49 protein-coding genes (2 of these 49 only partly in view) are annotated in these 56,837 nt (G+C 65.1%); 30 read left to right on the forward strand and 19 right to left on the reverse strand.

Annotated features, from left to right (window positions below):
* The 3 genes in view from proB to IE158_RS01195 are tightly spaced (at most 47 nt apart) and all read left to right on the forward strand, a layout consistent with a single transcriptional unit that may run on beyond the window.
* On the forward strand, positions 1-676 hold the 3' portion of the coding sequence (gene proB / locus IE158_RS01185; RefSeq protein ID WP_189641845.1) for a glutamate 5-kinase. The gene continues 434 nt to the left of window position 1, outside the view; the window shows 676 of its 1,110 coding nt (coding positions 435-1,110); the start codon falls outside the window, past its left edge; the stop codon is at positions 674-676.
* 47 nt (positions 677-723) lie between these two features.
* Positions 724-2,007 carry a glutamate-5-semialdehyde dehydrogenase gene (locus tag IE158_RS01190; RefSeq protein ID WP_229838817.1) on the forward strand — a complete coding sequence of 428 codons (1,284 nt, stop codon included), beginning with the start codon at positions 724-726 and terminating at the stop codon, positions 2,005-2,007.
* 39 nt (positions 2,008-2,046) lie between these two features.
* Positions 2,047-2,652, forward strand: coding sequence for a pyridoxamine 5'-phosphate oxidase family protein (locus IE158_RS01195; RefSeq protein ID WP_189641846.1), 606 nt, complete (start codon positions 2,047-2,049; stop codon positions 2,650-2,652).
* A gap of 4 nt (positions 2,653-2,656) precedes the next feature.
* Here the strand turns inward: IE158_RS01195 and IE158_RS01200 are convergent, their stop codons facing one another.
* A complete protein-coding gene (locus IE158_RS01200) occupies positions 2,657-3,739 on the reverse strand; it encodes a GGDEF domain-containing protein (protein WP_189641847.1) in 1,083 nt (360 codons plus the stop codon).
* Positions 3,740-4,002: 263 nt separating this feature from the next.
* Here IE158_RS01200 and IE158_RS01205 point away from each other — a divergent pair, with 263 nt between their 5' ends.
* Complete coding sequence (locus tag IE158_RS01205; protein ID WP_189641848.1) at positions 4,003-5,967, forward strand: bifunctional metallophosphatase/5'-nucleotidase; 1,965 nt, start codon at positions 4,003-4,005, stop codon at positions 5,965-5,967.
* A gap of 119 nt (positions 5,968-6,086) precedes the next feature.
* On the opposite strand, the gene IE158_RS01210 is transcribed toward IE158_RS01205, so the two are convergent.
* Complete coding sequence (locus tag IE158_RS01210) at positions 6,087-6,713, reverse strand: TetR/AcrR family transcriptional regulator (protein WP_189641849.1); 627 nt, start codon at positions 6,711-6,713, stop codon at positions 6,087-6,089.
* A 232-nt stretch (positions 6,714-6,945) separates the two neighbouring features.
* On the opposite strand from IE158_RS01210, the gene IE158_RS01215 reads away from it, so the two are divergent.
* Entirely contained in the window at positions 6,946-10,407 is a 3,462-nt protein-coding gene (locus tag IE158_RS01215; RefSeq protein ID WP_189641850.1) for a YhgE/Pip family protein, read from the forward strand.
* Here the strand turns inward: IE158_RS01215 and IE158_RS01220 are convergent.
* Entirely contained in the window at positions 10,352-11,326 is a 975-nt protein-coding gene (locus IE158_RS01220; RefSeq protein WP_189641851.1) for a serine hydrolase domain-containing protein, read from the reverse strand. The two genes, IE158_RS01215 and IE158_RS01220, sit on opposite strands and share 56 nt — an antisense overlap.
* 84 nt (positions 11,327-11,410) lie before the next feature.
* Between IE158_RS01220 and IE158_RS01225 the strand changes: the two genes are divergently transcribed.
* Positions 11,411-12,187, forward strand: a complete 777-nt coding sequence (locus IE158_RS01225; RefSeq protein ID WP_189641852.1) for a DUF554 domain-containing protein — start codon at positions 11,411-11,413, stop codon at positions 12,185-12,187.
* A gap of 61 nt (positions 12,188-12,248) precedes the next feature.
* Here IE158_RS01225 and IE158_RS01230 read toward each other — a convergent pair whose 3' ends face one another.
* The gene (locus IE158_RS01230; RefSeq protein ID WP_229838818.1) at positions 12,249-13,502 is read right to left on the reverse strand and encodes an SGNH/GDSL hydrolase family protein; all 1,254 of its coding nucleotides are present in this window, start codon (positions 13,500-13,502) and stop codon (positions 12,249-12,251) included.
* Between the two features lie 232 nt (positions 13,503-13,734).
* Between IE158_RS01230 and IE158_RS01235 the strand changes: the two genes are divergently transcribed.
* Positions 13,735-15,126 (forward strand): hypothetical protein, encoded by a 1,392-nt coding sequence (locus IE158_RS01235; RefSeq protein ID WP_189641853.1) that lies wholly within the window; start codon positions 13,735-13,737, stop codon positions 15,124-15,126.
* Between the two features lie 365 nt (positions 15,127-15,491).
* Here IE158_RS01235 and IE158_RS01240 read toward each other — a convergent pair whose 3' ends face one another.
* Positions 15,492-16,307 (reverse strand): hypothetical protein, encoded by an 816-nt coding sequence (locus IE158_RS01240; protein WP_189641854.1) that lies wholly within the window; start codon positions 16,305-16,307, stop codon positions 15,492-15,494.
* 194 nt (positions 16,308-16,501) lie between these two features.
* Here IE158_RS01240 and IE158_RS01245 point away from each other — a divergent pair, with 194 nt between their 5' ends.
* Positions 16,502-17,542 carry an alpha/beta hydrolase family protein gene (locus IE158_RS01245; RefSeq protein ID WP_189641855.1) on the forward strand — a complete coding sequence of 347 codons (1,041 nt, stop codon included), beginning with the start codon at positions 16,502-16,504 and terminating at the stop codon, positions 17,540-17,542.
* A 194-nt stretch (positions 17,543-17,736) separates the two neighbouring features.
* Positions 17,737-19,197: an arginine-ornithine antiporter gene (gene arcD / locus IE158_RS01250; protein ID WP_189641856.1), complete on the forward strand. Its 1,461-nt coding sequence runs from the start codon at positions 17,737-17,739 to the stop codon at positions 19,195-19,197.
* A gap of 104 nt (positions 19,198-19,301) precedes the next feature.
* Here the strand turns inward: arcD and IE158_RS01255 are convergent, their stop codons facing one another.
* Positions 19,302-20,234, reverse strand: a complete 933-nt coding sequence (locus IE158_RS01255) for a DMT family transporter (RefSeq protein ID WP_189641857.1) — start codon at positions 20,232-20,234, stop codon at positions 19,302-19,304.
* A 98-nt stretch (positions 20,235-20,332) separates the two neighbouring features.
* Here IE158_RS01255 and IE158_RS01260 point away from each other — a divergent pair, with 98 nt between their 5' ends.
* Positions 20,333-21,115, forward strand: a complete 783-nt coding sequence (locus tag IE158_RS01260; protein ID WP_229838819.1) for an AraC family transcriptional regulator — start codon at positions 20,333-20,335, stop codon at positions 21,113-21,115.
* 233 nt (positions 21,116-21,348) lie between these two features.
* Here the strand turns inward: IE158_RS01260 and IE158_RS01265 are convergent, their stop codons facing one another.
* Positions 21,349-22,353, reverse strand: a complete 1,005-nt coding sequence (locus IE158_RS01265; RefSeq protein WP_189641859.1) for a tyrosine-type recombinase/integrase — start codon at positions 22,351-22,353, stop codon at positions 21,349-21,351.
* 297 nt (positions 22,354-22,650) lie between these two features.
* Here IE158_RS01265 and nrdI point away from each other — a divergent pair, with 297 nt between their 5' ends.
* The 8 genes from nrdI to IE158_RS01305 all read left to right on the forward strand — a co-directional run bounded on the left by nrdI (position 22,651) and on the right by IE158_RS01305 (position 31,009).
* The gene (gene nrdI, locus IE158_RS01270) at positions 22,651-23,028 is read left to right on the forward strand and encodes a class Ib ribonucleoside-diphosphate reductase assembly flavoprotein NrdI (RefSeq protein WP_189641860.1); all 378 of its coding nucleotides are present in this window, start codon (positions 22,651-22,653) and stop codon (positions 23,026-23,028) included.
* A 76-nt stretch (positions 23,029-23,104) separates the two neighbouring features.
* The gene (gene nrdE / locus IE158_RS01275) at positions 23,105-25,192 is read left to right on the forward strand and encodes a class 1b ribonucleoside-diphosphate reductase subunit alpha (RefSeq protein ID WP_189641861.1); all 2,088 of its coding nucleotides are present in this window, start codon (positions 23,105-23,107) and stop codon (positions 25,190-25,192) included.
* 121 nt (positions 25,193-25,313) lie between these two features.
* A complete protein-coding gene (gene nrdF, locus IE158_RS01280; protein WP_189641862.1) occupies positions 25,314-26,360 on the forward strand; it encodes a class 1b ribonucleoside-diphosphate reductase subunit beta in 1,047 nt (348 codons plus the stop codon).
* Complete coding sequence (locus IE158_RS01285) at positions 26,353-26,640, forward strand: thioredoxin domain-containing protein (protein WP_189641863.1); 288 nt, start codon at positions 26,353-26,355, stop codon at positions 26,638-26,640. The genes nrdF and IE158_RS01285 overlap by 8 nt, the downstream gene beginning before the upstream one ends.
* Before the next feature lie 168 nt (positions 26,641-26,808).
* Positions 26,809-27,753, forward strand: coding sequence for a DUF808 domain-containing protein (locus tag IE158_RS01290; protein WP_189641864.1), 945 nt, complete (start codon positions 26,809-26,811; stop codon positions 27,751-27,753).
* 57 nt (positions 27,754-27,810) lie between these two features.
* Entirely contained in the window at positions 27,811-28,878 is a 1,068-nt protein-coding gene (locus IE158_RS01295) for an oxidoreductase (protein ID WP_189641865.1), read from the forward strand.
* A 17-nt stretch (positions 28,879-28,895) separates the two neighbouring features.
* The gene (locus IE158_RS01300) at positions 28,896-29,756 is read left to right on the forward strand and encodes a hypothetical protein (RefSeq protein WP_189641866.1); all 861 of its coding nucleotides are present in this window, start codon (positions 28,896-28,898) and stop codon (positions 29,754-29,756) included.
* On the forward strand, positions 29,753-31,009 hold the full coding sequence (locus IE158_RS01305; RefSeq protein WP_189641867.1) for a S41 family peptidase: 1,257 nt from the start codon (positions 29,753-29,755) through the stop codon (positions 31,007-31,009). The genes IE158_RS01300 and IE158_RS01305 overlap by 4 nt, the downstream gene beginning before the upstream one ends.
* A gap of 96 nt (positions 31,010-31,105) precedes the next feature.
* On the opposite strand, the gene IE158_RS01310 is transcribed toward IE158_RS01305, so the two are convergent.
* Entirely contained in the window at positions 31,106-31,609 is a 504-nt protein-coding gene (locus IE158_RS01310; RefSeq protein WP_189641868.1) for a ferritin-like domain-containing protein, read from the reverse strand.
* Positions 31,610-31,836: 227 nt separating this feature from the next.
* Between IE158_RS01310 and uvrA the strand changes: the two genes are divergently transcribed.
* Positions 31,837-34,332: an excinuclease ABC subunit UvrA gene (gene uvrA, locus IE158_RS01315; RefSeq protein WP_189641869.1), complete on the forward strand. Its 2,496-nt coding sequence runs from the start codon at positions 31,837-31,839 to the stop codon at positions 34,330-34,332.
* 2 nt (positions 34,333-34,334) lie between these two features.
* On the opposite strand, the gene IE158_RS01320 is transcribed toward uvrA, so the two are convergent.
* Complete coding sequence (locus IE158_RS01320) at positions 34,335-35,042, reverse strand: HD domain-containing protein (protein ID WP_189641870.1); 708 nt, start codon at positions 35,040-35,042, stop codon at positions 34,335-34,337.
* A gap of 292 nt (positions 35,043-35,334) precedes the next feature.
* Positions 35,335-36,156, reverse strand: coding sequence for an NAD(+) diphosphatase (gene nudC / locus IE158_RS01325; protein WP_229838820.1), 822 nt, complete (start codon positions 36,154-36,156; stop codon positions 35,335-35,337).
* A gap of 194 nt (positions 36,157-36,350) precedes the next feature.
* On the opposite strand from nudC, the gene IE158_RS01330 reads away from it, so the two are divergent.
* Both IE158_RS01330 and IE158_RS01335 read left to right on the forward strand, forming a co-directional pair.
* Positions 36,351-36,608, forward strand: coding sequence for a hypothetical protein (locus IE158_RS01330; protein WP_189641871.1), 258 nt, complete (start codon positions 36,351-36,353; stop codon positions 36,606-36,608).
* 159 nt (positions 36,609-36,767) lie between these two features.
* A complete protein-coding gene (locus tag IE158_RS01335; RefSeq protein WP_189641872.1) occupies positions 36,768-39,107 on the forward strand; it encodes a penicillin acylase family protein in 2,340 nt (779 codons plus the stop codon).
* A 76-nt stretch (positions 39,108-39,183) separates the two neighbouring features.
* Here IE158_RS01335 and IE158_RS01340 read toward each other — a convergent pair whose 3' ends face one another.
* From IE158_RS01340 to IE158_RS01355, 4 genes are all read right to left on the reverse strand, one after another.
* Positions 39,184-39,507, reverse strand: coding sequence for a GNAT family N-acetyltransferase (locus IE158_RS01340; protein ID WP_189641873.1), 324 nt, complete (start codon positions 39,505-39,507; stop codon positions 39,184-39,186).
* Between the two features lie 67 nt (positions 39,508-39,574).
* A complete protein-coding gene (locus IE158_RS01345; RefSeq protein ID WP_229838821.1) occupies positions 39,575-40,306 on the reverse strand; it encodes a phosphatase PAP2 family protein in 732 nt (243 codons plus the stop codon).
* 93 nt (positions 40,307-40,399) lie between these two features.
* Positions 40,400-40,633, reverse strand: a complete 234-nt coding sequence (locus IE158_RS01350) for an MFS transporter (protein ID WP_189641874.1) — start codon at positions 40,631-40,633, stop codon at positions 40,400-40,402.
* Between the two features lie 7 nt (positions 40,634-40,640).
* Positions 40,641-41,246 carry a TetR/AcrR family transcriptional regulator gene (locus tag IE158_RS01355; RefSeq protein ID WP_189641875.1) on the reverse strand — a complete coding sequence of 202 codons (606 nt, stop codon included), beginning with the start codon at positions 41,244-41,246 and terminating at the stop codon, positions 40,641-40,643.
* An 84-nt stretch (positions 41,247-41,330) separates the two neighbouring features.
* Here IE158_RS01355 and IE158_RS01360 point away from each other — a divergent pair, with 84 nt between their 5' ends.
* Both IE158_RS01360 and IE158_RS01365 read left to right on the forward strand, forming a co-directional pair.
* Entirely contained in the window at positions 41,331-41,663 is a 333-nt protein-coding gene (locus IE158_RS01360; protein WP_189641876.1) for a DMT family transporter, read from the forward strand.
* Positions 41,660-41,992 (forward strand): DMT family transporter, encoded by a 333-nt coding sequence (locus IE158_RS01365; RefSeq protein ID WP_189641877.1) that lies wholly within the window; start codon positions 41,660-41,662, stop codon positions 41,990-41,992. The genes IE158_RS01360 and IE158_RS01365 overlap by 4 nt, the downstream gene beginning before the upstream one ends.
* A gap of 9 nt (positions 41,993-42,001) precedes the next feature.
* On the opposite strand, the gene IE158_RS01370 is transcribed toward IE158_RS01365, so the two are convergent.
* Positions 42,002-42,985 carry an SPFH domain-containing protein gene (locus IE158_RS01370; protein ID WP_229838822.1) on the reverse strand — a complete coding sequence of 328 codons (984 nt, stop codon included), beginning with the start codon at positions 42,983-42,985 and terminating at the stop codon, positions 42,002-42,004.
* A gap of 153 nt (positions 42,986-43,138) precedes the next feature.
* Between IE158_RS01370 and IE158_RS01375 the strand changes: the two genes are divergently transcribed.
* The 3 genes from IE158_RS01375 to IE158_RS01385 are packed head-to-tail and all read left to right on the forward strand — an operon-like array spanning position 43,139 to position 46,063.
* Positions 43,139-45,268, forward strand: a complete 2,130-nt coding sequence (locus IE158_RS01375) for a heavy metal translocating P-type ATPase (protein WP_189641878.1) — start codon at positions 43,139-43,141, stop codon at positions 45,266-45,268.
* A complete protein-coding gene (locus IE158_RS01380; RefSeq protein WP_189641879.1) occupies positions 45,265-45,633 on the forward strand; it encodes an ArsR/SmtB family transcription factor in 369 nt (122 codons plus the stop codon). Before IE158_RS01375 ends, IE158_RS01380 begins: the two co-directional genes overlap by 4 nt.
* The gene (locus IE158_RS01385; protein ID WP_229838823.1) at positions 45,614-46,063 is read left to right on the forward strand and encodes a hypothetical protein; all 450 of its coding nucleotides are present in this window, start codon (positions 45,614-45,616) and stop codon (positions 46,061-46,063) included. Before IE158_RS01380 ends, IE158_RS01385 begins: the two co-directional genes overlap by 20 nt.
* A gap of 89 nt (positions 46,064-46,152) precedes the next feature.
* Here the strand turns inward: IE158_RS01385 and IE158_RS01390 are convergent, their stop codons facing one another.
* Complete coding sequence (locus IE158_RS01390; RefSeq protein ID WP_189641880.1) at positions 46,153-46,473, reverse strand: HU family DNA-binding protein; 321 nt, start codon at positions 46,471-46,473, stop codon at positions 46,153-46,155.
* Positions 46,474-46,671: 198 nt separating this feature from the next.
* Here IE158_RS01390 and IE158_RS01395 point away from each other — a divergent pair, with 198 nt between their 5' ends.
* Positions 46,672-48,342 carry a S8 family peptidase gene (locus tag IE158_RS01395; protein WP_189641881.1) on the forward strand — a complete coding sequence of 557 codons (1,671 nt, stop codon included), beginning with the start codon at positions 46,672-46,674 and terminating at the stop codon, positions 48,340-48,342.
* A gap of 18 nt (positions 48,343-48,360) precedes the next feature.
* Here the strand turns inward: IE158_RS01395 and IE158_RS01400 are convergent, their stop codons facing one another.
* The 3 genes from IE158_RS01400 to fdhF all read right to left on the reverse strand — a co-directional run bounded on the left by IE158_RS01400 (position 48,361) and on the right by fdhF (position 52,855).
* On the reverse strand, positions 48,361-49,152 hold the full coding sequence (locus tag IE158_RS01400; RefSeq protein ID WP_189641882.1) for a formate dehydrogenase accessory sulfurtransferase FdhD: 792 nt from the start codon (positions 49,150-49,152) through the stop codon (positions 48,361-48,363).
* 21 nt (positions 49,153-49,173) lie between these two features.
* A complete protein-coding gene (locus tag IE158_RS01405; RefSeq protein ID WP_189641883.1) occupies positions 49,174-49,647 on the reverse strand; it encodes a helical membrane plugin domain-containing protein in 474 nt (157 codons plus the stop codon).
* Positions 49,648-49,732: 85 nt separating this feature from the next.
* The gene (fdhF, locus tag IE158_RS01410) at positions 49,733-52,855 is read right to left on the reverse strand and encodes a formate dehydrogenase subunit alpha (RefSeq protein ID WP_189641884.1); all 3,123 of its coding nucleotides are present in this window, start codon (positions 52,853-52,855) and stop codon (positions 49,733-49,735) included.
* 297 nt (positions 52,856-53,152) lie between these two features.
* On the opposite strand from fdhF, the gene IE158_RS01415 reads away from it, so the two are divergent.
* The 3 genes in view from IE158_RS01415 to IE158_RS01425 are tightly spaced (each overlapping or abutting the next) and all read left to right on the forward strand, a layout consistent with a single transcriptional unit that may run on beyond the window.
* Positions 53,153-53,710, forward strand: a complete 558-nt coding sequence (locus IE158_RS01415; RefSeq protein WP_189641885.1) for a 2Fe-2S iron-sulfur cluster-binding protein — start codon at positions 53,153-53,155, stop codon at positions 53,708-53,710.
* Positions 53,707-54,675, forward strand: a complete 969-nt coding sequence (locus tag IE158_RS01420) for an FAD binding domain-containing protein (RefSeq protein WP_189641886.1) — start codon at positions 53,707-53,709, stop codon at positions 54,673-54,675. Before IE158_RS01415 ends, IE158_RS01420 begins: the two co-directional genes overlap by 4 nt.
* Positions 54,672-56,837, forward strand: the 5' portion of a protein-coding gene (locus IE158_RS01425) for a xanthine dehydrogenase family protein molybdopterin-binding subunit (protein WP_189641887.1). Its footprint extends 102 nt past the window's final position; 2,166 of the gene's 2,268 nt are visible here — the first part of the coding sequence; the start codon lies at positions 54,672-54,674; its stop codon lies beyond the right edge, outside the window. The genes IE158_RS01420 and IE158_RS01425 overlap by 4 nt, the downstream gene beginning before the upstream one ends.

Raw genomic sequence — 56,837 nt, forward strand, 5'->3', positions numbered from 1 at the left:
CGTCGCCACCGACGAAATTCGCTTTGGGGACAATGACCGCCTGGCGGCCCAGATTGCTCTGACCTGCGGCGCAGACTGCCTGATCCTGCTGTCTGATGTGGACGGCCTGTACACCGCCGACCCCCGCCACGACCCCGCCGCGCAGCACCTACCCCGGATTGACGCTATTACCCCCGAAATTGAGGCTCTGGCCGGTGACCCCGGCCCCGACGCCAAGGGTGGCATGAAAACCAAGCTGATGGCCGCCCGCACCGCCATGCAGGCCGGCGCAGCGATGGCGATTATGCGCGGTGACTCGCTCAGGCCCATCTCAGCGCTGCGGGAAGGAGCGCGCACCACCTGGTTTGTGGGCAGTGAGACGCCCAAATCGGCCCGCAAAAAGTGGATTGCCGGGATGAAGCCGCAGGGCCGCGTGACCATTGACGATGGGGCGCAGGCGGCGCTGAACCGGGGCCGCTCGCTGCTGGCCGCTGGCGTGACCAAGGTCGAGGGCCGCTTTGAGCGCGGCGAGTGCGTCGAAGTGGTCCACGCTGGCCGTGTGCTGGGGCATGGCCTGTGCAGCTACGGCTCAGCGCAGGCGCAGCAGGTGGCTGGGCTTCACAGCGATGAAATTGCCCGCCTGTTGGGCGAGCCGCCCCGCGCCGCCTTTATCAACCGCGACAACCTGGCCCTCTAATCTCTGGCCTTGTTTTCCTATTCCCCTGCGCCATAGGAGCCTACACCATGACCCAAACCGCCTCCGAACTGCACCACACCGAACTCAAGCACACCATGAACATGCTGTTTGCCCAGGCCCGCGCCGCCGCCCGCGCGCTGGCTCTGGCCGGCAGTGAGCAGAAGCAGGCTGCGCTGGAGGCTGCCGCCGCTGCGCTCGAGCGCGACTGCGCCCGCGTGCTGGCCGCCAACGCCCGTGACGTGGCTTTTGCACAGGGCAAGGGCCTGAGCCCCGCGATGCTGGACCGGCTGCGGCTGGATGAAGGCCGCGTGGCTGGGGTGGTCGAAAGCCTGCGCAATGTGGCCGCCCAGCCCGACCCCGTGGGCGAGGTGATGGAAGCCTGGGAGCGCCCCAGCGGCCTGAGCATTCGCCGGGTGCGGACCCCGATTGGCGTGGTGGGCGTGATCTACGAGTCGCGGCCCAATGTGACCGCCGACGCCGGGGCGCTGTGCCTCAAGAGTGGCAACGCCGCCATTCTGCGCGGGGGCTCGGAAAGCCTGCACTCTTCCCAGGCGATTCACGCGGCGCTGGCAGAAGGCCTGCGGGCCGCAGGATTGCCGGAACGGGCCATTCAGCTGATTCCCACCCGTGACCGGGCCGCTGTGGGCGAGATGCTGGCGGCGCAGGGCCTGATTGACGTGATTGTGCCGCGTGGTGGGCGCAGTCTGGTGAGCCGGGTGCAGAGCGAAGCGCGGGTGCCGGTATTTTCGCACCTGGACGGCATTAATCACGTGTATGTTCATGCGGCCGCCGACCCGGTCAAGGCGCAGGCGGTCGTGGCGAATTCCAAGACCCGGCGCACTGGCATCTGCGGCGCCGCCGAGTGCCTGCTGATGGACCGCGAGAGCTTTGCAGCTCAGGGCGCGGCGCTGGTCTCGGCCCTGCAAGCCTGCGGGACCGAGATTCGCGGTGACCGGCACTTTCAGACCCTGCCCGGCGTGCGGCCAGCGGAGCCGGATGATTTTGGCTGCGAGTTTCTGGACAACATTATTGCGGCGCGGGTGGTGTCGGGCCTGAGCGAAGCGCTCACCCATATCGCGCACTACGGCAGCGGACACACCGAGTGCATCGTGACCGAAGACGCAGCGGCGGCAGATCGCTTTGCCCGCGAGGTAGACGCCGCCATCATCATGCACAATGCCTCGACCCAGTTTGCCGACGGCGGCGAGTTCGGTATGGGGGCCGAAATCGGCATCGCCACCGGCAAGCTGCACGCCCGTGGCCCGGTGGGGGCCCGCGAACTGACTTCGTTCAAGTATCTGGTGCAGGGCGAGGGCACTGTCCGCCCCTGAGCGCGGCTGCATCAGCGGATGACGGGGGTATTTACGGTTATGACCCGTGTCATCCAAACCGCAGCAGTACTCGAAGAGTTGTTCGGGCCTGTGGCGGCTCCTTCTCTCCAAAAGGAAGTGGCCACGCTGCATCCGGTGTATCAGCGCTGGACCGCGGCGTCACCGTTTGCGGTACTGGCGACCTCTGGCCCGGCGGGATTGGATGCGTCGCCACGCGGCGACCCGGCCAGTCTGGTTCACATTCAGGATGAGCGCACGCTCCTGCTACCGGAGCGGCGGGGCAACAACCGCACCGACAGTCTGCGCAACATTCTGCACTGCCCACAGGTGGGGCTGCTGTTCTTCGTGCCGGGGGTCAATGAAACCCTGCGAGTTGCTGGCCGCGCCCGGATTCTGGTCGGTGCTGAACTGGTGCAGCGCTTTGCCGTGGCGGGTCAGCCGCCCAAGTGCGTGCTGGAAATCACGGTAGACACAGCCTTCTTTCAGTGTGGCCGGGCCATTCTGCGCTCTGGGCTGTGGGCGGGAGCTGAGCGGGTAGACGTGCCAAGCGCGGGGGAAATGTTGCAGGCCATCACTGCCGGGCAGGTGAACGCCCTCCAATACGACGCCGAGCTGCCACAGCGCCAACAATCCACGCTGTATTGAACCCCTATATCTGGGAGCTGCTGATTTCTCGGTGTATCACCCAGCGGTTGCGCCCCTCCTGCTTGGCCTGGTAGAGCGCCTGATCCGCCAGCGCAACCGTCCGCTGTGCTTCGGCGCTGGCCGTGTGCCGTGCGCCGCCCAGTGACGCCGTGATGTGCAGGGGCACGGCAGAGTCCTCGTCGCCGACAAGTAAGGGCGTCTGCGCAATTTGGGAGCGCAGGCGTTCGGCAATCATCTCGGACGACCCCGACTGAGGCGCGTGCAGGATAACGGCGAATTCTTCGCCCCCATAGCGGTAGGCCGGGTCAGACGCCCGCAGGGTACTGCGCAGCAGCTGGCCTATGGCAGTAATGACCTGGTCCCCGGCAGCGTGCCCGTAGGTGTCATTGATCCGCTTGAAGTGGTCAATATCCAGCATCATCACCAGGTCACCCGGCTGCAGGTGAAGGAGGTCTTCTTCAAATTGCCTGCGGTTGAGGAGTCCCGAAAGGGCGTCCTGCTGGGCCTGGCGCTGAAACAGCGCGTTCAGCCGCACCAGCCTGAGCCGGTCACGCAGAATCACCGCCGCAGTCAGGAATCCGGCGACGTTCAGGGCCAGCAGGGGCAGGTACAGCTGGGCCAGCAGCTCGCGTCCATTAGGAAGCAGCAGAATGGGCAGGCCGTTGGGCGAGAACAGGACCAGCGCCAACAGGGCGAGGTGCGGCCAGGGCAAGTCTTCGGAATCAAAGTGCCGCCGCACCGCCGCCGTGACCAGCAGAATCAGCGCGATACTCAAGAAGGCGGGCAAGACCCCCGGCCCACCCAGGGCAAAGCGGTAGAGCAGCATGGGCACGCTGGCCACCACCGCTGCGGGCACGCCGTACACCAGGGCCAGCAGCACCAGCGGCACGGGCCGCATGTCAATGATGACTCCGGGCACCACTTCTGCCGGTTGCAGCAGCAGCACTACGGCAATCAGGCTGGCCGTGAGCGTGGCCTGTGCCCGGAAGGTCAGGTCCTGCCGCAGAGGCCAGGTCCGCAGGGTCAGGCTGAACAGATAGGCCAGCGTGATAAGCAGCGAGAAGTTGAGCAGCAGGGTTCTGAGCATAGTAGGGGGGACAAAGCAGGAGGCAGGCGAGCGAGACGGGGACAGTGACCCGTGTTGGAGTGCGGCAAGGGCAGCGCGGCCAGCGTTAGTGCAGAGCCGCCCCGCGTTGAAGTACTCCTGGTCCGACCCGCAGCGCTGCGCGGGGCCTTCATCCTAGCTGAAGGTGGAGACGGTGCGGTCTGGAGGCTGCGACTTGTCAGTGGCCAGAACAAGGGGAGAGGCTGACTCCTGACAGACATCCTGCGGGCTAGAATGGGAGCGACATGAGACAATTCAGACCTTTTGCTCTGGCCCTCTCGGCTGGCCTGCTGGCCGCCTGCGCTCCCACCCAGACTGCTGCACCCGCTACTGAGGCTCCCTTCCGGCTGCAACTGCTGCACTTCTCAGATGTGGACGGTGGCCGCGATATCGTCGGCAACGCGCCGCACTTTTCGGCATTGGTGAACCATTTCCGCGCCGCGCAGCCGAATACGTTGCTGCTCAGCAGTGGTGACAACTCTATCCCCGGCCCCGAGTACAACGTCGCCAGTGACAGCAGCCTGGATTCGGTACTGGGCAAAGCGGGCGCAGGCCGCGCTCACGTCGCCTGGCTGAATGCGCTGGGCGTGCAGGCTTCGGCGGTGGGCAACCATGACCTGGACATGGGCACCGGCGAATTCTCCGGCTTGCTGACCCGCAGCGAGGGCTGGAACGGGGCCAACTTTCCCTATCTGGCGACCAATCTGGACTTTGCCGCTGACGAAGCCACTGCCAAGATTGCGGGCAAAGACGGCCTGAGTGCCGCTGAGCTGGCGGGCAAGGTCGCTGGCTACACCACTGTGCAGGTGGGCGGCGAGACGGTGGGCATTGTGGGCGCGACCACGCCGCAGCTGGGCCGCCTGACCAGCGTGGGCAAGCTGGGGATTGCCCCGGCCAACCCGGAAGACCTGGACGCGCTGGCCGCCCTGATTCAGCAGGATGTGGACGCCCTCACCGCGCAGGGCATAAACAAAGTGATTCTGCTGGCGCACATGCAGAGCATCAACATTGAGCAGGCCCTGGCCCCGCGTCTCAGGGGCGTGGACATCATCGTGGCGGGCGGCAGCAATACCCTGCTGGCCGACGACACGGACCGCCTGCGCAGCGGCGACCAGCGGCAGGGCGCTTATCCGCTGCTGTTCAGCGGCGTGGACGGTGCCCCCGTGCTGGTGGTGAACACCGAGGGCGACTACACCTACCTGGGCCGCCTGGTAGCCGACTTTGACGCGCAGGGCCGCCTGATTCCGGCCAGCCTGAATCCGGCTGAGAACGGGGTCTACGCCGCCGACGCCGAGGGCCTCAGCGCCCTGGGGCTCACCCGCGAGCAGGCCAGCCCTGAAGTGCTGCGGGTAGCGGACGCTCTCCAGGCCGCCCTCAAGGCCCGCGCAGGCAACGTGGTGGGCTACACCAACGTGTACCTGAACGGCGAGCGCAGCGGCGTCCGTGCTCAGGAAACCAACCTGGGCAACCTCAGCGCCGACGCGAACCTGTTCTATGGGCAGCAGGTGGACTCCAGCGTGGCGCTCAGCCTCAAGAACGGCGGCGGCATTCGCGGTTCTATCGGGGCCTGTATCGTGCCTCCGGGCAGCACGGGCGGCACGCCGGTCTGCTCGGCTCCCCAGGGCACGCCCGGCGTCAGCGAGAAGGGCCAGATTTCGCAGCTGGACGTAGAAACCGCTTTCCGCTTCAACAACGGCCTCTCGCTGGTCACGGTGACGGGCGCGCAGCTGAACGCCCTGCTGGAACACGGTGTGGCAGGCGTGGAGAACCGGCTGGGTCAGTTTCCGCAGGTGGGCGGCCTGACCTTCGCCTACGACCCCAGCCGTCCGGCGGGGCAGCGCGTCACTGACATCGTGATTGAGGACGCCAACGGCGCTGCTGCGGGCACCCAGCGGACCGTGCTCAAGGCCGGTGGTCAGCTGAACGCTGAAGCGGCGGCCCGCGCCTACCGGATGGTCACGCTGGGTTTCCTGGCGCTGGGCGGCGACAGCTATCCCTTCCCCAAGGAGGGCAGCGCCGAGTTCGCTGCGCTGAACCTGCGCGACCTGACCCAGAAGGGTGTGCGCCAGGGCCGCTTTACCTTTGCGGATGAAGGCAGCGAGCAAGACGCCCTGGCCGAGTACCTGGGGGCCCGCTTCGGAACCGCTGCGGCAGCTTTTGCGCAGGCAGATGCGCCCGCTGAGAAAGACACCCGCATTCAGCGCCGCTGATGACGGGGCCGTGACAGGCGTCACTTGAGTCAGTCATATTTGAAGCGAAAGGAGCCCCCGGGTAGGCGGGCTCCTTTTGGCTTCTTTGTCCTGTGTGGCCGTTGGCGAGCTGCCAGTGATCAGACGTGCTCAGGTTCGGCGGCCAGCGCCCGGATGCCGCCACCCACAAAGGTGCCCAGCGTAGCGGCCAGAGCACGGGGGTCAAAAGGTTCTTCGGTCAGCTCGGCGTAGGCGGCGCTGCTCAGCAGGTGAATCATCAGAAAAATGAGCTGTTGCCCGGCTGGCCCGCTGCGCTGGGCACGGGGCAATTCGGCCAATTGCAGCCGACTTTCCAGCGCCTGGAGAAAGGTGCGGCGCTTTTGCCGGAACAGTGGCCCACCGCCGGAATGGAGCAGCATCAGCAGGTCACGTTCTTCTAGCAAAGCCAAAAATAGGCGGTCAAAGGCGGTCTCTGAATCGGTAGGGCTGTGGAGGTAGGGATGCAGCCGCCCTGGCAAGCCTTCGAGCCGCGCTTCAAGTAGGGCGTCCAGCATGTCCTCAGTGGACGCAAAATAGGTGTAGATGGTGGGCCGCGAAATTCGCAGGGCCTGCGCCAGGTCGGCCATGCCCACACTCTCGAAGCCGCGCTGGATAAACAGTTCGGCGGCCATGTCCAGAATCTGAGTGCGGCGGTCTTCAGCGCTTAGGCGGCGCGGCAGAAGCGAGCCAGAAGACTCGTGGGGGGCAATCGCAGCAGCGGGGGGCATGGCCCCAGTGTATCATCTATTTAACAAAGTGTCATTTGACAAAATGTCAGAGCGCCTGAAATACTGTGGTCCGGTGGGCAGCGTCGGCCTGCGGCAGCCCAGGGCTCACGGGACCACCGACACGTTCTGGTCGGCCAGGCACTGCCATATAGAAGTGGTTTCAGCCATATAGAACCGGTGTCAGTGCCCACAGTGGTGAAAACTGCCGCGCCCCGCCCCTCAAGGAGACCGCATGCCCTTTCAAAAGTTTGTCCAAGATTTCCGCCGCCTGACCCCCTCGGAGCGGTCCATGTGGCGCTGGCCGATGATGTGGCTGAGCACCGCTGCCATCGTGGTGGTGCCGTCGCTGTACGCCAGCATCAACCTTGCCAGTTCGCTGGACCCGTACGGCAACCTGCAGGCGCTGCCGGTGGGGGTGGTGAATCTGGACCAGGGCACCGAGCGTGATGGCGAAACCATCAACGTAGGCCGCGAGGTGATGGATGACTTCCAAGAGGACCCGCCCTTTGACCTGACGGTGTTTCCGACCGAGGCTGCGGCCCGCGACGCGGTCAAGCGCGGTGACATCTACTTTGCGCTGACCATCCCGGCTGATTTTAGCCGCAAGGCAGTGGCCGCAGACAGCAGCCAGCACGGCCTGCTGAAGTTCTATGTGGCCGAAGGCTCCAACTATTTTGCCAGCCGGGTGGCCGATTCTTTTGCCGCCCGGCTCAGCGACGAGCTGAACAAATCCCTGGGCGAAACGCGCTGGGAAGCGGTGCAGGCGTCGCTAGAAGACGTGCAGAACGGCTTTGGGGACATCAAGGACGCCACAGGCCGCCTGAGTGAGGGGGCGGGTGAGCTGAAGGACGGAGCGCGGCGCGTCAATGACGGAGCCAGCGCCCTGCAAGGCGGTCTGGACCGTGCCGCTGACGGCAGTACCCGCCTGGCCGATGGGGCCGCGCAGGTGTCTAGCGGTGTGCAGGCACTGACTGGCGGCACGGGTCGGCTGAAAGCAGGTATTGGAGAGCTGAACGCGGCGATTCCCACACCCGAAAAGCTTCAGCCTCTGCGTGAGGGGGCCGCTGCACTCAGCCAGGGCAACGCCCAGCTGGCAACCGGCCTGGGCCAACTCTCCGCCGGGGCCGGTCAGCTGGCAGCCGGAAGTGGCCGCCTAAAGGAAGGCGCAGACCAGGTGGCTACCGGAAACCAGCAACTGGCCGAGCAATTGCCCCAACTCCAAAGTGGTCTGGGCGAGTTGACGACTGGAGCTGGTCAGCTGGCAGCAGGGAGCACCCGCCTGAAGGACGGCGCGGACCAGGTGGCGGCGGGGAACAAGCAACTGGCGGAGCAATTGCCCCAACTCCAAAGCGGTCTGGGCGAGTTGGCAACTGGGGCCGGGCAGTTGGCGGCAGGGAGCACCCGCTTAAAACAAGGTGCCGACCAAGTGGCGGCGGGCAACCAACAGCTGGCCGAGCAGTTGCCCCAACTCCAAAGTGGCTTGGGCGAGTTGGCGACTGGAGCCGGGCAGTTGGCAGTCGGAAGTGGCCGCCTAAAAGAAGGCGCCGACCAGGTGGCGGCGGGCAACCAACAGCTGGCCGGGCAATTGCCCCAACTGCAAAGTGGTCTGGGTGAGTTGGCGACGGGAGCCGAGCAGTTGGCAGCCGGAAGTACCCGCCTAAAAGAAGGTGCAGATCAGGTGGCGTCAGGCAACCAGCAGCTGGCCGCACAGTTGCCGCAGCTGGAAACTGGTGTAGGCCGGGTGGTGACGGGAGTGGACGCCCTCAATACGGGTGCCGCCGAGCTGGCGACGGGGCTGACCCGCCTGAATGAAGGCGTGCGCGGCCAGCCCCTGCTGCCGGGACAGCTGAAATCTGGCGTGGCCGAGTTGAACCAGGGCTCGCAGCGCCTGCACAGCGGCACCAACGAGCTGCTTCAGGCCCTGCCGCAACTTCAGCAGGGCGCTTCGGCGGCTGCGGCAGGAGCACAGCAGCTGGCCGAGGGAGCCGGGCAACTGTCGAGTGGCGCAGGCGAGCTGAATGCCGGTGCGGAGCGTCTGTCTGAAGGGGCGCGCGCTGCGCAGCAAGGTTCCGAGCAAGCGGTGACCGGAGCCCAGCGTCTGGCCGAAGGAGCGGGCCAGCTTTCGAGTGGCGCAGGCGAGCTGAATGCCGGTGCGGAGCGTCTGTCTGAAGGGGCGCGCGCTGCGCAGCAAGGTTCCGAGCAAGCGGTGACGGGAGCCCAGCGTCTGGCCGAAGGAGCGGGTCAGCTTTCGAGCGGCGCAGGCGAGCTGAATGCCGGTGCCGAGCGTCTGGCCGAGGGTGCCCGTGCAGCGCAGCAGGGCTCTGAGCAGGCGGTCACTGGTGCCGAGCGGTTGGCTGAGGGAGCCGGGCAACTGTCGAGCGGCGCAGGCGAGCTGAACGCCGGTGCCCAACGTCTGTCCGAAGGGAGCCAGGCCGCCCAGGCGGGTGCGGGCCGGGCTGTGACCGGCGCTCAGCAACTTGCTGCGGGGTCAGCGCAGCTGTCGAGTGGCGCGGACGAGCTGAATACCGGAGCCAGGACCCTGGCCGCCCGCAGCAACGAAGCCGCAGCTGGCGCGGCCCGCTTGGCGAATGGGGCCGGGCAGGTCCAGGGCGGCGTGAATGACCTGGCCGACGGAGTCGGAAAAATTGGCGCGGGCGTGGGCACCATCAACAGCCAATTGCCCGCGCAGGCCGACCTGGACCGGCTGAGCAGCGGAGCGCAGACCCTGGCAGGCAGCAGCGCCGAGCTGAGTGATGGCCTGGGGCAGTTGGACCGGGGAGCGGGTGACCTCGCGGGCGGCACCGCCGACTTGCTGGACGGCACAGGGCAGTTGTCTGACGGCCTCAGCGAGCTGGACAGCAAGATTCCCACCGAGTTTGAGGAACTGGGCGGCGACCCCAGCGGCCTCACCCGCAGCGTGACCGCCCAAACCGAGAAGTTCGCGGCGGTGGCCAACAATGGCACGGGCTTCGCCCCCTATTTCATGGCCCTCAGCCTGTGGGTGGGCGCCGTGCTGACCACCTTCATCTTCCCCTTCCAGCAGTTGCCCTACAGCGCCCGGAGCACCGGGCAGGCGGCCAGGGTGCTGCGCAAATTCCTGATGCCTGCCCTGCTGGTCATCATTCAGGCGGTCCTGATGGTCTTTGCGGTGCAGGCGCTGGGCGTGGAGTACCTGCATCCGGCCCAGGTCATTGCCACTTCGGTGCTGGCGAGCCTCACCTTTTTCTCGCTGATTCTGGCGCTGATTTTGATGTTCGGCTCAGTGGGGCGGTTTATTGCGCTGGTGCTGCTGATTCTTCAGCTGGCGTCATCGGGAGGCAGCTACCCGGTGGAGCTGGCCCCGCCGGTGTTCCAGGCCATTCACAATTGGGTGCCAGTGACCCAGGCCGTCGGTGCGCTGCGCCACGCCATCGCGGGCGCGTATCAGGGGCAGTACCTGAAGTTCATGCTGTTCTTGCTGGCCATGATGGCGGTCAGTGGAGTCCTGGCGCTGCTGGCCCGCCGCCGCTGGGAACTGGTGGATGATGTAGACTTCCGCCCGCTGATCGTCTCGCCGCTGGCGTCCGGCCATGTCCACGAAGACGACCTGGAGCGCCGCGTCCGCGAGCTACGCGAAGGCCACGCGGCCCACGCCGGGGTCATGGGCGGGGAGGCAGCAGAGTCAGCAGCGCCTGACGCACCGCGCCGCGACTGAAGCTGCCCGGCGGGCCGGCGACCAGCAGCGCCGCGACCCGCCCACTGGCCGGGCAAAAGGCCAGCCCCGCCCGTGATTGCCGCGCCACTCCGTCATGCCACCACACGCCCCCGGTCACGAACCAGCCGGGGGCGACTTCGTCGGTGCCCGGAGGACGCCCACGTGGGGTGATGCTCAGGGTCCAGCCGGGGGCCAGTGGCCCGCTCAGGTGAGCCGCCCCGAAGCGCAGCAGGTCATCTGCTGTGGCCCAGAGTCCTCCGGCTCCCGCCAGCGTGCCGAAATCGGTGGCACGCTGGGGCCGTGCGGGGGGCCGCGCAGCCAGAAAGTTGGTGATGCGTAGGCCCAGCGGCCCGGTGACTTCGCGGGCCAGCAGGTCCGGATAGGGCAGGCCACCTGCCTCCGCCAGTGCCAGTGCCAGGACTCCGGCCCCCAGGTTGGAGTAGCCAAAGCGTCCCGCCTGCCCCGCTGCCGCCCAGCGCCGCGCTGAAGCAATCGCGGCTTCGCGGCTCAGGCTGTAGGGCGCGTAGGGGTCCAGGAGGGCAGTCAACCCTGCCCGCAGTGGGTGAGCGGGCAGCCCGGCGGTGTGGGTTGCCAGCGCGTAGGGCGTCACGAACGGCGGCATTCCGGCAAAACTTCCGCCCAGCCCAGCCACTGGGGCGAGCGGGTCCAGCTGGCCAGCGGCGGCCAATTGCCCCAGCAGAGCCGCTGTAAATGGCTTGGTCACGCTGGCAATCTCGTATGGGGCAGCCGGGTCCAGCTGGCCCACCCCACCGGTCAGAGCCCGCCCCTCCGCCTGCATCCCCAGCACCAGCCCGCGCCCTGCCAGTGGCCGCAGCGCTCCCATCAGCGTTGCTGGAGACGCACCGCTCAGGTCGGCAGCCTGCCGGGTCAGGGAAGAGAGAGCATCACGGCGGAACATGCGCCCCAGTCTAGGCGTCAGCGCCGGTGGTGTTATCTTTGCTTACCCTATGGCGCAGCAAAGCAGGATCCAGCAAGGAAACACATGGACGCACTGATGGCCCTGTCCGGCACCCTCGCCAACGTGGCTGCGGTGCTGCTGGGCGGCCTGGTGGGGCTGCTGCTGGGTGGGCGGCTCCCCGATCAGGTTCAGCGCACGCTGCTGCAAGCGCTGTCGCTGGTCACCCTGTTTATTGGGATGGAGATGGCCTGGTCGCTGCGTGAGCTGGCTTTCGGGCCGGTGCCGGGCGTGGTAGTGGGCCTGGTGGCCATGGTGCTGGGCGCGGTGGCCGGCGAACTGCTGGGCATCGAGGACGCGCTGGGCCGCTTGGGCGAGCGCGTGCAGCAACGCCTGCGCGGCGGGGACCGCTTTACCGAAGGATTTGTGGCCGCCACGCTGCTCTTTTGTGTGGGCCCCATGACCATTATTGGCGGACTCCAAAGTGGCCTGACCGGCGACCCCACCACCTATCTGCTCAAGGCGGGCCTGGACCTGGTGGCGGCGGCGGCGTTGGCCGGCGTGTACGGCAGTGGCGTGCTGGCCAGCAGCCTGAGCGTGCTGGTGGTTCAGGGCGGCCTTGCGCTGGGGGCTTTTGCGCTGGCGGGCAGCCTGCTCAGTGACCTGGACCCGGCCAGTCTGCGCAGTCACCCGGTCATGCTGACCCTGACTGGCACCGGCGGGCTGGTGCTACTGGGCATTGGCTGGAACCTGATGCTGGGCGGTCTGGAGCTGGATGACCGCCGGGTGCGTGTAGGCAGCTTCTTGCCAGCGCTGTTGCTGGGGCCGCTGCTGGCCTGGGCGCTGGGCCTGCTCTGGAGCTAAGGGTAAGGATTTGGGCTGTGGCTTGGCTGGTTGGCCTGCGCTCAGGCAGTGTGCCCCGGCTCTACTCAGCGGTGTCCACGCCCGCTGCGGCCAGTTCACTGTGGGCCGCCTGCGGCAGCTCTATCCCCCAGTGCTGCTCGATATGCTGGACCACCAGATACCCCAGTTTCAGCTGCGCCGCCGCTGACAGGTGAATGCCGTCAGCCGACATATCGGGGCCGAACGGTTCGGCGCTCGTTTCGTCGAGTGCGGGGTGAATGTCCAGCCGGTCCATCAGCGGCTGCACGTCCAGCACGCTGTGGCCGTATTCGTCCGCCAGACGCTGAATGGCAGTGTTGTATGCCTTGACTGCCCCCTGAACCTGGCGACTTTCAGCTGGGGTCAGGGCCTGCGGGGCGTCGCAGCTCAGCTTCTGCCCCAGCAAAAAAGCCGTGAGCGGCAGCCGGTTCTCGCTCTCCTGACAGCTTGCGTCGGTCACACCTTTTTCAAACAGCACCCCTCCAGCGCTCATCAGCGGCAGGCGGGTCACATCAGGCACCGTCAGCAGCAGGGTCCGGGCACCCGTGGGCTTGAGGGCGTCCAGCACCTGCCGGTAGTGGCGCTCAAATTCGGCGGGCGGCGTCACTCTGGCCGGGTCGCCACTGGTCACGCCGGGCAGGGCGTCGTTTGACCCAATCCAGAGGGTCAGCTGGTCCGGGTTGGACTTGAGCGCTGCTTCCACCTGGGTGAGCTGTGGTCCCAGAATCAGGCCATACATGCGCCGGGTCAGGTCATCGGTGCTGTCAGCCCCGCGCCTGCGGTACAGGTCCTGCACCTGCGCTCCGGGCACGGCGAAGTTGGAATTGCGCACGTCACGGCTGACCCGCTCACAGGCCCCTTCGTCCAGGCCGCCGCCCATCGGTGCCGGACAGCCACGCCGGGTGGCCGGAATGCCGAACGGCACACCAGTCAGGCGGGCCACCACGGCGGGGTAGGCGGCGTACTGGCCTGCCGCCGTGAGTCCAGCGGCCTGCATCCCCGCTGTCAGCGAGTCGCCCAGCGCCACATAGGCCATGCGCGGCATGGGCGTGCTGGTCAGTGGCTGCACCGGCTGTGCGGGCAGTTGCTCCTCGGTGACGGCTTCCAGTGGGTCCGCCGAGAACAGGTCGGGCACGGTCTGGGTGCGCTGGGGGCCACCGTCCAGGGCCAGCGCGGACGCGGACGGCTCAGGCTGCGGAGGGGTGCAGGCCACCGTCAAGGCGAGCACCAGCGTGCCCAGGCCACGCGTCCAGGCGGCACGGTGTGGTTGGCCCTTGCGGCGGCCTTGCAGAGTCATGTCGGGCAGCATAGCGGCCTATCCCCATCAGGAGCGTGGTCTGCGCCGCTGTCTGGACTCTGGGTCGGTGTGACCCAGCCCCCGTTGGAACACGTTCAACGGAGCCCAGCCCAGATGCCTCCCGATCCCCCCAATTCCTAATCACACTCTTAACTAAAAAAGGTCTTCAAGAGCCACACATCCTATTCCAATAGAGTGCTCATCTCTTTATTCTAAGAGCCGGAGGCAATCCATGAAAAAACTGACTTTCCTTGCGGGTTTGCTCACGCTGTCCTCTCAAGCTGGGGCCCTGCCTCAGATCGTGAACTGCGCGGGCAATGCCCAGAATCCGCGCTGTGTCAGCCAATCCATGCCGGACGGAGCCGGGACCGTGGGCAGCGGGCCGACCTTTTATCAGGGTGGGTCCAGCGATGACCTGCGCGGCGGCTTCGTGACTGCCGACGGCAAGAAGCTGATCGTGGCCATCAACACCCTCAGCATCACCGGAGACAAGTTCGGCGCAGTGATGGAAGTGGATCTGGACACCGGCAACCGCCGGGTTATCAGTGGGCATCTGAATGCCGTAGAAAGCCGGGGCCAGGGCGTGCCGTCGGGTTCGTACGAACTGTATGACCTGGGCAATGTCAATGACGTGAACCCACTGCCGGGCGGCGATTTGGTGGCTTATAGCGCTGGACAGGCCATTCGGATTGACAGCCGGACCGGCAACCGCAGCCTGCTGTGGACCTCCAAGACCAGCAGTGACATCAGCGTGCGTGACGGCGCAGAGCGCAAGTACGCTGCCGGGGCGCTGCCGGGCGCTTCTGGCGCAGTGCCCACGCCCAATCTGAATGTGAGTACCCCCCTGGGCAACGTGAACCTGGGCAGTCTCTTTGGTGGGGGCAACAGTGCGCCCGCTCCAGTGGCGACAGGCAGTGGACACCTGGGCAACGGTTACTTCTGCCCGCAGTTTGTGGCGTCCGAGCGGATGCCCGCCATTCCGCGTCCCAACATGGCCACGGACGCCCAGGGCAACATCTACCTGCTGCACGACAACAACCCTCAGGGCTCCGGCTTTGCGCTGTTCAAGCTGGATGCCAGCAAGGACTACCGCTGCACCGTGGTGTCGCAGTTCGGCACCCAGGGCAACAATGTGAAGGGCAGCGGCCTGCCCTGGACCACCAACGTGACCTCCTCCGGGCCGCTGTTCGGTGACCTGACCCTGGTAGGCGACACGGTCTACGCCGCCGGTGGCCCCAACCCCAACTACGTGGTGGTGAGCATCAACACTAAGACGGGCGAGCGTGCCCTCGTCTCGGGCCAGCGCGCTGGCAACGGCATCCAGGCCTTCAAGAAGGGCAGCGGCGATGCCATGATCAGTGACGTGGTGGTTCACAGCGGCGGTGCGCTCTACACCACCGAGGAGCAAGTCAACTCTGACAGCTTCAGCCTGGTCCGCATTGACCCCAAAACGGGTGACCGCACGGCTGTCCCTGTGAAGCCCAACACGCCACTCGCCACCGGCTTTTCCAGTGACATTCGGCTGTACAGTATTCCCAACTCCACCAACCTGCTGGTCTGGTTCCGCGATGCGCTGCACCTGCTGGACCCCAAGACGGGCGACAACATGATTCTTTCCCGCTAGAGCATTTGACAAAAAGACGTTATGTCTTTTTGGCGAGCGGAGCGAGTACAAAACAAAGAGCAGGACGGAGAATGGAGCTATGTGGAGTGGGGTTCTCCGCATAGCGTAATTCGGAGAACTGCTCTAGAGCATTTGACAAAAAGATGTATATCTTTTTGGCGAGCGAAGCGAGTGCAAAACATGGGAGCAGGACGAAGAATGGAGTGACTGCTGGTGCTTTTCCAGCAGGCACGTAATTCTGAGAACTGCTCTAAAAGCTCAAAGGTTCTGCAAAAGTCCCCAGTCCTCACAGGGAGCTGGGGACTTTTTTGGCCCTGTTTGTGTGCGGACCTGCGGAATTTCCAGGGCCAGGGCTGCCGGGAGGCTCAGCCTCGCCGACCTGCCAGCATCCAGACACCGACGGCGGCGCAGGCTGCGCTGAGCGGGCGCAGGCCCCGGCTGCCTCCAGTGATCAGGCCCACGGCCAGGGCTCCAGTGGCCAGCAGGCGGCTGGACTTGACCCGCTCCTGGGCAATCTGCGCGGTGTCCAGGTCGTTGCGGGCGTTCACCTCCTCAATGTTCACAGCGGCTGGAGCCACCACCAGCGCTCCGAGGGCCGCCAGCCGGGCAGGCAGGCTGTCACGCTCACTCGCTGACAGCAGCGCGGGCAGCAAGGCCGCAGTCAGTGCGCCCACGCCGGTCCAGGGTTCTTCCGGTCCCAGGTCGTCGCCCCGGGTGTGGCTCAGCAGCAGCGCCGCACCTGGGATCAGGGCGGCGGCCTTTTGGTCGGTGGTGCCGGTGGCCAGTGCGCCGCCCGCCAGCGCCAGCTGTTCTGGCAGGGTCGGCGCGGTGCCCACGGTGGCGCTCAGGAGACGCAGGCTGCCCAGCGTGACAAAAGCGGCCAGCAGTTCTTCCAGCGCGGCGAGGTCTTCCTGCGGCGGGTCCGCCAGGCCCAGCAGCAGCTCGGCGGCCAGTGCGGCGGCGGCGCTCTGCGCGTGGTCGGGGTCCAGCTCGCGGGCGGTGGCCCAGGCGGCAAAGGCTCCTGCGCCGGTCCGCAGGCCGCCTGCCCACGACTGACCACTCAAGCGGCCCAGCAACAGGCCCGCCAGCAGCCCCCCGGCAGCCAGCTGATTGGAAGGAATCGTCAGGTCCAGAGTGCGGGCCAGGGCCAGGGCCAGCGGCGGTGTGCGGTCAGTGTTCATGCCTCCGAATCTACCCCCAGCGGCGGCCTGACCACATCGGGCGGGAGCGGCCCCGCGTCCATCAATTCTTGGCATACGGGCGGCGATCCTTCGGGGCCACTTCTGACGCCAGCTGTTAGCGAGGCCAGCGAGCGCGGTCCCGGATGTGCCTGCACTTGCTGAAGCCGGACCAGTCCTTGCCTACACTGGGCAGAATGCGTGCCCTCATCATCCTGCTGGTTCTGGCCGCTGTGGCCTGGCTGGGTTATGTCACCCTGACCCAGGGCGCAGGCTCCTTGCTGACGGGTCAGGGCTCCTTCCCGCAACAGGCAGAGCGCCCGCAACTGCCGGACGCCGCCTCTGCGCAGCCAGACCGTGCCCTCCAGGCGCGGCTGCTTGCAGAAGCGGTGGCCCGCCAGCCCATTTCCATTCAGGCGCTGCGGGCGCGGGAGTATCCCGGCAGTGCCCTGACGGTAGAGCGTGAGTTGGAGCGCGGAGGGGGCTACTCGCGGCAGGTGGTCAGCTACCGCTCGGACGGCCTGAAGATTTACGCCCTGCTGACTGTGCCGGACGGCCCACCGCCCGAAGGGGGCTGGCCCGCTATCGTGTTTAATCACGGCTACATTCCACCCGCTGAGTACCGCACCACCGAGCGCTACGTCGCCTACCAGGACGCGTTCGCGCGCGCCGGATTCGTGACCCTCAAGAGCGACTACCGGGGCCACGGCGACTCCGAAGGAGAGGCGGGAGGCGGCTACAACGACCCCGGCTATACGGTGGATGTGCTGAACGCCGCCGCCAGCCTGAAGCGGGACGGGCGCGTCAATCCGGCGCGGCTGGGTCTGTGGGGGCACTCGATGGGCGGGCAACTGTCGCTGCGGGCCATGCTGGTGGACCGTGACCTGAAGGCGGCTTCGCTATGGGCCGGTGTGGTCGCCGACTACGCCGTACTGCAAACCGACTGGCACGCCCCGGATGGTGTTCAGCGGCAACTGGACGCCCTGAACCGGGAGTTTCTGCGCCAGCTCAGCCCCAACGCCTATCTGGCCGACCTGAATGGCCGCCCCATCCAGCTGCACCACGGCACCGCCGACAAGGACGTGCCCTACAGCTTTCAGGTGGCCCTGGCCAGCGACCTGCGGGCTGCCGGGCAAGGTGTGGAGGCCTACCGCTACGGGGGCGATGACCACAACCTCAGCGGCAATCTTGCGCTGGCCCTGCGCCGCAGCGTGGAGTTTTTTCAGCGCCACCTTTGAGGGGTGGCCCAGCCTGAGCGGCCTCATCCACGGCTGAGGCGTTTGCCGCGGAGCAAATGTGAAGTGTGTGTTTAAATAGAGCCGTTTTGATTTTTTCTGTGCAGGTCGGCGCTCTGCGCCCGCCTGGCCGACGGCCCAGCATGCTGCATCTGTAGCGGCAAATCTCCGTGCTGGAGACACAAAAGGCAGATTCTATGACCCAACATCCTTCCGCAGAAATGCCGCAGGCCCAGGCAGCGGCTGAGGGCCCGCGCCTGGGCCTCCCCGCCCTGACCGCGCTGGTGGTCGGCTCCATGATTGGCGGCGGTATTTTCGCGCTGCCGACCAACGTCGCGGTCAGTGCCGCCCCCGGCCCCATGCTGATCGGCTGGGCCATCACCGCCGTGGGCATGTTGGCCCTGGCCCTGGTCTTTCAGATGCTCGCCAACCGCCGCCCAGACCTGAATACCGGCATCTACGCCTACGCGAAGGCGGGCTTCGGCAACTTTATGGGGTTTTCCTCAGCCTGGGGCTACTGGATTTCGGCATTTATCGGCACAGTCAGCTATTTCGTGCTGATGGGCAGCACCATCGGGCAGTTCATCCCTGCCTTTGGCGAAGGCAACACCGCCGCCGCCATCGGGTTTGCCTCGGCGCTGCTGTGGACCATTCACGCACTGGTGCTGCGCGGCATCCGCACCGCGGCCACGCTCAACATGCTGACCACCATTGCCAAAGTCGTGCCGCTGATTCTGTTTCTGATCCTGAGCGTGCTGGCGTTCCGGTTCGGTGTGTTTACCGCCGACTTCTGGGGCCAGGCCAGCCCGAACCTGGGCAGCACCCTGGATCAGGTCAAGGCGATGATGATGGTCACCGTGTGGGTCTTTATCGGGATTGAGGGGGCCAGCACCTACTCCTCGCGCGCTGCTCGGCGCAGTGATATCGGCAGGGGTACCGTGCTGGGCTTCTTGTTGACCCTCTTTTTGCTGGTCGGTGTCAATGTGCTGAGCATGGGCATCATGAGCCAGCAGGAGCTGGCAGGGCTTCAGGACCCCAGCGTGGCTTACGTGCTGGAAGCGGTGGTCGGTCCCTGGGGCGCGTGGCTGATTCGTGCCGGGCTGCTGGTGTCGCTCCTGGGGGCCATGCTGGCCTGGACGCTGCTGTGTACCGAAATCTTATACGCCGCCGCCAAGGACAAAGAGATGCCCCGCTTTCTGGCCCGCGAGAATGCCTACGGCGTACCCAGCGGGGCGCTGCTGGCCACCAATCTCATGGTGCAGCTGTTCTTGCTGCTGACCTATTTCAATGACTCGACCTATCTGACCTTGCTGTACCTCGCCAGCGCCACGATTCTGCTGCCGTACCTGTTCTCGGCGGCATACGGTCTGATGGTGGCGTCACGCGACCACTACGCCAGCGCCCGCGAACGCACCCGCGACCAGTGGACTGCGGGCCTGGCAGTGCTGTACGCCCTGTGGCTGCTGTACGCCGCTGGGCCACAGTATCTGCTGCTCAGTTCGCTGCTGTATGCCCCCGGCGCGCTGCTGTTTGTCAAAGCCCGCCGTGAGCAGGGCCTTCCCGTGTTTAGGCCGTGGGAACTGGGCCTGCTCTCCCTGTTGGTGCTGGCCGCGCTGTACGCCGCCTACGGACTGAAGCAGGGCTTCTTGACACTGTAAGGCCGTTAGGACAGTTCAAAGGGCAAATTCCAGAAGAGAACTCGGGCAAAAAAAGGAAGGAGGCCCAGCGCGGAGCCTCCTTCTTTCTTGCCTGTGACGGTGCTTCAGGGCGAGCTCCAGAACTTGCCCCGGCGGACCCGGCGTTTGCCCGGCTTGCTCTCCCGCTGGGCAAGACAGGCCCCGGTCAGGATCAGTGCCCCGCCCAGCAGTTGCCCTGCCGAGAGATGCTCGCCCAGCAGCATCACGGCCAGGGCAATCGCCCACAGCGGGTCGGTGGTGGTCAGCATGGACGTGCGGGTCGCCCCGATGCGGGCCACCGCGCCGTACAGCGTGGGCATGGAAATCAGCGAGGGAATCAGCGCCAAGCCCACGATGGGTAGCCACTGCGCCCAGCTGTGCGGCACACTCAGGTCACCCTGCGCCGCGCCCATCCCAGCAGCGACAATGGACGTGACCAGGCTCACCACGGCGGTCACAGTCAGCGGCTTGATGCCCCGGTTCAGCCGGTGGCTGGCAAAAAAGTATCCGCCGTACATCAGCCCGGCCAGGCCGCCCATCATCAGGCCCACGGCGCTGGCGTCGGCGGGGCCAGGCATGCCGACCACCACGCTCAGGCCCAGCAGCGTGACCGTCAGGGCGATGACCTGCCAGCGCGAGGGCCGGATATGCGCCAGCAGTCCCAGCACAATGACCACCGCCGGCGCACAGTACACCAGCAGCGCCGTGGTGCTGGCCGATATATGTTCCAGTGCCGTGAAATAGGCCAGAGCCGACCCCACATGCAGCAGCCCCATGAACAGCAGAGGCCGCAGCTGCTCACGGCTGACTTTGGCATAGCCCAGCAGGATCAGCAGCGCCGCCAGCAGGCCAAAACGCCAGCTCAGCATGCTGGTCGTGCTCAGGCCCGCTGCTGCGCCCATTTTGGCCCAGATGCCCACTGTGGCCGAGGCACTGGCAGAAAATAGGGCCAGGCCAATGCCCACCCATTCGGCGGGCAAGGTTTGTAGGCGGGGTGGCAGGGAGAGGCGCTCAAGCATGCCCGGCAATCTACAGAATGTCAGCGGGGAGCGTCTTGAATGAAAAGGCGGGGCCTCCTGCGGTTTTTGGCATACTCCCTGTTTGGCATACTTTGGGCGTGCCTGCTGCGCCGCCTACACCCCTTGCCCGTCCCAGTCCCCAACTGCTCTCCGCCTTGCTGACGCCGCCCCACGCCTCGCCACTGGAGGCGCTGATGGACACGCAACCGGACCTGATCTTTTATGTCAAGGACGCTCAGGGCCGCTACGTGGTGGTCAATGAAGCCCTGCGCCGCCGCAGTGGCCGCGCCATGAAAAGTGACCTGCTGGGCCGCACCGCCGCTGAGGTCTTTACTGGCGAGGTGGGTGAGCGCACCCTGCTGCAAGACGAGCAAACCCTGCATTTGGGTCAGGAGCTGCATGACGTGCTGGAGTTCTACTTCACCGCGCAGGGCACGCCGGTGTGGTGCCTGACCGACAAGCTCCCCCTGCTGGGCAGCGCGGGCGAGGTGCTGGGGCTGGTGGGCCTGTCGCGTGACCTGCCGCCCGCCTCGCAGCACGCCGAGTTTCCCCGTGTGGCTTCGGCGCTCGCCTACATTCACGCCCACTTTGCCGAGGGCACGCTGCGGCTGCGCGATGTGGCTGCCCATGTGGGCCTGTCGGTTGACACGCTGGAGCGGCTGTTCCGGCGCGTGACCCACCTCACGCCCAAACAGTTGCTGCTGCGGGTGCGCTTTGACCACGCGGTGCGGCTGCTGCGCAGGCCCGAGCTGTCGGTGTCGGAGGTCGCCCATGCCTGCGGCTACAGCGACCACTCGGCCTTTACCCGCAAGTTTCGCCGCATGGCGGGTATCAGCCCCCAGGCGTACCGGCGGCGGCTGCGCGAGCTGGGGCAGTTGTAGGGGTGAAGGCCGTCCCTGGCCGTGCTGCTGGGGCACTACCCCCTTGCTCGTGGCCTATTGCCTGGAGGGTTGCACTTAGTTGTTCGTCCGGATGCCCTGCTGCGGTGAGGGTCGGTGGCATGATTTAGGCTCCCAGTGTTCAACGGCAAAAATTCGAGAACCGCTACACTCAGCTTTCTGACCAATGCCCAATACGTTTTTGGTTAACCAAAACCAGCGCTTCCCCGCGCCCCTTACCACCCCGCCAGATCATCCTTAAGATCGTCCGCCGCTAACCGGGCGTAACCCCGGCGGGTGGTGTCCACCGACTCGTGGCCCAGGTGCGCCGCCACCCGCCCGAAGTCCTTGATCTGTTGCAGCAGCCGGGTGCCCGCGTACTTGCGCCCAGGGTGAAAGCCCCGGAACTCGACCCCAGCGGCCTTGAACGCCCGTTCCAGGTGATACCGCGCCGTAGGCGTGGTGCCGTAGCGGAAGACTTTCTGCGGGGCCGTGGCCCGGCGGCCCGCGCCGAACTCCGGCCCGCCGGGGCCATAGGTCACGCGGTAGGCCCGCGCTGCGTCGCTCAGGCTCTGGCTCATGGCGACCATGCGGGCCTTGCGCCCTTTGCCGGAGCGCACATGCAGCCGCCGGGCCGCTTCATCTATATCGTCCCACTCCAGGCTGAGCGCTTCGCTGATGCGCAGGCCCCCGTGCGCCGTCACAAACAGCAAAAATCGGGTATGGACATCGGCTTGCTCCAGTACATCCGCGATTTCGCTCTCGGTGTAAGGGGGCCGCTTGATGATGCCGGGGGTGCGGTCCTTGGGCACCCGCACGTCGCGGAAAGGGTCGGCTTCGGTGGCTCCGGCCCAGCGCAGCGCCCGGTACAGGCAACCGGCAGCCGCCACTTTCAGGCCCACGCCAGCAGGTTTGCGCCCCTGCGCCAGCATCCAGTTCACATAGCCCTGAGCCATGTGCCGTCCCGGCTTGAGCAGGCTGACCGCATTGTTCTGGGCATATTCCACAAATTGCCGGGTGCCCAACTGGTACGCCTCAACGGTGCGGGGGCTGGTCAGCACGCCGCTGCTGCCCCCATGTGCCAGATAAGCCGTGGTCAGGCTGATCAGTTCAGCGCTGTCCTTGTCTGCGGCAGCCCGCACAGCCCGGCGCTTCAGCTCGTCGTCGTGTAAGTTGGTCCATTCCCGCGTGCTGGACAGCAAATCACCTGTGTACTGCTCAAGAGCGTGGGACAGCGTCATGACCGGCATGATAGCTTAGGGCGTTCCCCCAAATCCGCAGTTCACAGTGCAGGACACCATATCTTGTATCTGTAATTTTTCTACATACAAATACTTGTACTCTGGGCCTTGATTCGGTCCTACTGCCCCGCTAGAATCCGGGGCATAGAACCACAGTCCCACTGGCCTGTCGGCTCTCATCCTTCGGCCCTGACCGCGTCTGGGCAGAGGGACTGACTTGATGAACTCGCCCTGTCTACTGGGGCCCACTGGGCACCGAGTAGAGAGCTTTGGCATGGTTCAAAAGGAGCCCCACCCGTGCAACTCATCTTTGACACCCTGACTGGCAACACCCGCCGCTTCGCCCACAAGGTCGCCGACCTGACCGGAGTAGAAGTGGTCGCCCTGGCTGACGCTGACCCCCGCGCACCGTATCTGCTGCTGACCTACACCTTTGGCAGCGGGGCTGTGCCGGAGAGTACCGCCGCTTTTCTGGGGCAGCACAGCCACTGGCTGCGTGGCGTGGTCAGCAGCGGTTCCTACCACTGGGGCGAGAGCTTTGGCCGGGCGGGCGATGTCATTTCGGCGCAATACCGTGTCCCGTATGTTGCGCGGGTCAATAAGTCAGGCAATGCCGAGGATGTGCGCCGGGTCGCGGACTGGCTTCAGACCCACGCAGCCAACGCAGCAGACTGAACATGGTGACATTGCCCTGGCGGCAGCAGCAGGCCGGGGGAGATGACGGCTGGAAATCGGAAAGGCGAGGAGAACTATGGAACGCTGGATAGAACTGAACAACAAGGTGCTCTCGGGCACCGAAATCAACACCACCTATGACACCGACGCCCTGCAAGTGTACTTTCAGGAGAAGGTCAACCCCAACACGGTTTTTTTCCACGACCTCAAGGAAAAAATCCGCTACATGACCGAAAACGGTGTCTGGGACCCCAGCATCTTTGAGCGCTACAGCTATGACGAGGTGCAGCAGGTGTTCAACCGCGCCTACGGCTACAAGTTCCGCTTCAAGTCGTTCATGGGTGCCTACAAGTTCTATTCCGAGTACGCCACCATGACCCCGGACCGTTCGCGCTGGCTGGAGCGCTACGAGGACCGCATGAGCATCACCGCCCTGGCCCGCTCCAGCAACGTGGAAGAAGCGCTGGAGCTGGTACACCATCTGGTCAACCAGACCTTTACGCCTGCCACCCCTACCCTCATGAACTCTGGCAAGGCCAACACGGGCCGCCTGGTCAGCTGCTTTTTGCTGCAAGACTGCACCGACAACCTCAATTCGATCACCAAGACCCTGAGCTTCGTGGCCGAGCTGAGCAAAGGCGGCGGCGGTATCGGGGTTGAGGTGAGCAACCTGCGGGCACGCGGCGAGTCGCTGCGCGGCATCCAGAACGTGACCAAAGGCGTGATGGGCGTGGCGAAGATGCTGGATAACATGCTGCGCTACGCCGACCAGGCCGGGCAGCGCCCCGGTGCGGGGGCCATTTATCTCAGCGTCATGCACGCCGACTTCATGGATGTGCTAAGCGCCAAGAAAATCGCTTCCGACGAGGATTCCCGCCTCAAAACCCTCAGCGTGGGCGCGACCATTCCTGACATCTTTATGCAGAAGGTGCGCTCCGGCGAGGACATCTACCAGTTCTATCCCCATTCCATCGAGCAAGAAACGGGCCGCGAGTTTACGTCTATCGACTGGAACAGCGAATATCAGGAGCTGGCCGACAACCCCCGCATCCGCAAAAAGCGCGTTTCGGCCCGCCGCATCTTTGAGGACATCGCCATCACCCAGGGCGAGAGCGGCTACCCCTACTTGCTGTTTGAGGGCAACGCCAACCGCGCCAACCCCATTCCCAACGTGGGCAAAATCCTGATGAGCAACCTCTGCTCGGAGATTCTGCAACCCACCCGCCCCAGCTATTTCCACGCTTACGGCGAGGAGCACAAGGACACCATCGGCCTAGACGTGAGCTGCAACCTGTCCAGCCTGGTGATTGAGCAGACCGTGGAGAGCGGTGATATGGGGCGCGTGGTGGGAGCCGCCATCCGCATGCTGGACGACGTGGCACGCTCCACGTCCGTGACCGAAGTGCCCGCCGTCAAGCGGGCCAACGATGAGATGCGCTCGATTGGCCTGGGCGCGATGGGCCTGCACTCCTTCCTTGCCAAGAACGAGCTGATTTACGGCTCCGAGGAAGCGCTGGACTTCGTGGACACCTTCTTTGCGGCGGTTCACTACCATGCCCGCAAGGCCAGCATGGAAATTGCCCGCGACACCGGCTTCGTCTTCGGTGGCTTTGAGGGCAGCCGCTACGCCGATGGCTCCTACTTTGAGCAGTATCTGGTCAAGGACTTTGCTCCCAAAACTGCCGAGGTCGCGGCGCTGTTTGAGGGCCACACCCTCCCCACCAAAGAAGACTGGGCGCAGCTGGTCCGTGACATTCAGCAGCATGGCCTGGCCCACTCTTTCGTGATGGCGATTGCGCCCACCGGCAGCATTTCCTATGTCTCGCACGCTTCGGCGAGCATCATGCCCATCACTGAAAAGGTCGAGACGCGCACCTCCAACAAGGCCCGCACCATCTATCCCATGCCGCACCTGAACGTGGACACCGAGTGGTACTACGAAGAAGCCTACGACATGGACATGAACCGTGTGTTGGACACGGTTGCCACCGCCCAGCGCCATGTGGACCAGGGCATCAGCTGCACGCTGTTCGTGCCGGGCACCTCCAGCACCCGCGACCTCCAGCGCTACTACATCCAGGCGTACCTCAAGGGCGTCAAGACCCTCTACTACACCCGGATGCGCAAGACGACGATTGAGGAATGCCTGACCTGCGCGGTGTGACCGCCCAGCGGGCCTAAAGGTCAGAAGGTCTGAGAGTCTAAGGGCTACTGACCTTATCTCCAGGCCCTTAGACCCTTAGACGTTTTGACCCTTAGACCTGCCGACCTCCGAAGGAGCCCCCATGCAACCCCATACAGACCCCTTTTCTGCCACCAACTGGTCCGAGCCCGAAGACGGCTTCAGCACCACTTTTTATGAGAAGTACACCTCACAGCTGTGGTTCCCTGAAGAAATTCCGCTGAGCAACGACGCCATCGTCTGGAAATCGCTGAGCGACGCTGAGCGCTGGACCTATATCCATGCTTCGGCAGGCCTGAACGCGCTGGATACCTTGCAGGGCGAGGTGGGCATGCCCGCGCTGCGGCACCTGGTGGACGGCCATATCCGCAAGGCCACCATTCAGTTCCAGGGCATGATGGAAGACATCCACGCCAAGAGCTACTCGCTGATGAACAAGACCTTCCTCACCACGTCTGAGGAGCGCGAGGTGTTTGAGTGGGTCCGCACCCAGCCGCAGCTTCAGAACAAGATCAGCATCATCATGGGTATCTACAACGACCCTGACGTGTCGAACCTGGGCCTGTGGAAAAAGATGGTGGTGTCGTGCATGCTCGAAACGGCGCTGTTTTACTCCGGTTTCTTTTATCCGCTGTATCTGGCCGGGCAGGGGAGAATGGTATCGGCGGGCGAGATTTTCAACCTGATCATCATGGATGAAGCGGTCCACGGCGTGTATGTGGCGCTGCTGGCCCAGGAAAAGTTTGCTGAGATGAACGAAGCCGAGCAGGCCTACGCCCTGGCCTGGTACGAAGACACCCTGATGCGGCTGTACCGCAATGAGCTGGCCTACACCGAGATGCTGTATGCCGAGGTGGGCCTCGTGGACGAGGTTAAGAAGTTCATTCGCTACAACTTCAACGTGCTGGCCGACAACCTGGGCGTAGAGCGCTCGTTTGAGGACGAGGAAATCAACCCGATTGTCCGTAACGGCATCAAGGCCAAAGGCACCACCCACGATTTCTTCAGCGCCAAAGGCAACAGCTATTCCAAGATTGCCGTTGAGGCCCTGACCGAAGAGGACATGGACGACATCTGGCCCGAACCCCGCCGCGTGACCCGCAAAGAACCCGCTCGCACTCCCCTCCTGGAGGCCCTGGCCCATGACTGAATCTGCAACCCTGACCCCTACCCAAACCCGCTTTGTGCTGCTCACCCAGGACAACTGCCCGAACTGCGAGCGCCTCAAGCTGATGCTGGCCAAGCCCCTGAAGGGCCAGTTTGATGACCAGATTGTGACCGTTCACCGTGAGGAGGCCGCCGCTGAGTTTGAGGCACTGGCCGCCGAATACAGCGTGCAGAGCACTCCGGCCCTGATTGACCGGGAGCGCGGCGAAGTGCTGCGCAACGCTGGAGGACTGGGCGAAGTCAAAAACTTTCTGAGCGTGTGACCGCTGAGAGGAGCCCTTTGAGGCTCCTTCTTCATGCAAATTGTTTTGATACGCGAATAACAAAACAAAACTTCTTTAAATCCCTTCTAAGCGGCTTTAACGCTTCCGCCCTGTTAAGCTGGAACAGATGCTGAGTTTTTTCCCTGCCCACTTGCCCTGGAGTCCCGCATGAGTGGTGGCTTGGTCGCCCTTTTGGATGACATCTCTGTGATTGCCCGCGCCGCCGCGGCTTCGGTGGACGATATCGGCGCAGCCGCAGCCAAAGCGGGCAGCAAAACCATCGGTGTGGTGGTGGACGACGCCGCCGTGACGCCGCGCTATGTGACCGGCTTTTCCCCTGCCCGTGAGCTGCCGATCATCTGGAAAATAGCCAAGGGGTCGCTGCGCAACAAGCTGGTGTTCATTTTGCCCGCGGTGCTGCTGCTCAGCCAGTTCTTGCCCTCGGCCATCACCTACGTGCTGATGCTGGGCGGCACTTACCTGTGCTTTGAGGGTGCTGAAAAGGTCTATGAAGCCTTTGGCGGCGGTCACCACGCGGCAGATGAGGAGCAAGTGGCGCAGCTGTCCAGCGAGCAACACGAGCAGCAGATGGTAAGTGGCGCGATTCGCACTGACCTGATTCTCTCGGCGGAGATCATGGCCATTGCCCTGGCCGAAGTGGCGACGGAGCCGCTGGGGTCACGTGCCCTGATTCTGTTTGTGGTGGCCATTTTGATTACTGCGCTGGTCTACGGCGTGGTCGGCCTGATCGTTAAGATGGATGACATCGGTCTGAAGCTGTCCCAGAGTCCGCGCCGGGGCACGGCGGCTTTTGGGCGTGGCTTGGTCAAGGCCATGCCGCATGTGCTGACGGCCCTGTCGGTCATCGGTACGGCGGCCATGCTCTGGGTGGGTGGACACATCATCGTGGCGGGCCTCGCCAAGCTGGGCTATCCCGAACTGGAGCACCTGATTCACGACTTTGCCGTGCAGGCCGCCCACGCGGTCCCAGCGGCCCATGCCCTCACCGAGTGGCTGGTGGGCACCATTGGTTCGGGCCTGTTTGGCCTCCTGGTTGGCTTTAGCATTGTGGGCTTGCTGCACTTGCGGCCCCGCCGAAACGCCGCTCACTGACCGGGAAGCGGGTCAGAGCCAAAGGGCCCACTTCCTACCATCCTTTAGACTGCCCGCATGTCTGTTTCTCCTGTCCGTACGGCCCTGCTGGGCTACGGCTCGGCCAGTCAGGTCTTTCATGTGCCGCTGCTGCGTGCCCTGCCTGAAGTTCAGCTGGTTGCCGTTGCCAGTCGCAACCCAGGTGCGGCTGCTGCCCTGCCAGAAGCCCAGATTTTCAATACTTCTGAGGACCTGCTGGCCGAATCAGATGCTGAATTGGTGGTGGTGGCCACACCCAACCGCACGCATGTTGACTTGGCCCGCGCCGCGTTGGAGGCCGGGCGGCATGTGCTGGTGGAAAAACCCTTCACGCTGACTGTGGCGGAGGCCCAGGCCCTGGTGACACTGGCGCAGGAGAGGGGGCTGGTACTCAGCGTATTTCACAATCGTCGCTGGGACGGTGATTTTCTGACCCTGCGCCAAGTCCTGGAGAGCGGCGAACTGGGCCGGGTGACCGCGCTGCACTCGCACTTTGACCGCTTTCGGCCCGAGGTGCGTGACCGCTGGCGTGAAAGTGCGGAGCCCGGTGCGGGTATTTGGTACGACCTCGGCCCCCACCTGATTGACCAGGCCCTGACCCTGTTTGGCCTGCCTCAGCGGGTCCGTGCTGACCTGGCCCGCGTCCGTCCCGGTGCCCAGAGTGACGACCGGGCCGAGGTGACGCTGGACTACTCGGACGCTACAGGAGAGCGCCGCGTGACCCTGCACGCCTCCATGCTGACGGCCTGGACTGCGCCGCGCTTCGCCGTGCACGGTACAGCCGGTTCCTTCGTGATTGAGGGCCTGGACCCCCAGGAGGAGGCGCTAAAAGCAGGGGAGACACCCGGCGCACCCGGCTGGGGCCACAGCGCTGGCCGGACAAGTGCGGCGGCTGGCCGCCTTATCACAGCGCAGGGAGAGAGGGAGATACCCCGCCTGCCCGGGGATTATCCGGCGCTGTACCGTGCGCTGGCCGCCTCCATCCGTGAGGGAAGCCCACCTCCAGTCACCGTGCAGCAGGCACTGGATACGGTGCGGGTGCTCGCAGCGGCGCAGCGCAGCCAGACCCTGGGCAGCGGCTGGGTCAGTCTGGACGCCCTGGCCTGAGCGCTACACTTGGAGCTGTGAAGACTTTCTTACCGGGTGTCCCTGCCCTGACACTGGTGGCTGGGCTGTGGCTTGGCAGTGTGCCGACCCTGGCTGCTGAACTCCCCAAGCCAGGATCTGCCGCTGCGGGGTCTGCTGTTGCTGGCGCTGCTTCCCTGCCGGGGACCGCACGGCTGAGTGCTCCGGCCCTGCTGGAACATGCCCGCCAGGCTGCTGGTCTGCCGACTGCGGGACTCACGCTGCTGCATGAACGGGTACAGACCAGCGAAGAGGGCCGTGGCCCGGCGTACCTCAGCGACATCTGGACCGATCTTGCGGGTCAGCGCCTGAAAATCACCGACTATACGGGCGATGTGCTGGACTCGGTGCATCTGCTGACGCCAGTGGGCAACTGTCTGTATACGCCACAGCACGGGACGGTGCCGGTGCCGCCCCAGCGGGCTGAAGTCCTGCGCTGGAACCTGCGCAGCGGGGTGGCCGGTCTGGGAGCGGCGTCACAGCCGGGAACCCGCCTGAGCGCTGCCGGGGTGCAGACCTGGCTGGCCGACGGGCCACAGCCCCTGCGCGGCAACGTGCTGGAGGTCAGCTGGCCGGATGGGGCGACCTGGCAGTATCTGCTGGACCCACAGACGGGCCAGTTGCTGGCGGACCGCAGTGCCAACGAGGACTTGGACATGCTCACCTTTACCTACAGTCATCCACGGGCCGCCACTGGTGTGAAGGTGCCCGGTGCCGCTGCGCCGCAGGCCCTGGAGGAACGCACGCTGTGGCTCGGCAGCGAGGTGCTGTACCGTGAGCAGGTGCTGACCCGCGAACTGAACCCAGTCTCTGTGCCCCACACCTTCGAGCTGCCTTCATCTCAGGAGAAGCGCCCATGAAAGCTCTCGCTCAGCTTCTGACGGGCCTGCTTCTGCTTGCTCCAGTCGCTGCCGCTGCGCCGCAGACAGAATCCGACGTCAGTGCCCAGGACCTCTTTGACGAAGTCATCTATGAACTGGCCCTCAACTATGGCGGGCCTTCGGAAGTGCGCGCCCAGGACTTGCGGGAGCGCTTTTTGCCCCGGGTGCAGGCCCTGTGCGCCGGTGAGAGCGTCTGCACGTCCAAAGCGGCTTATCCCGTCATCGGTGAGGTGCTGCGCGCCCTGAACGATGAACACACCAACTTCTTTACTCCTGCCGAGTGGGCGGCGCAGGAGCTGGAGTCGTCCGGTCAGGCCAGCGCCTTCGCTTTTGGACTGGTGACGCGGCTGGTCGAGGGCCAGGGCATCTTGGTGACCGAAGTCTTGCCCGGTTCCCCCGCCGCAGAGGCCGGGCTACGCAGCGGCGACCTGCTCACCCGTATGGGCCGGATGCCGTTGCTGTCTGAATGGGCCGGGGACAAGCTGGGGGCCGCCGGACGCTCAGGCCGGCGCACGACCCTGAGCTACTCGCGGGCGGGTCAGCCACTCCAGACCGAGTTGGCCGGAGGTGCGTTCGTGGCTCCAGCGGTCAGTGTGGACATGCTCGACGGGCGCACAGCCCTGGTGCGGCTGCGACATTTCGACATGGAAGGCGTGGCGCAGGACCTCCACGACGCCCTGCGCCGCGCCGGGAAGCAAGGCGCGGAGCGGGCGGTCCTGGACCTGCGCGGCAATCCCGGTGGCCTGCTGCCCGAAACCCTGCTGAGCACCGGGGCGCTGACCCAACCTGCCCCGCTGCTGGATGTGGAGCGGTCCAGCTCTGAGCTGCTGTCCTATGACCGGGGCCGTTATCTGGTAGACGGTGAACCGCAGCGCGGCGTACGGGTTTTCAAGCCGCAGCGCTTCGCAGGTCCGCTGGCGGTGCTGGTCGACCAGGATTCGGCCAGTGGCGCGGAATTCATGGCGCGTGATCTGCTGACACGTCCGCGCACCGTGGTGCTGGGCCGGCCCACCGTGGGGGTGGGGGACTCCGCCACGCAGCTGCTGGACCTGGCCGACGGCTCGGGCCTACAAGTGACAGTGTCGCGTGTACAGACGGCGGACGGCCAGCCCCTAAGCGCCCGCGTGCAGCCTCAGGTGCCCCTGAAACGCGATGACGCCGCGTTTGCCCGCACCGGCCAGGACCCGGAGTTGGCCGCCGCGCTCCAGGCTCTGGACACCCTCAAGCCCTGAATCTGCAAGGTAGAGGAAGGGCCCCAGCTTTTGCTCAGGCTGGGGCCCTGCTTCACGTCTTCAATGAGTTACTGCGGTTCTTAATGATTGGCCTTCTTAGTGACTGGGCTCCTCTTGCAGCGCCGCTTGGTTCACCGTCTGAGCAAGCTCGGTCAGCGACTGGTCCGTCTGGCTTTCTTCCTGCAAAGTGGTGTCCAGCAGAGCGGCGGCTTGCTCCTCACCCAGCAGCCGGGCAAAGTTCAGGGCAGTGCCGTAAGCGGCGATCTCATAGTGCTCTACGCGCTGCGCGGCAGCGATCAGCGCGGCGTCACGTACGGGACCGGCCTTGTTCTCCCCGGCCTCCTCGGCGCCTTCTTGAACCAGCCCCTGCATCGCTTTACACACTTTGCCGGAACTGGGCTCGTTCAGGGCGCTGAAGACGCTTTCCAGCCGCGCCACTTGCTCATGGGTTTGGGCCAGATGCTTTTCAAAGCCCTGCCTCAGTTGAGGGTGCTGGGCATTGGCGGCCATGTTGGGCAAGGCGGCCAGCAGCTGCGTTTCGGCTGAGTACAGGTCGCGCAGTTGAGAAAGATACAGGTCACGCAGGGAAAAATTACGCATGGAGACACATCCTTTGAAGTTGGGGGCGTGGGAAGAGACGTTGTCCTGCCAGTATCCTCTGCCCGCAGGCGGGGCACGCGCCAGCCGGCTTTAAGCGCTCTTAAAGTCCAGTGATCCATGTGACCCAGACCGGGTGACCATCAGCAAGGCCGCAAGTCAAATGTGAGGCTTTAAGAAACCTGCCATCCTGCGACACATCTGCCCATGCTGGCGCATACTGCCCGGTGATGTCGCCTGACTTTCCCGAATCTGGCTTCGTGCGCGTGCGCGGCGCCCGCGAGCACAACCTGAAAGACATTTCCGTTCAGCTTCCGCGTGACGCGCTGGTCGTGTTTACTGGCGTTTCCGGCTCGGGCAAGTCCTCGCTGGCCTTCGGGACGCTGTACGCCGAGGCCCAGCGCCGCTACCTCGAATCGGTGTCGCCCTATGCCCGGCGGCTGTTCAACCAGGTCGGCGCACCGGATGTGGACGCGATTGATGGCCTGCCGCCCGCCGTCGCCCTGCAACAGCAGCGGGGCACGCCCACGGCGCGGTCCTCGGTGGGCAGCGTCACCACCCTCTCCAACCTGCTGCGGATGCTGTATTCCCGCGCTGGCGAGTACCCCGAAGGCCAGGGCATCGTGTACGCCGAGGGCTTCTCGCCCAACACGCCGGAGGGGGCCTGCCCGGAGTGTCACGGGCAAGGGCGGGTGTACACCGTCACCGAGGACTCGATGGTGCCTGACCCGTCGCTGACCATTCGCGAGCGGGCGGTGGCGGCGTGGCCGACGGCGTGGGGCGGGCAGAACCAGCGCGATATTCTGGTGACGCTGGGCATCGACGTGGACGTGCCCTGGCGTGAACTGCCGCAGGAAACCCGCGACTGGATTCTCTTTACCGACGAGCAGCCCGTCGTGCCGGTCTACGCCGGATTCACGCCCGAAGAAACCCGCCGCGCGGTGAAGAAGAAAATGGAGCCGAGCTACATGGGCACCTTTTCCAGCGCCCGCCGTCATGTGTTGCACACCTTCGCCCACAGCGAAAGCGCCGCCATGAAAAAGCGCGTGCAGGCCTACATGATTTCCGAGGAGTGCCCGCTGTGCCACGGCAAACGGCTGCGGCAAGAGGCCCTGAACGTGACCTTCGCCGGGCTGGACATCACCGAGTTCTCGCGGCTGCCTCTGGCACGGGTGGCCGAGGTGCTGCGCCCCTACGCCGAAGCTGCGCCGGGTGAGGAAGGCGCGGCCCAGGCCATCGCCCGGCAACGCATGGCCGGGGACCTCACCCGCCGCCTGGACGTGCTGCTGGACCTGGGCCTGGGCTACTTGCAACTGGAGCGCTCCACGCCCACGCTCTCGCCCGGCGAGTTGCAACGCCTGCGCCTCGCCACGCAGCTGTATTCCAACCTGTTCGGCGTGGTGTACGTGCTCGACGAGCCGTCCGCCGGGCTGCATCCCGCCGATACTGAGGCACTGCTCGCCGCGCTGGACGGCCTCAAGCGGGGCGGCAACTCGCTGTTCGTGGTCGAACACGATCTGGACGTGATTCGCCGCGCCGACTGGCTGGTGGACGTGGGGCCGGAAGCAGGGGAGAAGGGCGGGCAGATTCTCTACAGTGGCCCGCCCGAGGGGTTGAAGGATGTGAAGGCGTCCCAGACAGGCAAATATCTGTTTACCGCTGCCCACTCCGAACCCCACGCCCCCCGCGAGCCGTCCGGCTGGCTGGACCTGAGCGGCGTGACCCGGAACAACCTGCAAGACCTCCGCGTTCGTTTTCCGCTGGGCGTGCTGACCAGCGTGACGGGCATTTCCGGTTCGGGCAAATCCTCGCTGGTGAGCGGGGCTTTGGTGGACGCGCTGGCGGCGCATTTCGGGCAGCCCGTGGCCGAGGAACCCGACGACCAGGACGACGCCCCCGCCTTGAGCGGCACCGCGCAGCTCGGCGGCGACCTCGCGCAGCTCTCGCGGCTGGTGCGGGTGGACCAGAAGCCGATTGGCCGCACCCCGCGCAGCAACATGGCGACCTACACGGGGCTGTTCGACCACGTTCGCAAGCTGTTTGCGGCGACTCCGCTCGCCAAAAAGCGCCGCTACAGCGCGGGCCGGTTCTCCTTCAACGTGAAGGGGGGGCGCTGCGAACACTGCCAGGGTGAAGGCTGGGTGATGGTCGAGTTGCTGTTCCTGCCGAGCGTGTACGCGCCCTGTCCGGTCTGCCAGGGAAAGCGCTACAACGAGCAGACGCTGGAAGTCGAGTACCGGGGCAAGAACATCGCCGACGTGCTGGACATGACGGTGGACACCGCCCACGAGTTTTTCGCGGACGAACCCGCCATTTTCCGCGCGCTGGACACCCTGCGCGAAGTTGGGCTGGGCTACCTCCGGCTGGGCCAGCCCGCCACCGAACTGTCGGGCGGCGAGGCGCAGCGCATCAAGCTGGCGACCGAGTTGGGCCGCAGTGGGCGCGGCGGCACCGTCTATATCCTCGACGAGCCGACCACCGGCCTGCACCCCGCCGACATCGAGCGCCTGCAAAAGCAGCTCGCCAGACTGGTGGACGCCGGACATACCGTGATTGCGGTGGAGCACAAAATGCAGGTGGTGGCGGCTTCCGACTGGGTCATCGACATCGGCCCCGGCGCGGGCGAGGACGGCGGGCAGGTGGTGGCCCAGGGCACGCCCGCGGAGGTGGCGGAGGCACAGCAGAGCCGCACCGCGCCCTATCTGCGGGCGGCGCTGGGCCTTTAGCTTTAGGGACTGAGTGGGCCGGCGGAGTGGCGAACCTCATCGCTGCTCAGGCCACACGCCGTTTCCAGTGCGCCGACGGTGCGTTCCAGTTCACGGAACAGCTCTTTGAGCCGGGGTCGTTCGCTCAGACGATGTTCCGTGCCCACAAAAGCGTCGGCCAGAGCGCGGTAATACTGCAGCGTGCCGAGCTGTCCCTGCTGAAAGCGCTCAAAGTAGACGGCGCGGTTTTCCGCAGGCAACCCCAGGACATCCACCAGCATGGTGCGGGCATTGTGCAGCTTGTCGGCGGCACTGACCAGCTGCGAGGAGGCGGGCAAGTCACCCAGCCGGCGCAGGTAAGCCCGCTTGCGCTCAGGCCAGGGGGCTTTGGGCTGCCCAGCACGCGGCGCGGCGTCGGTGGCGTCATCGACCAGCACCGTCACGCGTAGGCCAAAGCGGTCCAGTAGTTCGCCGCGCAGCCGCTCGGCGTCCTGGCCGGTGTTGGCTGGTCCGTCTTCGAGGGCGTCGTGTAGCAGAGCTGCGATGGCTTCATCCTCTGTGGCTCCGAACTCCAGCGCCACCGACGCCACTCCCAGCAGATGCGAGATATAGGGCAGCGTGGGCGTTTCCTCCGGTCCTACCTTGCGGTACTGTCCGTGATGCCAGTGTGCGGCCAGCAGCAGCGCCTGGCTGAAGCGGTCTGTCAGCGGAAAGCTGGAGCGAGAAGTCATATCCAGCAGCTTACCTGAGTCGGGACCGTAGACTCCGTGTCGTGCGAGAGAAGAACGGATAATATTCGGATTACAAAATTAACATGCTGACGTGTTGCTGTCGAATGATTACCATGCACTGAACATCATCTGCATCTGCCCATGCTTCAGCTTCAAAGCTTCGAGGTAACTGCATGATAAGTGATGCCCTCACAGAATGGACGAGAAGGGGCCTGCGCGGGGCGCTGAGGGGTGCAGGTAGGGTCAAAATGATGGGGAGAATACTACCCTAATCAGCCTTAGGGTAGAAACCCTATTTGGCTACCCCACTCTGAATCAGATGGTAGGCACAGCTGTAAGGCGCTGGAATCTGTGGCAGCTGGTCTGCCCTGAACCAGCGGGCCTCCTCAATCTCACCCGGTTGAGGCACAATCTCTCCGCTGACATACTCGGCACTGAAAGCCACCATGAGCGAGTGTGGCAGCGGCCAAGGCTGTGACAGCACGTACTGCGGACTCCGGACAGTGACTCCCAGTTCTTCCAGGACTTCGCGGTGACAGCACGCCTCCAGAGTTTCACTCGGCTCGGTGAAGCCTGCCACCACCGAGAACAGCCCCGGCGTATGCCGGGGGCCACGGGCCAGCAGGAATTCACGCTTCGTACCTGCGCCGCGCCAGATCAGCACCATGACTGCCGGGGCCACCCGTGGATAGACCGTCAAGCCGCAGCCCGCGCAGCGCCGGGCCACTTCATGACTCAGCGAGTCCGTTGGTGTGCCGCAGCGTCCGCAAAAGCGGTGGGTGCTGTGAAAGTCGAGCACCTGAGCGGCGTATCCTGCCAGACCAGCCGCGCTCTCATGGGTGGTCACCAACTGGCGCAGAGGCAAGCCGCCAGGCAGCTCATGCTTGCTGTAGGCTGCTGCGTAGCTCTGTCCCTCCCAGCAGCCCAGGCTGATTGGGGGTTGACTGAATGTCTCCTCTGCCAGGTCTTTCAGCCTGGGCCACCCTTCAGGGCCGGGAGCCTGGAGGGTGCGGCCATCAGGAGAGAGTAGCAGGAGCTGATGCTCAGGCGTGAGCGGTGTAGGAGTAGCCAGGAAGGTGTTAGGGCGGGAGAACGCAGATATGGAAGGAGACATGGCTGAGTATAGGGGGAGGCGTAGGAAGGGTACTTGTTTGTAATTCTCTTATTAACTGAGATTAATTTTCTTTTGACCACACGTCGCTCACTGAGGGAAGGCGGGAGCTGGGGAAATATTGGCGCTATAGTCGGATAATCAGCCACTTGTCCGGGCGCGCTTCCCGGCTTCAATTCATCTTCGGAGGAAAGACTGTGAAATATCCTGAAATCGTCGCTGCTGCTCTCATCACCGCCCTCACCCTGCTGTTCCTGGGAGTCACGCAGGTTCGCACCCAGCCTGCCACCGGCGAAGGCGCGGGGCAGATGCCCATCGTCAACCCGGTAGAAGGTGAAGTCGGCCCTGGTCAGCAGAGCCAAGGTGCAGAGGGAAGCGACCAGCCCAACAGCACCGATGGAAGCAATCCAGAGGGTGCAGCGGACGCCAGCAGCAGCGGCACCACTGCCCACTAAACTTAAACTGCCAGAATTGCCAGATAAGCAATACAAGATGGACATGACCGGGGACAGGCCAAACAAATGGTTTGTCCCCGGTGGCGAGTGGCCCAGCTTCTGACTGCACCACCCTTGGTCACTCGCCACCCTGTCACGGCTTCGGGCTAGACTGCCCGCATGCTCACAACTGTGCTGAGGGCCGCTCTGGGGCTGCTGCTGGCTGCCTTGTTGGCGCTGCTGGCGGGACTTATCTATGTAAGAACCCAGACGTTGCCGCAGCTGAGCGGGACACTCCATGTGGCCGGACTGGGCTCAGACACCACCATTACCCGCGACCAATACGGGATTCCACATATTCAGGCCTCCCGTGACGAGGACGCGGTCTATGCCCTGGGGCTGGTCCACGCCCAGGACCGGGCCTGGCAGCTGGATTTTCAGCGGCGCATTGCACAGGGACGGCTGGCAGAAGTGCTCGGTACAGCCGCGCTGGAACAGGACCGTTTTTTGCGGACTTGGGGCTTTCAGAGGGCAGCCGAAACAGCGCTGGACGCCCTCAGCCCGCAGAGCCGCCGCCTGATTTCGGCGTATACGGCTGGGGTCAATGCAGGCTTTGCGCTGGGCAAAACCGCGCCTGAGTTCTTGATTCTGGGCTACGAACCCGATCCCTGGACCGACGTAGACTCGGTGGCCTGGAGCAAACTGATGTCGTTTGATCTGGGGGGCAACTGGAAACAGGAACTGAGCAATGCAGCACTGTGTGCAGAAGGCGGCCCGCAGGCACTCAAAGCGGTTGCCCCCCCCTATCCGGCGCAGGGGCCGACCATTCTCAGCGAAGATGAATTGCCTGTAACGCCCTCTGCACCAACGAACAGCGACTCTGGCGCGGCCTGTCCAGCTGGGCTACCTGCCGCTCACGTGGAGCAATTGCAGCAGCATCTGGCCGCAGCGCGGCAACTGGGCATGGAATTCGAAGCCAGCCGGGGCAGCAACAACTGGGTGGTATCGGGGGCACATACCGCCAGTGGCAAACCGCTGTTGGCAGACGACCCCCACCTCAAGCTCCAAAGCCCGATGCTGTGGTATCTGGCCGAGGTTCAGGGCGAGGAGCTACATGCCATTGGGGCCACCATCCCCGGCCTGCCAGCGGTGGTGATTGGGCGCAATGAACGGGTGGCCTGGGGAGTCACCAACCATGATCCCGACGTGCAGGACCTCTTTATCCTGCCACCAGACGCGCCCGTCCAAACCCGCGAAGAACGGATTCGGGTCAAGGGCAGCGCGGATGTCCGGCTGAATCTGGAGCAGAGCGAGTATGGCCCAGTGATCAGTTCCGTGATCAGCGGGCCGCAGGGCAGCAAACTGGCTCTGAGCTGGCCCACGCTGATGAGCGGCGACACCACCATGGACGCTTTTCTAGGAGCCAACTACGCCCAGAATTGGGACGAATTCCGCACGGCCATGCAAAGTTACGTGGCCCCCAGTCAGAGCTTTGTGTACGCCGATGTAGACGGCAATATCGGCTACATTGCGCCGGGACGGGTGCCGGTACGCCGGGGCTGGGACGGCAGCTTGCCGGTTCCCGCCGATGGGCAGCACCGCTGGGACGGCTGGATTCCGTTTGGGGAATTGCCTCAGACCTTCAATCCCGCCGACGGCCTGGTCGTCACTGCCAACAACCGCTCGGTGCCGCAGGCTTACCCCTGGCTTCTGACCAATGACCGGACCTGGGCCGATCCTTACCGGGCCGCACGAATCACCGAGCAGCTGACGGGCAAATCGGGCCTGACACTGGATGACATGGCCGCTCTCCAGGGCGATGTCCTCAGTGGTCCGTGGCGGGAAATGAAAGAGGCACTCCTGGCCCTGCCCAGCGCTGGCCTGAGCGCCGAGGCCGCCCTGGACCGGCTGCGCCAGTGGGACGGTCAGCTCAGCACAGACTCCAGCTCAGCCACCGTGTTCGAGTGGTGGCTGGCTGAGCTGAAAGCGCAGGGCCAGCAGCACCTGGGAGCAGAACCCAGCACCCGCGCCGTGGCCGCTGCTCTGACCGCTGGAGAGGGGCCACTGTGCGGCGGCGCCAGCAAGCAGGACTGCACTCCCTTGCTGGCCAGCACCCTAGAAACAGCAGTCCAAAAGGCCGCCCGCCTGCCTTACGGGGAAACGCACCAGGCGCTCAGCACGCACGGAGCATTCGGGGAAATCAGGGCCCTGGCTCCGCTGTTCAATGCCCTGATTCCCGCGCCTGGCGGCAGCGATACCGTCAATGTGGCCCGGCCCAACCGGGAAGACGGCACCCTGGCCTTTACTCACGCAGCAAGCTACCGGCAACTGATTGACCTGAGCGACCCTGACGCCAGCCTCTTTACCGGCTCACTGGGCCAAAGTGGCAACCCACTGTCACCCTACGCACGCGACCAGCTGCGCGGCTGGGCGGCGGGGCAGTACCTTCCCATGAGCAGCGACCCCGCCGACTGGGGACGCACCCGGGTATTGCACCTTAGGGCAGCACCGACCCACTAGTCAGGCGGTGCTGGCCCAAAAAAAGCCGCCTTCCTCACGGGGCGGCGTTCGGCCTTGGCGCAAGCGTCCTGGCGTCTCAGCGGTTCTCGCGCTCTTCCATGCCCAGCTGTCCGCGCTGGTTGGGATGAACCAGCTCCAGATACTCCGGATTTTTCTGAAGGAAGCTGGTCACAAAAGCGCACTGCGGCACGATCAGCTTGCCCTGCTGGCGAAAACCTTCCAGTGCACCAGTCACCAGCTCGCTGCCGTAGCCCTGGCCGCCGCTTTCCGGGTCAATTTCGGTGTGGGTTAGCAGGGCGGCATTGCCCAGGTCCTCGTAGTCCAAGTGGCCCACCAGCTGCTCGCCCTGATAGGCCTCGTAGCGCTGCTTGGTTTCGTTGTGGCGGATGTCCAGTTGCATAAGGCTTACCCTAACGGGCCGGGGCGACCACTACAGGAGGCGCGGCTAAAGGGAGGTTCACTGTCGGTCAGTCGGGGACACTGGCCGCAGCAGACGGCCACAGTGGGCGGCCCAAAAGCCGGAACATGCCCAGCACCAGGGCCAAGCCGGTCAGCCACCCAGCCAGAACGTCGCTGGGGTAGTGGACGCCCAGCACAATCCGCGAAAATCCCATCATGCCCGCGTACAGGAGGCCCGCCAAGAGCACCAACCAGCGGGTCTGGCCCAGCCGGGGCCACAGCAGCAGCACAGCCCAGGTGGCCAGGGCCGCGCCCATCGTCGCGTGTCCACTGGGAAAAGAGGCGCTGGTCTCCTCCACCAGCCGGGGCCACAACTCAGGGCGGGGACGCGAAAAAACCAGCTTCATCAGCCCGCCGACGGCCACGGCACTGCCCGGCCCCAGCAGGGTGAACAGCGCCGCACGTCGGCCCAGATAACGCCAGGACCAGGCCGCGAGGACCAGAAAGAGCAGTGGCATCACCAGCGGGCCGCCCCAGAAGTGCAGCCACAGGGCCAGTGGGTCAAGGCGGGTGCCCACTGCCTCATGCACCGCCAGCATCAGCGGGGCCTCAAAGCGGAAACGCTCGCCTTCAAGCACTTCCTCGCCCAGCCAACCCACCAGCAGCAGGGGCAACAGCACGCCCAACACCAGCCCCAGCCAGCGGTGCGGCGACGCAGGGCGCGTGTCTGAAGGAGGAAGGGCGGCCTCAGAAGGCAGCGGCGCAGAGAGTGGAGTCGGCGGACCGGGAACTCGGGACATCTGGTTAGCCTACGCCTCCCTAACCAGGGCAGAGGTTGCCTGAAGCTTTGCTGAACCGTGCCTGCTGACTTGCCCAGACCAGGGCACACTGGCCTACACCATAGAGGGCCGCAGCCACAGCAGATACAGCGCCACCAGGAGCAGCGGCGAAACATACATCAGCATGACGCGGCCACGCTGCGCCCGCTCACGCATCAGCTCGCGGTCCTGCGGCTCCGGCATCTGCTCGGCCAAGCGCAGCTGCCGCGCACTGAGGAAATGCCCAGTCACCACGTCAAAGACAGCCACCAGCGCGATAATCAGGTCCAGGGTCTGGAGTTCGCCCATAAGTGCATTATGCAAGCTGACCTGCGGCCGGCGCACCCATCAGGCGGTCCACCGTGCGCTCCAGAGCGGCACACGCCTGCTCTGGCGTCATGACCCCCAGCAGCAGGTGCACACTCAGGCCATCAAGCGACGCTTGCAGGTCAAGGGCAGCTTCCTGCGGCGTACCTCTCAGGGTCCAGCCGTCCGCTTGCAGGTGCGTCAGGATATCCACCAGGGCCACATTCAGGTCACGGTAGGTCAGTCCCTGTACCCCGGCCAGCTGCGGGTCACCCACCGAGGCCCCCACAAACGCCAGCCAGACCTCCATCCACTCGCGGCTCTGGGCACTGATAGGCAAGGTGGCTTCCAGAAAGCTCAGCAGGTTCTGCCGGGGGGTGCCGTGCAGAGGCAGCTGGCGCAGCTGGGCCTCAGCCTGGGCACTCACCTGCTCGGCGGCAAAGGCCAGCACGGCAGCACGGCTGGGCAGATAGTGGCGCACAGCCCCGCTGGACCATCCGCTTTCCTGGGCCAGCGCACGGATGGTCACCCCTTCCAAACCGGAGCGGCGAATCAGCCGCCACACGGCCTGGGCCAGTTCGGCGCGGCGCTGGTCATGGTCCACCTGTTTGGGCATGGTTCACGTTCTAGCAGTATTGAGCACATCCGTGCTATTACATTTCCAAGTTAATTAGCACATACGTGCGAGAAAGGACAAAATATGGGGACTGAAGGTTTGGGCTGGACCGCTCTGCTGTTGGCCGGAGTGCTGGAAGTGGGCTTCACGACGGCGCTCAAATTGGAACAGCGGGACAAGCGTTACATCTGGCTGTTCTTGGTATGCGCCGTTCTGAGCTTCGGATTTCTGCAAGAGGCCATGAAGACCATTCCACTGGGTACGGCCTACACCGTCTGGACCGGCATCGGAGCGGTGGGCACCGTGCTGGTAGGGGCGGCCTTCTTTGGAGAGCGGCTGAACCGGGTGCAGCTGGGGCTGCTGGCGCTGGTGGTCGCCCTCATTGCGGCGCTGCGGCTGACTGGGAGCGGGGCGTGAGCGGCTGGCTGTGGCTGGCGCTGGCCGGACTGTTTGAAGTGGGCATGGCGACAGCGCTCAAGCTGAGCCAGATGCAGGGCGAGTACCGACTAGCTTTTATAGTGCTGGCTGTGCTCAGCTTCGAGTGCCTGGCGCGGGCCATTCGCACCATTCCACTGGGCCTGGCCTACGCCACTTGGACTGGCATAGGCGCGGTGGGGGCCATGCTGCTGGGAAACGTGCTGTTCGGAGAAACTCTGACCCCGCTGCGCCTGGGCTTGTTGGCGGCGCTGCTGGCCGCCCTGATCGGGCTCAAGCTGACAGCGCCAGCGCCACACGCTCAGGCCTAGTGTTCAGACCTAGCGCCCAGAGTTCAGGGTAGGCTGCGCGCCGCGCTCGGAGGTCAGCACCACCAGCAGGTTGTTCACCAGCTCGGCGCGGTTCTCGCGGTCCAGGTCCACCACACCGTCACGTTCCAGGCGCTCAATGGCCATCTGCACCATGCCCACGGCCCCTTCCACGATGACCTGCCGGGCCTGAAGCACCGCTTCGGCCTGCTGGCGCTGGAGCATGGCCGAAGCGATTTCCGGGGCGTAGGCCAGGTGGCTGATGCGCGCGTCCAGCACCTCTACCCCGGCCAGCGAGAGCCGGGCCTGGAGGTCTTCACGCAGGTAGTGGGCCACCTCATCGGGGCGGCCACGCAGACTCACCACCGGCTGGCCGTGCTCGTCCAGGCCATACGCTTCATAAGCGAACGCCGTGCCCAGGTGCCGCAGCGCAGTTTCGGCCTGCACGTCCACAAAGGAATTGTAGTTCTCGACGTCAAAGGACGCCCGCGCCGTGTCCACCACCCGCCACACGATGACTGCGGCAATTTCGACGGGGTTGCCCGCCGCGTCGTTGACCTTGACCAGCTGACTCTGAAAGTTGCGAATGCGCAGGCTGATATCCTGCCGCCCGGCAAACGGATTGGCCCAGAAATAGCCATTTTGACGCACTGTGCCGATGTACCTGCCGAACAGGGTTAGGACCACAGCCTGATTGGGAGCCACCACAAAGAACCCGCGCAGCAGCACCCCGGCCAGCGGAAACAGCAGCACCAGCGCGGGCACCAAGCCCACCGTCGCCACGGCACTGTTCAGCAGCGAACCCAGCAACTGCCACCCCACAAAGAGCAGGGCAGCGGTGGCCAGCAGCATCAGCGCAAAGGCGACGAACCCGTTGACCGCGAACGCCGGGCGCTCCTGCGAGGCGCGGTGGCCACTGCTGACCGGCAACTCGGAATGTTCGGGCATGTCCGGGACGGGACGACCCACCGGCGGCCTGGATTCAGGAGAGGTCATGCGGTCAGTGTAGCGGAGGTAGACCAGGCATCAGAGGAATGTCGGCGGCATAGGTGTTCGAGGGCTGCCACAGGCGTCCCCTCATTCTCTGTTGAGCACTACTTCTCAGCTGATATATGAACATCTATTCAGATATTCAGGTACATTAGGGCCATGCCTGACTCTCCCCTCCTGACTTACCGCGTTCAGGGCATGGATTGCCCCACCTGCGCACGCACCGTGGACGGCGCACTGTGCCGCCTGCCGGGCGTAAGCGGGGTGCAGCTGAACCACGCGTCGCAGCGGCTTCAGCTCACGCTGGACGAAGCGCTGACCAGCCGCACCCGCTTGGAGGCCGAGCTGCGGGCCTTGGGGCACCCGGCCACGCTGGAGCAGGGTCCGTCTGGCTCACCCCATCCGCTGACGCACGGGCCCGCCTGGTACGCCACACCCAAAGGCCGCCTGCTGCTGCTGAGCGCCGGAAGTGTGGGACTGGCCACACTCGCAGCGCTGATCTCCCCGGCCAGTGCGCCAGTGGCTTTCTCGGCAGCCGCTCTGGTGGCGGTGGCCCCGCTGGCCCGCCAGGCCTGGGCAGCGGCGCGGCGCGGCACTCCCTTTTCCATCCATACCCTGGTGACTGTGGCCGTGGTGGGCGCAGTCCTGATTGGCGAGGCTGCTGAGGGCGCGGCGGTGGTGGCCCTGTTCGCCGTGGGTGAATGGCTGGAAGGCTTCGCGGCGGGGCGGGCGCGGCGGGGCATTGAGGCGCTGGCCGCCCTGACACCGCGCACCGCGCAGCTGCTCGAAGGCGGCGTGCTGCGTGAAGTCAGCGCGGACAGCTTGCAGCCAGGGCAGTGCGTGCAGGTGGCGGCTGGGGCGCGGGTGCCCGCCGACGGGGTGATTCGGGCTGGTGTCTCCAGCCTGGACAACAGCGCGGTGACGGGCGAAAGCATGCCGGTGCGCCGGGAACCAGGCGCTGAGGTGTACGCAGGCAGTGTGAACGGTGAAGGGGTGCTGGAAATAGAAGTGATCCGCCCGGCCAGTGACGGCACCGTGGCCCGCATTGCCCGGCTGGTGGAACAGGCAGCCCAGGACAAAGCCCCCACCGAGCGCCTGATGGACCGCTTCAGCCGCCTGTACACGCCGCTGGTGCTGCTGGCCGGGCTCCTCACCGCTGCGCTGCCGCCCCTGCTGACCGGAGCCGAGTGGCTGCTCTGGCTGTACAAAGCGCTGGCGCTGCTGCTGATTGGGTGCCCGTGCGCCCTGGTCCTGAGCGTACCCGCAGCCATGACCAGTGCCCTGAGCGCAGGCGCACGCCGGGGCCTGCTGGTGAGCAGCGGAGCGGTTCTAGAAACCCTAGCTGGGATTCGCACAGTCGCCTTTGACAAAACCGGCACCCTCACTGCCGGACATCCGCAGGTCACAGCTGTCCTGGGTCTCGCTGGCCTGAGCGAAGACGAGGTACTGCAACTGGCCGCAGCGGTTGAAAGCGGCAGCACCCACCCGCTGGCACAGGCCATTCAGGCGGCGGCGCAGGAGCGCGGGCTCCACATCCCTGCTGCCACTGGAGCACAGACCCTGGGGGGGCGCGGGGTTCAGGCGGTGGTGGAGGGCCAGCGCCTAAGCGTGTCCTCGCCGCGCTTTGCCCAGACCACCGTAGAGATTAGCTCTGAGCTGCGCGGGCGCATAGCTGCGCTGGAAGGGGCTGGACACACCGTGAGCGTGCTGCATTCAGACACTCAGGCGCTGGGGGTGCTGGCCCTACGCGACCAGACCCGGCCCGAAGCAGCGGCGACCCTGGCACGGCTGCGAAAGCTGGGCGTGCAGAGCGTCATGCTCACCGGCGACAATGCCCGTACAGCGGCAGCGGTGGCCGGTGAGTTGGGCATCCGCTGGGCCGAGGCCGAACTGCTGCCCGAGGACAAGCTGCGAATCATCGGGCAGCTGCCTGGGCCGGTGGCGATGGTGGGCGACGGCATCAATGACGCCCCCGCCCTGGCCCGTGCCGACGCCAGCATCGCGATGGGCGGCGGCACCGATGTGGCTCTGGAAACGGCAGGCGCGGCGCTGCTCTCCGGGCGGCTAAGCGGCGTGGCCGAGCTGCTGGAACTGGGGCGAGCCACCCTGAACAACATCCGGATCAACATTGCCCTGGCTCTGGGCCTCAAGGCCATTTTCCTGGTCACCACGCTGCTGGGCTATACCGGGCTGTGGCTGGCGGTCCTGGCCGATACCGGAGCCACAGTGCTGGTGACTCTGAATGCACTGCGGCTGCTGCGCTGGCGCCCCCGGGAGGAAGCCGCATGACCGATAGGTGTGAGGTGCGCTGCGTTCACCCGCAGGCGGTGGCCGCAGCGCAGCAGACCATGCCCAGCGAGGACGTGGTGGCAGGCTCGGCGGAAATGTTCCGGCTGCTGGGCGACCCAGGGCGGCTGCGGCTGCTGCTGGCGCTGCGCGGCGGTGAGCTGTGTGTGTGTGACCTGGCCGCCGTCACCGGCGCTTCGGAAAGCAGCGTAAGCCACTCGCTGCGGCTGCTGCGGGCCAACCGGGCCGTGCGGAGCCGCCGGGAGGGCCGCAACATGTACTACGCCCTACATGACGGCCACATCGAACAACTGCTGGATATGATGACAGCGCATATGGGAGAACCCCGTGACCACTTTAGTGACTAACCCGAAAGCTAAGCGACCATCCATCCTTTTCGCTGCTGCACTGCTGGCCCTGCTGGGACTGGCGGGCAGCTGGTGGCTCACCGAGCGGCAGTGGTTGGGGGGGCTTTACTGCTTCGAACAGCCTGGGCAGGTTTGGGGTCTGGCCCCACTCCCAGCTGGCCTGACCCCGGAGTGCCCGGCATCCAGCAGCTACCGCCGGGAAGTGCGCCAGGGCCTGGGCCGTGTGGAGCAGTTCCGCCTCACCGGCTGGCAGCCCCGCGCCCTGCTGGATACCTTTACGGAGGCTGGCTACCTGCCCCAGACCGACGACCTGATGAGCAGCGATTACTCGGCTTTTCTGGCACGCGGCACAGACCGGATTCAGTACAGCGCAGTGCGCCAGGGCAACCAGACCCTGATTACGGTGAGTGGCGTGCCGCAGCGGCCCTAGAGACCAAGGAACGCCTAGCCTACATGCAAAAAAAGCGGCGGGCCCCGCCGATTGGCTGGGGCCCGCCGCTTCACAGTCTAAGTCTAGACTTAGAGGTTGCCCTTCAGGGTGGTGGCCACTTTGAAGGCCACTTTCTTGCCAGCGGGGATCTGGATCTTCTCGGTGGTGCCGGGCTTCACGCCGGTGCGGGCAGCGGTTTCCTTGACGCTCAGGGTGCCCAGGCCGGGCAGGCCCACGGACTGGCCGCCGCGCAGGGCTTCCACAACGGTGTCCAGCATGGTGCTGACGGCTTCATCAGCCTGCTTCTTGGTCAGACCAGTTTGCTCGGCCACTTTCTCCACCAGCTGGGACTTGTTCATCTTCTCCGCAGGAGCTGCTGCGGCTTTGCCTTTGCTTGCTTTTTTCGTCATAGGCGCAGTTTGCACGGCACGCTGCAAAATGTCTAGTCGGCAACACTATCAGGCTGCCGCCATCTCCTTATAGAAACCTTCATTTTGTGAGCCGGGATTGGGTCTGTCAGAGCCAAAAACAATGTCTGACACGCAGGTCATAAATTTAGAGTCAGCCAACTTCATCCACGGCGGTCCCTCAAGGTGCAAGGTGGAGTGATGCAGCCTATTTCACATCTACAGTCCTCCTGGCGAACCTCAGTCACGCTCGGCGCTCTGCTCACGCTGTCGCTCACCGCGTGCGGCGGTACCCCAGCGCCTGCGCCCGGGACTCCCAACCCCAGCACTGTCAGGATCAGTGGCAACGTGACGCTCCCGCAGGGCAGCCTCGCTCTGGGCGCACAGAGCGTAAAAACCACAGGGGAACAGGCACAGAACCCGGTTGGACAGGGAGGAGCAGACTGGAGCGCCCCACACGTTCCCGGCGAGCTGCTGGTGTCCTCGGGCGGTTTGTCGGCGCAGGCGGTCAATACCCGCCTCGGCGGACTCCACCAAGAGCACTTGAGCCAACTGAATATGATTCGCGTGCAGACCTCTGACCCGCAGGAACTGGCGCAGCAGTTGGCCGCCGAGGGTGTCTCCTCGCAGCCCAACTACCTCTATACGGCGCTGGCGATTCCAAACGATCCAGGCTTTCCGGGCAGGGCAGGCGTCCAGATCGGCGAAGGCCAGCAGCATCAAACCTACCTGACACAGATTGGGGCTGCTGAAGGCTGGGCACAGCTGGGGGCGGCTCCTGCGGGAGCACTCACCGCAGTGCTGGACACCGGCGTGGACCTCGGTCACCCGGACCTCAGGGGAAGACTGGCGAGCGGGTACGATACCTGCTCAGTCCTGGCGGATGCCAATTGCCAGGGCGAAGACGGCAACCCTTCCGAGGTCAAAGCGGGGCAGACGGGGCACGGCACAGCCATGACCGGCATGATCGCAGCGGCTACCAACAATGGCCTGGGCCTGAGCGGGATGACGTGGCAGGGGCAGGCCATTCCCATCAAGGTGTTCGGAGACAACGGCCAGACCTCATCAGCCACCACGGTCAGCCTGGCCAGCGGCATCGCCAAAGCTGTGGACCTCAAGGCCCGCGTGATCAACATGAGCCTGGGCATTCCGAAGCTCAACACCGACCCCAAAGTGCATGAGCAACTGCTGCGGGCCGCCAACGCCGATATCCTGATGATTTCGTCTGTTGGCAACACTCCTGGAGATGGCATCTACTTCCCGGCCAACCATCCCACAGTCATGGCCGTCGGTGCGGTCAACCCTGCCGGGCAGATGTCGTGCTTCAGCGCCCGGCCCCAAAGTGGACAGACGCTGGACCTGCTGGCCCCCGGCGGCGAGTACGGCTGTGACCGCCCCACCCACCAACTGCTGGAACTCGCGCCTGGAGGGTATCAGCTGGGCATCGGCACTTCCGAAGCAAGTGCACTGACCAGCGGGGCAGCCTCGCTGATTCGGGCGGCTTATCCGGGCCTGAGTGCAGCGCAGGTGCGGCAAGCGCTGGTCACGGGCGGCAAGCCCACCGACTCGGCCCAGCCGCAGCTGAACCTGCCGGGCGCACTGGCCGCAGCCAAAGCCCTGGTGGGAACCCCAGCGCCTCCCCAGCCGGTCTATTACGACCTGACTGTGCAGGCTTACCAAAATGGAAAAGCCGTCGGTGCCCCCTTTCAGAAGGTAGGCCAGCAGCTGACATCACTCAGCTTGCCCTATGAACTGAATGTGCTTCAGGGCACCTATGAACTGCGGGCCGTGGTGGACACCTCCAAGGCGTCCTACAGCGGCAAAACCACGGCGTCTGCTCCCGCAAGCGGCGTCAATATCACCGTGCAGTAAGTGCAGTAGCGCCGGAAGTCAGGGCCGGTAGGTGTCTGCCAGCCGCTCGGCTCCGGCATACACGGTCAGGCGACCATGACGCGCAAAGCCGCACAGCAACAGCCCAAATGCCTGTGCGGTCTGGGCGGCCAGGGTGGTGGCGGCTCCCACGCCCACTACAGCCCCGATTTCGGCCAACACAGCCTTCTGGGCGATTTCGTAGCCCAAGCGACTGCTGATGACCAGCACGCTTGCCGGACGGTGCAGCGCCGGGCGGTCCAGCGCCCAGCCGATGACCTTGTCGGCAGCGTTGTGCCGCCCGATGTCCTCAAACAGGCAGAGGGGGTCTGCGCGGCCAGGAATAAAGAGGGCCGCGCCGTGCAGCCCCCCACTGGCCGCAAAGCCGGCCTGACCGGCCCGCAGCCGCTCTGGCAAAGCGGCCAGCCAGGCCGGATCCAACGGCGGGCCAGGCGGCAAATCTCCAGTCCGCAGCAGCAAGCGCTCAATGCTGCCGCTGCCGCAGATACCGCAGGCACTGGACGCATGGCGCGCCGCGTAATCGGGCGGCACCTCACCTGACAGCACCCACAGATTGGGGTTCTCCGGGTGCGGCGTGAGGTCGCCGGACAGCCCTTCGGCGTGGAGCCAGCCGCGCAGCAGTTCACGGTCCGCACCGGGAGTCCGCATCAGCACCGCCAGGGGGCGCTCCAGGCCCGCTGCATCCCGCCCGCGCAGCTCCAGCGGTTCTTCTACGGCCACCAGGTCGCTGATCGGCTCCTCCAGGCCAGTCGGTCCGAAGCGCTGCACCGGCCAGGGGTCATTCAGGGCCATCTGTGGCCTCTGTTCCTGCCTCTAATGGCCCTGCTCTCCGCGTTGGCGCAGGCCAGCGCCCATGCCGCGCAGCAGTCCGAAGACCGCCCCCAGGGCCAGCTGCACGTCCGGGTCGGCCAGTTGCCGCAGAGCCCCTGCAGGCGTGACCCGCTCTCCTGCCTCGACACTGCGGGCTGCCTCACGTACGCCGCCGCTCAGAGCGCCCAGCAGAACTTGCAACTCGGCGGGGTCCAGCGACCCGGCCAGCTTGCCCAGTTCCACCACATTCCTGATGACGTTGGTGCCCGTTTCGCCGGTCACTTTATCTAGGGCCGCCGCTGTCAGGCCCTCACTCCCGCGCAGCAGCTTGAGCGCCAGGTCCAGGCCGCCGCGCTGGTGCAGCTCGGTCAGCAGTTCCAGGGCTTCGGCCAGGGCTGGTTCGGCCTGCGCCGTGGCCGCGCCCAGCTTCTCGGCAGGGGTAGGCGGGTGCGGGGTGTATTCAATTGCTTTTGCCATAAGTTCTCCTTGGAGGAAAGCCCCAGGGAAGAAGGGAAGGAAGCGGCGAAGCTCGCCTCAGGGTTCCCCTCTCCCCCGTGTGTGCTCAGTCGTCGCTTCCGAACGCCGGGGCCTGGCCCACGCCTGGGCCTTCTTCAGCCACGCCGCCCACATAGCTGCCGTCGGGGAAGAAATAATCATCACGGGCCCACTTGCGCTCGACTTCCACGCCGCGCTGCGGGGTGGGCTGACCGAAGCGGAAGTTGTGGCGCGGCAGCGGCGAGGGACCACGCTCGCCCAGCACTTCCAGGCGCACGGCGGTGTCCTTGTAGGCGGGCGTGTGGGTGATGGTGTCGCGGTTCTGGCCGGTGAGCAGGTTCACCGAGCCTTCCAGTTCACGCGAGTTCATGGGGATATAGATTTGCTTGCCGCTGACCCGTTCGGTCACCAGGGCACGCAGGCGCACTGCGCCATTTTTGCTTACCACGCGGACCCAGCTGCCGGTTTCTACACCGCGCTCGGCGGCCAGCTCGGGGCTGATTTCGACGAACGCATCTGGCGTCTTGGCGGCGATGCCGGGCACCCGGAACGTCATGTTGCCCTCGTGGAAGTGCTCCAGCATCCGCCCCGAGTTCAGTTGTAGGTCGTATTCGGCGTCCGGCACATTGACCGGGGCCACATACTCGGCGGGCCACAGCCGGGCCTTGCCGCCCTGGAAGTGGAACTCTTCAGTGTACAGCAGCGGGGTGTCGGTGCCGTCTTCGGCCACTGGCCAGCACAGGGTGTCATAGCCTTCCAGACGGCTGTAGCTCACGCCCGCAAACATCGGGCTGACGCGGGCCACCTCGTCCATGATGTCGCCGGGGTGGGTATAGTCCCAGCCCTGGGCCCCCATACGCTGCGCCACCGCCTGATAAATCTGCCAGTCGGGCTTGCAGCCAGGCAGCGGCTCCATCACCTGATACAGCCGCTGAATGCGCCGCTCGGTGGAGGTAAAGGTGCCTTCTTTTTCCAGGGAAGGTGTAGCGGGGAAAATCACGTCGGCGTAGCGGGCCGTGTTGGTGAAGTACAGGTCCTGTACGACAAACAGTTCCAGCGATTCATAGCCGCGAATCAGGTGGTTCACGTCGGCATCGGTCAGGCTCATCTCCTCACCGGTCAGCCACATGGCCTTGAGCCGCCCCTCAATAGCCGCGTCAATCATCTGGGTGTTGTCCAGGCCACGGTCAGGGCGCAGGGTGATGCCCCACTCGGCCTGCATGCGGGCCACCACTTCGGGGTCGGTCACGCGCTGGTAGCCGCTCACCTGGTCGGGCATGGCGCCCATGTCGGAGGTGCCCTGCACGTTGTTGTGACCGCGCAGCGGATACGCGCCAGTGCCGGGACGGCCATAGTTGCCGGTGACCAGCAGCAGGTTGGAAATGGCGGTGCTCGTCTCGGACCCGCCGCACTGCTGGGTCACGCCCATCGCCCACATGATGCACACCCGCTGATGAGAGGCAATCATTTCGGCCAGGTTCTTCAGGGTCTCTACGCTCCAACCGGTGGCCTGGGCCGCGTACTCCAGGGTGTAAGGCTCCAGGCTGGCGCGGTACTCGGCCAGGCCGTCCACCCGCGCCGCCAGGAACTCCCCGGCTTCCAGGCCATGATCCAGGATGTAGCGGCTGACCGCCGAGAGCCAGATAAAGTCCGTGGCAGGCCGGGGCTGCAAGAACAGGTCGGCGCGGCGGGCCAGTTCATGTTCACGCAGGTCCACCACCACAATTTTCTGGCGGCCCAGCTTCTGCGCCCGCTTGAGCCGGGTGGCAAGCACCGGATGGCTTTCGGCGGTGTTGGTGCCGATCCCGATAACCAGATCGGCCTGCTCCAGGTCCTTGATGGTGCCTGAGTCGCCGCCGTAGCCCACCGTGCGGACCAGACCCACCGTGGCGGGGCTCTGGCAATAACGCGAGCAGTTGTCCACGTTGTTGGTGCCGATCACCTGCCGGGCGAACTTCTGCACCAAGAACGCTTCTTCGTTGGTGCACTTGCTGGACGCCACGAAGGACAGTGCGTCGGGGCCGTGGCGGTCCTTGATCTCGGTCATGCGGCGGGCCACATAGTCCAGCGCCTCGTCCCAGCTGGCTTCGCGGAAGTGGTCACCTTCACGGATGAGCGGGCTGGTCAGGCGGTCTTCGCTGTTCACGTAGTCCCAGCCGAACTTGCCCTTCACGCAGGTCGAGATGCCGTTGGCCGCGCCCTGCTGCGGTTCCACTTTCAGGATGTGGCGGCCTTTGGTCCAGATGTCGAACGAACAGCCCACGCCGCAGTAGGTGCAGACCGTCTTGGTGCGCTCAATGTAGCCTTCGCGGGCCTGCGACTCAATTTCGGAGATGCCCAGAATCGCTTCCAAGCCGGTGCTGGGCTCGACGGCTTTGACCGCTTCCACCGCCGAGTTGAACACCGGCAGCGGCAGGTCGGTCATCAGCCCGGCCTCGCCCAGCATGCTCTTTTCCATCAGGGCGTTGCAGGGGCACACGGTCACGCAGTGGCCGCAGCTCACGCAGCTGCTGTCACCGATAGGCTTGCCGCCGTCCCACAGCACCACCGGCTGCTCGGCTTCCCAGTTGATGCTCAGCGTCTCGTTGACCTGCACGTTCTGGCAGGCTTCCACGCAGCGCCCACACAGGATGCACTGATCCGGGTCATACCGGTAAAAGGGGTTGGAAAAGTCCTTCTCGTAGCCCTTGGGGTGATAGGCGCGGTGCTGGTGCTCCAGCCGCAGGGTGCTGAGGGTGTTGTGAACAGTGCAGTTGCCGTTGTTGTTGTCGCAGACGGTGCAGTACAGCACGTGGTTGGCAATCAGACGGTCATAGGCATCGCGCTGAGCGGCGCGGGCAGGCGCGGTCTGGGTGCGGACGACCTGCCCGGCCTGCACCGGGGTGCCGCAGGCACGGGTCAGGGCACCGTCAATCTCTACCGTGCAGGTATCGCACGACTGAATGGGGCCCAGCTGCGGGTGGTAGCACACCTGCGCCAGCTCGGTGCCGGAGCGGTTGATCACGTCGAGCAGCGGCTCGCCCAGCTGCGCGGGGTAGGCCACGCCGTCAATCTGAACTTCGACCCATTCGCCGCTTTTGGGATGCAGCGGGCCGGGCGGAAACAGCAGTTCGGCGGTGGGTTCCTTAGGGCCGATATTGTTGGTCAGACCAGAATCGTTGGATGAGGTCACAGCAGGAATACCTTTCATGAGAGCTGAAAGTGGCAGAGCGAAGGCCGAAATGCGCGGGGAGTTCACTATACGTCGGCACTCCCCCCTAGAGGACTGGAAAACATCACTCTTTTTTGGGGGGTGGGCGCACTCCGGTGGCCACTTTGCGCTTGCATGACCTGGGTAAGCGCTGTGGGCCTTCTTTTTAGACCCAGTTCGGGTCTATCCGCCTGGGCAACACCTGGGAACCATGCGTAGGCTCCCCGCCCACCCAAACTTAATCCTGCACAAAGGAATTCCGCGTGTGAGGAGGGAGAAGCGCTGCTAGCCTGCGGCATGACCCACACCACTTCTCACGGGTCCACCGACCTTCAACTTCCGCGCAGCGTGCGGGTAGAACTGACGGTCAACGGGCAGCCTAAGCAGCTTGAACTGGACCCCCGCGTCTCCCTTCTGGACGCCCTGCGCGAGCACCTGCACCTCACCGGCACCAAGAAAGGCTGCGACCACGGGCAGTGCGGTGCCTGCACAGTGCTGGTGGGCGGCAAGCGCCTCAACTCCTGCCTGTCGCTGGCCGTGATGCATGACGGCGACGAAGTCACCACCATCGAGAGCCTGGGCACACCGGACGACCTGCACCCCATGCAGGCGGCTTTTGTGGAGTGCGACGGCTTTCAGTGCGGCTACTGCACACCCGGTCAAATCATGTCGGCGCTGGGCACGCTGGACGAGCTGGAGCGCGGCATTCCCAGTCATGTGACCGCCGATCTGAACACTGTGGAGTACAGCGACGACGAGGTGCGTGAGCGCATGAGCGGCAACATCTGCCGCTGCGCCGCTTACCCCAACATTGTGCGGGCTGTGCGCTCGGTGCATGAAGGAGGACAGGAATGAAGGCCTTCGAGTATGTCCGCGCCGAGGACGCCGCACAGGCTCCCGGTCTGCTGGCAGAGGGCGGCAAGTACCTGGCCGGCGGCACCAACCTGCTGGACCTGATGAAGCTGCAAATCGAGGCCCCGGCGCAGCTGGTGGACCTGAACCGCAGCGGCCTGGCCGAGATCACAGAGACCGAAGAAGGCGGCCTGAAGATCGGCGCGCTGGTGCGCAATACCGATCTGGCCGCGCATCCCCGTGTGCGCCAGGAGTACGCCGTGCTGAGCCGCGCCATCCTGGCCGGAGCGTCAGGGCAGATTCGCAACCGGGCCACCACGGGCGGCAATCTGCTTCAGCGCACTCGCTGCCCGTACTTCTACGACACCAATCTGCCCTGCAACAAGCGCGAGCCCGGCACCGGCTGCGGTGCGCTGGCGGGCTTTAGCCGCCCGCTCGCCGTGATTGGCACCAGCGAGCACTGCATCGCCAACTATCCTGGCGACATGGCCGTGGCCCTGCGGGTGCTGGACGCGACCATTCAGACCCTGAAGGCGGATGGCAGCAGGCGCGAGATTCCTATCGGGGACTTTCACCGGCTGCCCGGTGACACCCCCCACATAGATACCGTGCTGGAAAGCGGCGAGCTGATCACCTCGGTCACGCTCCCGCCGCCCTTGGGTGGGCAGCACATCTACCTCAAGGCCCGCGACCGGCAGTCGTACGCGTTTGCACTGGTGTCGGTGGCGGCGGTGGTGACGGACAGCGGCGCACGCGTGGCCTTTGGCGGCGTGGCGCCCAAGCCCTGGCGCGTAGAAAGCGCCGAAGCCCGCTGGAACGAGGGCGCGCAGGCCGTGACCGACGCCGCCTTCAAGGATGCCCGGCCCACTGCCCAGAACGCGTTCAAGCTGGACCTGGCCCAGAGGCTGGTGCAGGCCGTGATGAACGAGACGCAGAGCGCAGGAACGCCGGAAGGAGGCGCGGCATGAGCAAGTTCGATTCACCGGCAGGCATCAACCCGCTAGATCAGGAAAAGGTACTCGCCCGCCCGCACGCCCGTAAAGAAGGCCCGCTGAAAGTCACCGGGCAGGCCACCTATGCTTACGAGTACAGCGCTGACCCGGACCTCCAGGGCACCACTTACGGCTATCTGGTGGGAGCAGGCGTGGCACGCGGCCAGGTGACATCGGTGGACTGTAGCGTGGCCGAGGCCATGCCCGGCGTGCTGCTGGTGCTCACCCATGAGAACATGCCCGCCCAGGGAGCCAGCGACACCCCCGTGCCTCAGGAGGACGACGCCACCCCGCAGATGCGGAGCGCCGAGGTGGATTACTACCATCAGGCGGTGGCGTTTGTCGTCGCTGAAACCTTCGAGCAGGCCCGTGCTGCCGCAGGAGCGCTGGTGATCGAGTACGACAACCGAACCGCCGAGGGCGACTACGTGCTGGCCGAAGTGATGGAAGACGCCGAAAAAGCGGGCAGCGACGAGGAAAGCAAGGACCAGCAGGTGGGCGACTTTGCTGGGGCTTTCAGGCGGGCAGATGTGCAGCTGGACGTGACCTACACCACGCCTTATCAGTCCCACGCCATGCTGGAGCCCCACGCTTCACTGGCCGTGTGGGATGAGGCCGGCGAGGAGCTGACGCTCTACACCTCCAACCAGATGGTGCACTGGGTTCACCGGGGCATCTCCAAAACACTGAATGTGCCCCAGAAAAATATCCGTATCGTGTCGCGCTATATCGGCGGGGGCTTTGGCTCCAAGCTGATGTTCTACGGGGACGCCGTACTGAGCGCTGTGGCCGCCCGCACGCTGGGCCGCCCGGTCAAGTGTGCCCTGACCCGCCCGCAAATTTTCAACCACACCAGCCACCGGCCCGCCACCGTGCAGCGCATCCGCTTTGGTGCCGACGGTGACGGACGTATTCACGCCATCGGGCACGATTCGTATTCGGGCAACTTGCCGGGCGGCAGCGCCGAAACGGCCAGCCACCAGACCAAGCTGCTATACGCGGGCGAGAACCGCCTGGTCCGCCAGCGCCTGAGCGAACTGCATCTGCCGCCTGGCGGGTCCATGCGGGCCCCCGGGGAAGCGGTAGGGATGCTCGCATTGGAGTGCGCGGTAGATGAGCTGGCCGAAAAGCTGGAGATGGACCCTATTGAGCTGCGGGTGCTGAACGACATCGGCTACGACCCGGAAAAAGGCCCCGAGCGTCCCTTTTCCAGTCGCCGCCTGGCCGACTGCCTGCGCCGCGGTGCCGAGGAATTCGGCTGGGAGCAGCGCTCGGCTCAGCCCGGCGAGCGGCGCGACGGCGAGTGGCTGATTGGCCTGGGCGTGGCTTCGGCCTTCCGGGGCAATCTGGTCAAGCCGAGCAGCGCGACCCTGCGGCTGGAAAAAGGCGGCAAAATCACCGTCGAGACGCAGATGACCGACATCGGCACTGGGTCGTACACCATCCTCGGCCAGACCGCCGCCGAGATGCTGGGCCTGACCTTAGATGACGTAGAGGTGCGTCTGGGCGACTCTGAATTTCCCAAATCAAGCGGTTCGGGTGGCTCCTGGGGAGCCAACAGCGCAGGCACGGGCGTGTACTACGCCGCCGAGGAACTGCGCAAAAAAATCGCCAAAGCCGCTGGTTACGACCCCAAAAAGGCCGTGTTCAAGGACGGCGAAGTCTGGGAAGACAACAAATGCACCCTGCTTGGCGTGGTGGCTGCCAAAGCCCCTGAACCCCTTGAGGCGACGGTTAACGCGACCTTCGGTGACCTGAACAAGCAGTACGCGCAGGCCAGTTTCGGGGCGCACTTCTGCGAGGTGGGCGTGCACCGCGTGACCGGCGAAATCCGCGTGCGCCGGATGCTGAGCGTCGCAGCGGCGGGGCGCATCTTTAATCCGGTTACGGCCCGCAGTCAGTGTCTGGGCGGCATGACGATGGGCGTGGGCGCAGCGCTGATGGAGGAGCTGCATGTGGACGGGGAGCTGGGCCTGTTCATCAACCACGATATGGCCGAATACCATGTGCCGGTCCACGCCGATATTCCCGACTTAGACGTGATTTTCCTAGAAGAACTGGATGATAAATCTTCGCCGCTCAAGGGCAAAGGCGTGGGCGAGCTGGGCATCTGCGGGGTGGGCGCAGCCGTCGCCAAC

The sequence above is a fragment of the Deinococcus piscis genome (assembly GCF_014653275.1).
Lineage (GTDB): Bacteria > Deinococcota > Deinococci > Deinococcales > Deinococcaceae > Deinococcus > Deinococcus piscis.

Coding starts and splice junctions, on each gene's coding strand:
- nrdE (WP_189641861.1), top strand. CDS start 23,105: ATGGAACGCTGGATAGAACTGAACAACAAGGTGCTCTCGGGCACCGAA.
- fdhF (WP_189641884.1), bottom strand. CDS start 52,855: ATGAAAGGTATTCCTGCTGTGACCTCATCCAACGATTCTGGTCTGACC.
- uvrA (WP_189641869.1), top strand. CDS start 31,837: ATGTCGCCTGACTTTCCCGAATCTGGCTTCGTGCGCGTGCGCGGCGCC.
- IE158_RS01335 (WP_189641872.1), top strand. CDS start 36,768: ATGCTCACAACTGTGCTGAGGGCCGCTCTGGGGCTGCTGCTGGCTGCC.
- IE158_RS01255 (WP_189641857.1), bottom strand. CDS start 20,234: ATGCTTGAGCGCCTCTCCCTGCCACCCCGCCTACAAACCTTGCCCGCC.
- IE158_RS01405 (WP_189641883.1), bottom strand. CDS start 49,647: ATGGCAAAAGCAATTGAATACACCCCGCACCCGCCTACCCCTGCCGAG.
- IE158_RS01295 (WP_189641865.1), top strand. CDS start 27,811: ATGTCTGTTTCTCCTGTCCGTACGGCCCTGCTGGGCTACGGCTCGGCC.
- IE158_RS01290 (WP_189641864.1), top strand. CDS start 26,809: ATGAGTGGTGGCTTGGTCGCCCTTTTGGATGACATCTCTGTGATTGCC.
- IE158_RS01205 (WP_189641848.1), top strand. CDS start 4,003: ATGAGACAATTCAGACCTTTTGCTCTGGCCCTCTCGGCTGGCCTGCTG.
- IE158_RS01390 (WP_189641880.1), bottom strand. CDS start 46,473: ATGACGAAAAAAGCAAGCAAAGGCAAAGCCGCAGCAGCTCCTGCGGAG.
- IE158_RS01190 (WP_229838817.1), top strand. CDS start 724: ATGACCCAAACCGCCTCCGAACTGCACCACACCGAACTCAAGCACACC.
- nudC (WP_229838820.1), bottom strand. CDS start 36,156: ATGTCTCCTTCCATATCTGCGTTCTCCCGCCCTAACACCTTCCTGGCT.
- IE158_RS01420 (WP_189641886.1), top strand. CDS start 53,707: ATGAAGGCCTTCGAGTATGTCCGCGCCGAGGACGCCGCACAGGCTCCC.
- IE158_RS01340 (WP_189641873.1), bottom strand. CDS start 39,507: ATGCAACTGGACATCCGCCACAACGAAACCAAGCAGCGCTACGAGGCC.
- IE158_RS01265 (WP_189641859.1), bottom strand. CDS start 22,353: ATGACGCTGTCCCACGCTCTTGAGCAGTACACAGGTGATTTGCTGTCC.
- IE158_RS01195 (WP_189641846.1), top strand. CDS start 2,047: ATGACCCGTGTCATCCAAACCGCAGCAGTACTCGAAGAGTTGTTCGGG.
- IE158_RS01240 (WP_189641854.1), bottom strand. CDS start 16,307: ATGAACACTGACCGCACACCGCCGCTGGCCCTGGCCCTGGCCCGCACT.
- IE158_RS01210 (WP_189641849.1), bottom strand. CDS start 6,713: ATGCCCCCCGCTGCTGCGATTGCCCCCCACGAGTCTTCTGGCTCGCTT.
- IE158_RS01345 (WP_229838821.1), bottom strand. CDS start 40,306: ATGTCCCGAGTTCCCGGTCCGCCGACTCCACTCTCTGCGCCGCTGCCT.
- IE158_RS01375 (WP_189641878.1), top strand. CDS start 43,139: ATGCCTGACTCTCCCCTCCTGACTTACCGCGTTCAGGGCATGGATTGC.
- arcD (WP_189641856.1), top strand. CDS start 17,737: ATGACCCAACATCCTTCCGCAGAAATGCCGCAGGCCCAGGCAGCGGCT.
- IE158_RS01395 (WP_189641881.1), top strand. CDS start 46,672: ATGCAGCCTATTTCACATCTACAGTCCTCCTGGCGAACCTCAGTCACG.
- IE158_RS01355 (WP_189641875.1), bottom strand. CDS start 41,246: ATGCCCAAACAGGTGGACCATGACCAGCGCCGCGCCGAACTGGCCCAG.
- IE158_RS01225 (WP_189641852.1), top strand. CDS start 11,411: ATGGACGCACTGATGGCCCTGTCCGGCACCCTCGCCAACGTGGCTGCG.
- IE158_RS01245 (WP_189641855.1), top strand. CDS start 16,502: ATGCGTGCCCTCATCATCCTGCTGGTTCTGGCCGCTGTGGCCTGGCTG.
- IE158_RS01220 (WP_189641851.1), bottom strand. CDS start 11,326: ATGTTCCGCCGTGATGCTCTCTCTTCCCTGACCCGGCAGGCTGCCGAC.
- IE158_RS01310 (WP_189641868.1), bottom strand. CDS start 31,609: ATGCGTAATTTTTCCCTGCGTGACCTGTATCTTTCTCAACTGCGCGAC.
- IE158_RS01400 (WP_189641882.1), bottom strand. CDS start 49,152: ATGGCCCTGAATGACCCCTGGCCGGTGCAGCGCTTCGGACCGACTGGC.
- IE158_RS01200 (WP_189641847.1), bottom strand. CDS start 3,739: ATGCTCAGAACCCTGCTGCTCAACTTCTCGCTGCTTATCACGCTGGCC.
- IE158_RS01360 (WP_189641876.1), top strand. CDS start 41,331: ATGGGGACTGAAGGTTTGGGCTGGACCGCTCTGCTGTTGGCCGGAGTG.
- IE158_RS01320 (WP_189641870.1), bottom strand. CDS start 35,042: ATGACTTCTCGCTCCAGCTTTCCGCTGACAGACCGCTTCAGCCAGGCG.
- IE158_RS01215 (WP_189641850.1), top strand. CDS start 6,946: ATGCCCTTTCAAAAGTTTGTCCAAGATTTCCGCCGCCTGACCCCCTCG.
- IE158_RS01285 (WP_189641863.1), top strand. CDS start 26,353: ATGACTGAATCTGCAACCCTGACCCCTACCCAAACCCGCTTTGTGCTG.
- IE158_RS01230 (WP_229838818.1), bottom strand. CDS start 13,502: ATGACTCTGCAAGGCCGCCGCAAGGGCCAACCACACCGTGCCGCCTGG.
- IE158_RS01305 (WP_189641867.1), top strand. CDS start 29,753: ATGAAAGCTCTCGCTCAGCTTCTGACGGGCCTGCTTCTGCTTGCTCCA.
- IE158_RS01380 (WP_189641879.1), top strand. CDS start 45,265: ATGACCGATAGGTGTGAGGTGCGCTGCGTTCACCCGCAGGCGGTGGCC.
- IE158_RS01350 (WP_189641874.1), bottom strand. CDS start 40,633: ATGGGCGAACTCCAGACCCTGGACCTGATTATCGCGCTGGTGGCTGTC.
- IE158_RS01235 (WP_189641853.1), top strand. CDS start 13,735: ATGAAAAAACTGACTTTCCTTGCGGGTTTGCTCACGCTGTCCTCTCAA.
- IE158_RS01415 (WP_189641885.1), top strand. CDS start 53,153: ATGACCCACACCACTTCTCACGGGTCCACCGACCTTCAACTTCCGCGC.
- IE158_RS01370 (WP_229838822.1), bottom strand. CDS start 42,985: ATGACCTCTCCTGAATCCAGGCCGCCGGTGGGTCGTCCCGTCCCGGAC.
- nrdF (WP_189641862.1), top strand. CDS start 25,314: ATGCAACCCCATACAGACCCCTTTTCTGCCACCAACTGGTCCGAGCCC.